Here is a 56,392-nt window from a genome sequence, read left to right as displayed (position 1 = left end):
AGTTAATTAGGAAGTACGAATGTTGCAAACATGAGTAGTTCCAATCAACCACTGCGCCATAAAACAGAAATCAGTAACTCGAAGAGTTTGATTTCTCCTTCGCTTTTATAATTTAAGATTCAGGCTATAAAAGTCCACCGGACTTTTATACTCCCCCCGCACAGTTAATTAGGAAGTACGAATGTTGCAAACATGAGTAGTTCCAATCAACCACTGCGCCATAAAACAGAAATCAGTAAGGATTTAATGTTGTATTTAAATACTAAAGTCAAGCTGAATCCTATAAAGCAGAGAGACTTCTCTCTGTTTTTTTGTTTATTAGCTATCAAATGGAAATAGTCAGTCCTCACGTTTTCAGAAAATTGTCAACTTATCTGTCTGTCTTGTCAAAATTATGGTAAAATGGAAAGGATTAGAAAACGGTTGAAGGAGAATATTATGTCAATTGATCAATTAAGAGATGTCAAACTGATCACAGCCCTTATTACACCTTTCCACGAAGATGGCTCTATCAATTATGATGCCCTTCCAGAATTGATTGAGCATCTTTTGGCTCACCATACAGAAGCTCTTCTTTTGGCGGGAACAACGGCTGAAAGTCCAACTCTTACTCACGATGAGGAGTTGGAACTCTTTGCGGCTGTTCAGAAAATTGTTAATGGACGTGTGCCATTGATTGCTGGTGTCGGTACCAACGATACACGCGACTCTATCGAGTTTGCTAAAGAAGTTGCCAAATTTGGTGGTTTCGCAGCTGGTCTTGCTATCGTGCCTTACTACAACAAGCCATCACAAGAAGGTATGTACCAACACTTCAAAGCCATTGCGGATGCTTCTGATTTGCCAATTATCATCTATAACATCCCTGGTCGTGTGGTTGTTGAAATGGCTCCTGATACCATGCTTCGTTTGGCGGAACATCCAAATATCATCGGTGTTAAAGAATGTACTAGCCTTGCAAATATGGCCTACCTTATCGAACATAAACCTAAAGATTTCTTGGTTTATACAGGTGAAGATGGGGATGCCTTCCACGCTATGAATCTTGGAGCTAACGGTGTCATCTCAGTAGCCTCTCATACAAACGGTGATGAGATGCATGCCATGCTTGAAGCTATTGAAAATAGTGACCTCAAGACAGCAGCAGCTATCCAACGTAAATTCATTCCTAAAGTTAACGCTCTCTTCTCAGTACCAAGCCCTGCACCTGTTAAGGCTGTTCTTAATCATCTTGGTTTCGAAGTTGGACCACTTCGTTTGCCATTGGTTGCATGTACTTCAGAAGAAGCTAAACGTATCATCAAGGTTGTCCTCGAAGAAGATGTCGAGGCAACACGTGAGACAGTTACAGGTGTCGTTCGTCCAGATTATTAAGAAAATGAAGTTGAGCAGCTTGCTCAGCTTTTTTAGTTGAATAGGTTAAATCTCACAAAATAAGCTGATATAGGGTCTAAAAGCAGTTTTCTATCATGAAAATTGGCTTTTTTTGATATAATTATAGTTAGTGTGCTTAAAAAGAAAGGAAGTTTCATGAATCAACTTGAACAAAAACTTGAGCAGGATTTTGGTATTGTTTTTAGCCAAAAAGACCTCTTAGAAACAGCATTTACCCATACCTCATATGCCAATGAGCACCGCCTCCTAAACATTTCACATAATGAACGTTTGGAATTTTTAGGAGACGCGGCTCTGCAATTAGTCATTTCCGTTTATCTTTACAAACGTTACCCTAACAAGCCAGAGGGAGAAATGTCTAAGATGCGAAGTACTATCGTTCGCGAAGAGAGTTTGGCAGGATTTACGAAGGCTTGCGGTTTCGAGCAGTATATCCGTCTTGGTAAAGGGGAAGAAAAATCTGGTGGACGTGAACGTGCCACTATCCTTGGTGACCTTTGGGAGGCCTTCCTCGGTGCTCTTTATCTGGATCAAGGGTTGCCTGCAGTTGAGAAATTCTTGAATCAGGTCATGATTCCTCAGGTTGAAAAGGGGAATTTTGACCGCGTAACAGACTATAAGACAGCCTTGCAAGAGCGTCTTCAAGTCAATGGTACGGTTGATATTACTTATACCGTTATCGATGAGTCTGGACCAGCTCATGCCAAAGAATTTACTATGCAGGTAGCTGTTGATGGTAAGGAACTCAGCACAGGTCTTGGAAAATCTAAGAAATTAGCTGAACAGGCAGCGGCTAAGGCTGCCCTTGAACAACTAGGAAATTAAGCATGTATTTGAAATCAATTGAAATGCAGGGCTTTAAATCCTTTGCGGACAAGACGCAAGTCGTCTTTGACAAGGGAGTAACAGCCGTTGTAGGTCCAAATGGATCGGGAAAATCAAATATTACAGAGAGTCTACGCTGGGCATTGGGTGAATCATCTGCCAAGAGTTTGCGTGGAGGCAAGATGCCTGACGTTATTTTTGCAGGAACAGAGGTTCGTAAGGCTCTCAACTATGCGGAAGTGGCAGTTACTCTTGATAACAGTGATGGCTTTATCGCGGGTGCTGGTGAAACCATTCGTGTGGAGCGTCACATTTATCGAAACGGTGACAATGATTACTTGATTGATGGTCGTAAGGTTCGTCTGCGTGATATTCATGACCTCTTTATGGATACAGGCCTGGGGCGTGATTCTTTTTCCATTATTTCCCAAGGTCGTGTTGAGGCTATTTTTAATGCCAAACCTGAAGAGCGTCGCGCTATTTTCGAAGAAGCAGCAGGGGTTCTCAAATATAAGACACGTAAGAAAGAAACGGAAAGCAAGCTTAATCAAACCCAAGATAACCTTGATCGTTTGGAAGATATCATCTACGAGCTGGACGGTCAGGTTAAACCGCTTGAAAAGCAAGCTGCGACAGCCAAACGTTACTTGGAATTAGATGAAGAGCGTAGACAGACTCAGCTTAACCTTTTGGTCCACGATATTGAAGTTGGTAAGTCTGACTTGAGCCAGACCCAAGAGGATTTGGCAGCGGTCAAGGAAAAATTAACCAGCTATTATGAGGAACGCCATCGTTTAGAGACTGAGAACCAGGAACTCAAACAAAAACGCCATCAAATTTCAGAACAAATTTCTTCTGACCAACAAACCTTGGTGGATGTCACACGTCTTATTAGTGACTTTGAGCGTCAAATTGATCTTTATACCATGGAGAGTCAGCAGCGTTCAGAGAAAAAAGAAGAAACTGAAGCTCGTCTCAGTGAGTTAGAGTATTTGAAAGAAGAAGCTCAGACAGCACTCGATAAGGTTAATCAAGGCCAAGTTGAATTGAATGCTGAGTTGGATAGCCTTGCCCAAGAGCTGATTGCTATTCAAAAAGAACTGGAGCAATTTTCTGATGACCCAGATACGCTTATTGAACGTTTGCGTGAGGACTATGTTGGTCTGATGCAGGAGGAAGCCAAGGTTTCAAATAGTTTGACTCAGGTTACCCACGACATGGATAGTCAGACACAGGCGCTTGAGGCACAAGCTGAAGAATATAAACAAGCTCAGGCAGATTTGCTTTCCGCTCAGGAAGTGGCTAGCGAAGCTCAAAAAGCTTATCAAGCAGCCAAAGAGAGTCTTCAAAGCCTCTTAGCTAGCTACAAAGAAAAGGCCCAGGCTTATCAAGCTCTTGATAAGGACTATCAAGAGGCTCAAAAGCAGATGTTTGACCTCATGGATCACCTTAAGAGTAAAGATGCTCGTCGTCAAAGTTTAGAGTCTATCCAAAAAAATCATAGTAATTTCTATGCAGGGGTTAAGGCTGTTCTTCAAAATGCCCAATCCATTCAGGGAATTATTGGTGCAGTTAGTGAACACTTGACCTTTGATACGCGCTATCAGACGGCTCTTGAAATCGCTATGGGGGCTAGTGGGCAAAATATTATTGTGGAGGACGAAGCGGCTGCTAAGCGTTCGATTGACTACTTGAAGCGCAATCGTCAGGGGCGTGCAACTTTCTTGCCGTTGACAACCATCAAACCACGTCAACTTAATGGACAATTTGTTCAAAGTCTTGCCAATGCACCAGGTTTTATTGGTATGGCTTCCGATTTGGTTACCTATGAGGACCGCTTATCTAACATTTTCCAAAACCTCCTAGGGGTAACGGCAATCTTTGATACCATTGACAATGCTAATAAGGCAGCTCGAGCTGTTCGTTTCCAAGTACGTATGGTTACTCTTGACGGGTCTGAGATTCGTCCCGGTGGTGCCTTTGCTGGTGGTACCAACAAACAAAATAATAGTCTCTTTATCAAGCCTGAACTAGATGCATTGACTGCTGAAATTAACCAGATTAAGGCTCAATTAAGTGATAGTGAAGCCAAAGTTGAAGCCCTTAAGGTTAAACGTAAGGCTCTACAGAAAGAGCTAGAAGATCTTAAGGTAGATGGTGAGAATGCTCGTCTGCAAGAGCAAAAACTAGGCTTAGAACATCAACAAGCCTTGTCAGATGTTGAGAAAAATCAAGCCTTAGTAGATAGTTTCAAACAGGATTCTCAGGAAACTGAAGGTGTAAATCTGCAAGATAAGGCTGAGCAACTTAAAGTTGAGTTAGCGCAAATTGCATCCAAGCGTGAGGCCATTAACGACCGTATTGAGGCCATTAAGGAAGACAAAGATGCTCTTGGTCAACAAAAACAGGTTCTCTTAGAAAAGCAATCTGAACTTCAGTTGAAGGAACGTGACTTGCAGGCAGAATTGCGTTTTGCGAAGACAGAAAGCAATCGTCTTCAAGCTGACTTATCTGAGTTAATGAAAGAATCGGATAGTCTTAAGGCGCTCCTTAACAACCAGGTTGATGAAGACCAAACTGACCGCCTTCCGCATTTGCAAGCACAGCATAAAGAAGCTGTCCAACGTAAAGACGATTTGGAACAAGCTCTTGTCCGTGCTAAGATTCAGGTGCAAGATTACGAAGGTCAGTTGGAGGATTTGGAGGAGCGTTTGGCAAAAGCTGGCAATCGTAACGAGGATTTGATTCGTCAACAGACTCGCCTGGAAGAGCGTGAAAGTCAGATTAGTCAATCACTTCGTAAGTTTGCGACACAGTTGGCTGAAGATTATCAGATGACGCTCGAAGCAGCCAAAGGTCAGGCTAGCCCTCTTGACAATGTCGAACAAACACGCCAGAACCTGCAAGGTCTTGAGCGTTCAATCAAAGCTTTAGGTCCGGTCAATGTAGATGCTATTGCCCAATTTGAAGAGGTTAAGCAACGTCTTGATTTCTTGAACGGACAAAAGGATGATTTGCTCGAAGCTAAGAGTCTCCTTCTGAATACCATAAATGACATGGATGATGAAGTGAAATCACGCTTTAAAGCAACCTTTGAGGCTATCCGAGAAAGCTTTAAACAGACCTTTACCCAGATGTTTGGTGGAGGTTCATCAGACTTGATTTTGACCTCAGACAATCTCCTAGAGGCTGGAGTAGAAATTTCTGTGCAGCCACCAGGTAAGAAAATTCAATCACTTAACCTTATGTCTGGTGGTGAGAAGGCCTTGTCAGCTCTTGCCCTTCTCTTTGCCATCATTCGTGTTAAAACCATTCCATTTGTTATCCTTGACGAAGTAGAAGCGGCTTTGGATGAAGCCAATGTTAAACGCTTCGGTGACTACCTTAATCGTTTTGACAAGTCCAGTCAATTTATTGTAGTTACCCACCGTAAGGGAACGATGTCTGCGGCAGACTCTATTTATGGGGTAACCATGCAGGAATCAGGTGTCTCGAAAATCGTCTCGGTCAAACTGAAAGACCTTGATTTAGACTAAAAATAGATTATATTTTCATGAAAGATAGTTGATAGCTTTATCACTATCTTTTTTCATAGTCTCAAAAAATTTGTAAGGACTTTCAGAAAAACATTAAGTTTGCGCTTTCAAAATTACGCAATCGATTGCGTAAAATGGCTTAACAAAGGCTATGATTAGGATTTTAGGGTTTATGAGAGAGAGGGCGACTTGTCATTTCCCACTGACATGTTACAATATTTAAGGAAATGTCATATGGGGATATGGTGTTTTTTGAAGTTAGTTATAGTGTATGTGTTAAGATACGATTTTCTGGACACATTTAGGCTTCGCGTATACAAGTCTAAGAAGTCTTCTTTCGAGCGAAAAATCCAGGCTGGGAAACCTGGATTTTTCTTTGTCTTTTTAGTTTATTGGTCACCTTTCTCAGCTTGAGATTTGGCTTGTTTGATACCAGCATTGACCAAGCCCTGCATGATAGCCCCAAAAAGGATAGCTTCAAAAATGCCTGATAGCATATTATGGATTGAGAATAATTCTGTCAAATAGTCTTTATTGTCAACTAAGAAGTGAACTAGGGGCATGCCTAAGAACATGCTAATCCCAAAGTATAAACCTGACTTAAGCCCCACGTGCTTAAGTTGTTTTTTCTCTTTCTCAGTCAGTTCTTCCTCGTCAAAAGCATTAACAGCACTTATCTTTAACTTATAAGTAAGGATGCTGCTAACTAACAGAATGATAATCAAGAGGAGGATAGGATAAATACGAGCTACAAGTTCGGGATACTTAAAGCCTATAAGAAAGGCAATACAATTACCACAAAGTAAGGTAAAGAAAAGAACTATGAAAGCTATGTTACCCATTCGATCAACCTGTTGGCGCTTTTGTTCATCTAAAGGACCAGTAATACCGTAAAAACGTTTGATTAGTTTGTCAGTGAAGGTTTCTTTAACCATGATTTACCTCTTTCTATCTTTTATCTTTATTCGCCATTTCCATCCCAAAAGAGACTGTTAAGATCTGTGTCTAGTGCTTTAGCTAGATTTAGACAGAGCTCCAGTGTTGGGTTATATTTGTTATTTTCAATCATATTAATGGTCTGTCGGGAAACACCAATAGATTTTGCGAGTTCTAATTGCGAAAGCCCCATATTCTTTCTAAATTCCCTGACCTGATTCATAATGGGCCTCCTTCTGAAAGACAAGCTAATGTGTTGCTGTAAGTCGCAATTTATTAATTATGTCAACTTTATCTGACATAATTGTAGCAAATTTGTATAGGTGTGTCAATTATCTTAGACATATTTTCCATTTTGGCATTAACTAAAGGATTCTTTGTCAGCTCTTGAAAGCTTTTTGTTTTTTTGGTAAAATTGATAGTAATTGAATAGAAGTCGTAGAGACTAGTAACCTTATGGAAATTGACAGGGATTGGAGGTCATGGACTGGAAGCCTCCTCAAGGGAAGTTCGGCGAATTCACTCATGAAAACGACTGACGAATCAAGGTCTGGGTAACCAGATAAAAAACGGATGGTACCGCGTGTCAACGCTCCGGGTTGGAGTTTTGGCATGTGGTTTTTTGTTTGCGATTCGAAATTGTTACATCAGAAAGGAATCTCATGGATTTACAAACACAATTGCAAGAGTTGAAAACATCAACGCAGGCTAAATTGGCTGAAATGCGTAGTGAACACTCTAAAGAATTACAAGAATTGCGTGTTGCAGTTTTGGGTAAAAAAGGCTCTTTGACGGATCTTTTGAAGGGGCTTAAAGACCTTCCTAATGAAAAACGCCCTAAAGTTGGTAAAATGGTCAACGAAGTTCGTGACGTTTTGACTGAAGCTTTTGACGAAGCCGCTAAAATTGTTGAAGCCGCTAAAATTCAAGCACAACTTGACTCTGAAAGTCTTGACGTAACCCTTCCTGGACGCCAAGTCAAACTTGGAAACCGTCATATTCTTAGCCAAACAGCTGAAGAAATCGAAGACATTTTCTTAGGGATGGGCTTCCAAATCGTTGATGGTTTTGAAGTTGAGACTGACTACTATAACTTTGAACGTATGAACTTGCCTAAGGACCACCCAGCGCGTGATATGCAAGATACCTTCTACATTACTGAAGAAATTTTGCTTCGTACTCACACAAGTCCTGTCCAAGCTCGTACACTTGATAAACACGATTTTTCTAAAGGTCCACTTAAGATGATCTCACCAGGACGTGTTTTCCGTCGTGATACAGATGATGCGACTCACAGTCACCAGTTCCACCAAATCGAAGGTTTGGTCGTTGGTAAAAACATCTCAATGGGTGATCTTAAGGGAATGCTTGAAATGATTATCCAAAAAATGTTTGGTGCAGAACGTCAAATCCGTTTGCGTCCATCTTACTTCCCATTCACTGAGCCTTCAGTTGAGGTTGACGTGTCATGCTTCAAGTGTGGTGGTAAAGGATGTAACGTATGTAAGAAGACAGGTTGGATTGAGATCCTGGGTGCTGGTATGGTTCACCCACAAGTGCTTGAGATGTCTGGTGTCGATTCTGAAGAATATTCAGGTTTCGCCTTTGGTCTTGGTCAAGAACGTATTGCCATGCTTCGTTATGGTATCAACGACATTCGTGGTTTCTACCAAGGGGATGTTCGTTTCTCAGAACAGTTTAAATAAGGTTTAGGAGGTTGTCATGTCAGTCGTTATTCGTAAGGTTCTTCCGGAAGAAGTAGCAGAATTAAAAGTTATCTCCGAAGATACCTTTAGAGAGACTTTTGCTCATGATAATACCGAAGACCAGTTGCAAGGTTACTTTGATACCGCACTTTCTGAGGAAGTTCTCTTAGATGAAATCACTCATGAAGAATCGCGTTACTTTTTCATTCTCGTTGATGGTGAAAAGGCAGGTTTTCTAAAGACTAATGTAGGTTCTGCTCAAACAGAGCAGCACTTGGATAATGCCTTTCAAATTCAACGTATTTATATCAGTCAGGCCTTCCAAGGCATGGGCTTGGGTAAGCAACTCTTTGAGTTTGCCTTACAAGAAGCTCGTGATCTAGGTTGTGATTGGGCCTGGTTGGGTGTTTGGGAAAGGAATTTCAAAGCACAGATATTTTACGATAAATATGGCTTCGAAAAATTCGCAGAACACGATTTTCCAGTTGGTGATGGTAAAGTTGACCGCGACTGGTTGCTTAAATTAAAACTATAAACCTATTATTAAGTTGATAGAGAGGAGTTTAAAAGGCGATTAAACGTGTTAGTTCGTCTTCCTCTTATATCAGATATACATATTCCTAAATTACAGAAAGGATTTGAACCTGCTTAAGTAGAGGTTTGAACTCTTCTCTCATTTATCAGTTGAACTGATAATTTTACAGAAAGGATTTGAATACGACCTCAAAGTTCGAGATTAGTTGTTTTTGAATCTGAATGTTTTGTTCCTAATCATACAGAAAGGATTTGAACCCGCCCTAAGCTCTGGGCAAAAAAGATAAAGTCGCCTAGGTGCTGATGCACCAACGTTGCCTTTCCTATTTTTGCGGAGAGCTATTAACGGGCTTGGTATCATAATTATGCTAGTTAGTTATAAATGGTTAAAAGAGTTGGTTGATGTGGATGTTACCACTGCCGAACTCGCTGAAAAAATGTCGACGACAGGTATTGAAGTGGAAGGTGTTGAGACACCTGCTGAGGGCTTGTCAAAATTGGTTGTTGGTCATGTCTTGTCATGTGAAGATGTGCCTGACACACACTTGCACTTGTGTCAAGTAGATACTGGAGATGCAGAAGGTCCACGTCAAATTGTTTGTGGTGCTCCAAATGTCACTGCTGGCATCAAGGTAATTGTTGCCATTCCTGGTGCCCGCATTGCGGATAACTACAAGATCAAAAAAGGTAAGATTCGCGGCATGGAATCTCTCGGGATGATCTGTTCTTTGGCAGAGCTTGGACTTCCAGATAGCATTATTCCTAAGGAATTTGCGGATGGTATCCAAATTTTGTCAGAAGATGCCGTACCTGGAGATAGCATCTTCCCATATCTTGACCTTGATGATGAAATCATCGAATTGTCAATCACACCTAACCGTGCGGATGCTCTTTCTATGCGTGGTGTGGCACATGAAGTCGCTGCAATCTATGGAAAATCTGTTCACTTCCCAGAAAAAACGGTTACTGAAGACAGTAAACCAGCTTCTGATAAGATTTCAGTAGCCATCGAAAGTGATAAAGTGGCTACTTATGCTAGTCGTGTGGTTGAGAATGTTACTGTTCAACCAAGTCCACAATGGTTGCAAAACCTTCTTATGAATGCTGGTATCCGTCCAATCAACAACGTGGTTGACGTGACAAACTATGTTCTTCTTTACTTTGGACAACCAATGCACGCCTTCGATTTGGATAAATTTGAAGACTCACGTATCGTTGCCCGTGATGCCCGTGATGGTGAAAAATTGGTCACTCTCGATGGTGAAGAACGTGAATTGACTGCTGAAGATATTGTTATTACAGTTGCTGACAAACCAGTTGCCCTCGCAGGTGTTATGGGTGGCGCTTCAACTGAAATTGACAACAATTCTAAAAATGTCGTTCTCGAAGCTGCTGTTTTTGATGGTAAATCAGTTCGTAAGACAAGTAGCCGTCTCAACCTTCGTTCAGAATCATCATCACGTTTTGAAAAAGGTATCAATAACGATACTGTCCTTGAAGCACTTGATTTTGCTGCAGCTATGTTGCAAGAATTGGCAAATGGAACGGTTCTTGCAGGCCGTGTTCAAGCGGGATCTGTTGATACAGAACCAGTCCAAGTTTCTACAAGCCTTGACTACGTAAATGTTCGCCTTGGTACAGAATTGACTTTTGCGGATATTGAAGATGTGTTTGCGAAACTTGGTTTTGGATTGACTGGTGATGCTGATAAATTCACTGTATCTGTACCACGTCGTCGTTGGGATATCAGTATCCAAGCAGACTTGGTTGAAGAAATTGCACGTATCTACGGCTATGAAAAATTGCCTACGACACTTCCAGAGGCAGCAGGAACAGCTGGTGAGTTGACTGAAACACAAGCGCTTCGTCGTAAGGTTCGTACCATTGCTGAAGGTGCTGGATTGACGGAAATCATCTCATATGCTTTGACTACACCTGAAAAAGCTGTTGAATTTGCTGTGACACCTACTAACTTGACTGAGTTGATGTGGCCAATGACTGTTGACCGTTCAGCCCTCCGTCAGAACATGGTCTCTGGTATGCTTGATACTGTTGCTTACAATGTTAACCGTAAGAATAGTAACGTTGCTATTTACGAAATCGGTAAGGTCTTTGAACAAAATGGCAATCCAAAAGAGGAATTGCCAAATGAAATCAATACCTTTGCCTTCGCTATTTCTGGTCTTGTAGCTGAAAAAGATTTCCAAACTAAAGCAACACCAGTTGATTTCTTCTATGCTAAAGGTATCGTTGAAGCTCTCTTTGATAAACTTGAGGTTTCAGTTGACTATGTACCGACAAAAGACCTAGCAAGCATGCACCCAGGTCGTACAGCTGCTATTGTCCTTGATGGTCAAACGATTGGATTCCTTGGTCAAGTTCACCCACAAACTGCTAAAAACTACGGTATTCCAGAAACTTATGTGGCTGAAATTAACCTTAGTACTGTAGAAGCAGCCTTGCAACCGGCTCAACCATTTGTTGAAATCACAAAATTCCCTGCAGTATCACGTGATATCGCCCTTCTTCTCAAGGCAGAAATCACTCATCAAGAAGTTCTTGATGCTATCTATTCTGCAGGAGTGAAACGCTTGGTTGCCGTTAAACTCTTCGACGTTTACGCAGGTGAAAAACTTGGTGCTGGAATGAAATCAATGGCTTATAGCCTTACCTTCCAAAATCCAAATGATAACCTCACAGACGAAGAAGTTGCTAAATACATGGAAAAAATCACCAAAGCTCTTACTGAGAAAGTCGAAGCAGAGGTTCGTTAATAGTTAAAAAATCCATCTGAGAAGATGGATTTTTAAGTGACTAGACTATATTACAAAAAGGAGTTAATTTGTTTTTAGAGTTTTTTGATGGGGTATTAGGACATTACACTTTTGAATCTGATAAAGTTAATGTTCTGATTGATGGTTTACCCAGTTTTGCTTATCCCTTGGGGCAAGTAATATTTGTATTATTAGTCTACAGGTTATTCGTTCATCAATATTTTAAAAAATTTTTAACCATGTCACCTCGGGATATTTGGGCTTGGCATAAAGAAACGTTCCGCAAAAGTAAATTATCTTTCATTGTCATCCCAATAGTTTATCTGTTCGTTTTCGGAATGACCTATGTTTTAGTTGATGATGTTTTGGCTACCGTCACTATTTACAAAGACTATAGAGGTCCTATAGCTAAAACCATTGATGGTCAAGTGGAAAAAATAGATATTAGTCATGTTGGGACAAAAACGAATAGTGCTAGGATTAATGCTCACTTTGTAAGCTCTGACGGGCAGATTTATGACATTCACCTGATAAACGGTGATAAGAGAATCGCTAATTATATGCGCCATCATGAGGCAGAGTCCTACACGGCAACACTTTCCTTTGATAAACATGGCAAACCAGTTTACATTTCTAAATTCTGGGAATAAGCGGTTTGGATAGCTCTTTCAGGGATTTGCACTTGACAAATATGTAAATTCTCTGCATAATAAAAGAAAAAGCCATGAAAAGAGGGTAGCCATGCAAATTATTAAACGTAATGGTCAAGTTGCTGAATTTGATCCTGATAAAATTTACCAAGCCATCTTAAAAGCAGCACAGACTGTGTATGTTCTTGATGATACTTGGCGCCAAAATCTTGCTCAAGTGACGAAAAAAGTAGTGCTTGATCTTCAAGATGCTCAGGTGGAACGCCCAACCATTAACATGATTCAGTCATTGGTTGAAAATCGTCTCATGGAAGCAGGCTTTATCAATATTGCCGAGCATTATATTTCATACCGTTTGCAACGAGATTTGGAGCGTAACGGTTATGGTGACAAGGTCATTGTACACCTACGCTTTGAGCAGACTAAATAAGAAAAGCCATCAAGCGATGGCTTTTTTTGTGTCTGATTGTCACTTTGTCTTTTTTAAAAGTTTTATAAAGGATTCCAGTTCCTGTCCATGACCTATCTGCAGATAAGTTTCAGAAGTTGGTCTAATAAAGGAGGATTCTAAAAAGCGAATCTGCTTGTGGGCTTTGAATTTTTCAAGTGAAAACTCCTTAGGAAGTTGCCAAGTCACATGTCTAGGAGAAATCTGATAAGGAATGCTAACCTTAGATTTCTCAATGATTGCTTGACTTTTAGCCATATTTTGTTGAAAGAGGTCACCCAGCTTCTTAATGTTTTTTTGGAACATGCCATTTGCGAGATAAACGGAAAGTGCTTTTTGCATAATGAGATTGGTATCATAGTCAATAAGTCCCTTGTGGCTCAAAAAGGTAGGCTTAAGATTAGGAGGTAAGACAAGGCTACCTAGACGTAAACCTGGAAAAAGAGCCATGGAAAAGGATTTGATGTAGATGGTCTGATTTTTGGTGTCATAGTAGTGAATCGGGAGATTTTTACTATCGCTAAAGTCTCCCATATAGTCATCCTCGACGATATAAACATTGTACTGATTGGCAAGTTGGGCTAGCTTTTCTTTTTCACTGGCAGAATAGCTTAATCCAAGAGGGTTGGAGTAACGACTGATGGTATAGAAGAACTTAATCTGTCCAGATGTAAAGTACTCTTCCAAGCGGTCAAAATCTAAACCATCAAAACCACGGTTAATCGTCTCGTAAGCTAGATTCTGACGGTTGACGAGCTGGTTCATGCGATGATAGGTAGGTTGTTCTAAGAGAATTTTGTAGCCCCCATTACCAAAATCCATCTGTGAAAGGATGTAGAGGGCCTGTTGGCTTCCTGAGGTTATGACAATCTGATCCGAATTGACATAAATATCGTCAGCTATTAATCGACTCTTTAAGGCTTCAAGCAAATCTTTGAGTCCGGCTTGTTCATGATAATAGTTGAAGAGATAGTCTTGATGACCTGCCAAACTTTCATCTAAACACAGCTTAAAATCCTCGTAGGCCAATTGATTGTAATCGTTAAGGTTAAGAAGCACCTTATTATCAACTTCATTACGACCTTCTAGGACGTAATAGCCACTTTTGGGTACGGCATAAATATAGTTTTGATACTTTAGTTCCAAGAGTGCTCTTTGGGCGGTATCCTTACTACAGCCATGAGTCTGGCTTAGTTGACGAATAGAGGGGAGCTTACTCCCTTTTTTCAAAGTCCCATTTTGGATATCTTTGATGATGGTCTCGACAATATCTTGATAAATACTCATAACTGACCCCTTACAGATTTTTCCTTATTGTACCCTACTTGTCCTCTGAGAGCAAGATGTCTGGAGACATTTGACAAGATTATTAGATTTTGACATAATAAAAAGGTTATTAGGAAATACTAAATTTCCATCCCAAACAAGTTTAAGGAGATTGTAAGAATGACTTTTAAGAAAATCTTAGGACTTCTGGCTCTTGCATGCTTAACCATTATCGGTTTGTCAGCTTGCACACCAGAGAAAGAGCCTACTTGGACCTACGATAAAAACAAAATGCTATTTACAGGACAAGATGCTAGTGTACAAGTTCTTTCTGCAACTAAAATCGAATCACCAGAAGGTCAAAAAGCTGTTCGTGTTCACTATAAACTTAGCAACTCAAGTAAAGAAACAATGAATGCCTACACTCTTTTGATGAAGGTGGTCCTTGATGTGAAACAAGAGAAGGAAGAATTGAAGGTTGCTACATTGGTCTTTTCTAAAGATGATGACCGAGATAAGATTGCAAATAAGACCAAGATTGCTCCTAAGGAAGTTAAAGAAATCGTTGTTGACTATGCCGTTGCTGATTTTGATCATGATCTTAGCATTGATTTTTCTGATTATGGTACTGAGGCAAACGCGACTGCCAAGCTTTCACTACAAAATCTTGAAAAGGCACCTGTCAAATACTTTGATAAAAAAGCTCAATAAGTCTTATCACCACATGAATGTGTGGTGTTTTTTTATTGACTTAAATCTGTACCCAGACAGTAATGAAAATACTATCTTGTTTAATCGTCAGAATTTTCATAAACTTATACTATATTTATTGACTAAGGAGTTTTAGCTATGTCAGCAAAACGTTTAACCATTTCTGCATTTTTCATGGCACTTGTCATTATTTTGAGCTCGAGTCTCTTATCCATTCCTGTGCCAGGAGGTCATTTCTATTTTAACGGGATTATTATTTTCCTAGTTGGTTTAATTTTCCCACCTACAGAAGCAGTTATTATTGCCGGAGTAGGTTCCTTTATTGGAGATTTTCTTTTTTACCCTCTTCCTATGTGGGTAACTCTAGTAACACATAGCCTTCAAGTTCTCGCTATTGCACTCATTGTTGGAGGACGCTTAGGAAAATTGAGCAAGTCTAGGGCAGCTTTAGGTCTCTTGATTGGGGCTATTATTGACTTAGTAGGATATGGCTTAGGAAGAGCCTTTATCTACGGTACGCCTGCCTATGCTATTATGAAGATTCCTTTTGACATTGTAGCTGCTATTCTTGGTTTAGGAGTGGCCTACTACATTTATTTCCACACAGGTTTTGTTAAACAGTTTAAAAAGACCTGGGAAGGAAAATAGATGACCAAAGTAATTGTTGCCAATGACCTGGTTGGTCTAGGTAAGGTTGCTTTAACTAGTAGCCTCCCTATCATGTCAGCTTGTCAAACTGAAGTCCTTCCTTTACCAACAGTTCTTTTATCTTCGCATACAGGAGAGTTTGAAAATATCTATGTACGGGATCTTACGGATGACCTAAAGGGATTTTGTAAGCAGTGGGAGCACCTGGATTTTATAGTAGATGGCCTTGTGAGTGGTTATTTTAAGTCAGAAGAAGCACTAAAATGTGTAGGTCAATTGGCTCGCGATAAACAGATAGCTCTATTTGTTGACCCTATTATGGGTGACAATGGTAGTCTCTATCAAGGTTTTGATAGCAACTATGTAGAAGCCATGAAAGCTTTCTGTCAACAAGCAGATGTCATCATTCCTAATCTGACAGAAGCTGCCTTTTTGACGGATACTCCCTATCTTGAAGAAGGTTCCTATGATGAGGCCACTATTGAAAAGCTTCTGAGAGAGTTGACCAAGCTTGGACCTAGAAAAGTTATTTTAACAGGTATTTCATTTGAAACTGAAAAAATCGGATTGGCTTATTTTGATAAGGAGGCCAATCAAGTAATTTATCGAATGAGGAAACGATATCATTCACATTTTTATGGGAGCGGGGACTTACTTACGGCAATTTTATCAGCTGGCTACTTTCATAACCTTAATTTTCTAAAGGTTTGTGATTTGGCTTTGGATATCCTGGATAAAGTCCTATCATTTACACTTTCTAGTGGTCGACCTTTAAAATATGGTCTCTGTTATGAGCCCTATATCGGTTATTTATTTAATGGCATTAATGAGCTATTGGAGGAGAAAAATGAAAAATGATAAAACTCGTGAATTAGTTGAATTGAGTTTGTATGCAGCCTTAATTATTGTTAGTGTACAGTTTATTCGGATTCCTTTTGGACCACAATTTGTCCATTTGGGAAATGCCCTAGTTGTGATTGCTGTGTTGATTTTCGGAGCTAGGAAAGGTGCGCTAGTCGCAACAGTGGGCCTAGGCTTATTTGATATTTTCAATGGTTATGCTGCTGAGGTTTGGATTACTATTTTAGAATCTTTGATTGTTTGTTTTGTTCTCTATCTTGTTTTTGAAAAGCTACTCAAATCAAATGACAAAATGATGAACATCATTATTGTTGGCGTGATAGCTGCAGTAACCAAAATTATTTTGAATTTTGTTAAGTATACGATTATTAATAGTGTCGTTGCGGCTATACCACTAAATGCTGCCATGGCATTGGCACTTACTAAAATTGGTGGGACCTTTGGGACATCAGTAGTGACAATCATTGCAGTTCCGCTCCTGTATCCTGTCTTCAAACGTATTTTACAGAAACATTAAGGATTTAGCAGGTTTGTCCTGCTTTTTCTTTTTAATTTTCCAGAAGCAGAGGTCCAAATTTTCACTAAAAAATGGTAAAATAGTAAAGTTAATGTCAAGAAAGGAAAGGGCTGAAAGCAGGTTTAGCCCAGATATACTATGTCTATTTTAGAAGTCAAAAATCTTAGTCACGGATTTGGTGACCGTGCTATTTTTGAAAATGTCTCATTCCGTTTGCTCAAAGGTGAGCATATCGGTCTTGTCGGTGCTAACGGTGAAGGAAAGTCAACCTTCATGTCTATCGTTACTGGAAAATTGCAACCAGATGAAGGTAAGGTAGAGTGGTCTAAGTATGTTACAGCGGGTTACTTGGATCAGCATGCAGTTCTTGAAAAGGGAATGACAGTTCGTGATGTCCTTCGTACGGCTTTTGATGAGCTTTTTAAAACTGAAGAACGCATCAACGAAATTTACATGTCTATGGCTGAAGAGGGTGCTGATGTTGATGCTCTGATGGAAGAAGTAGGAGAGCTTCAGGATCGCTTGGAAACGCGTGATTTCTATACATTAGATGCTAAGATTGATGAGGTTGCTCGTGCTCTTGGTGTCATGGATTTTGGTATGGACACAGATGTAACAGACCTTTCAGGTGGTCAACGTACCAAGATTCTCTTGGCCAAGTTGCTACTTGAAAAACCAGATATCTTGCTTCTCGACGAGCCAACCAACTATTTGGATGCAGAACACATTGCCTGGCTTAAACGTTACCTTCAGGAGTATGAAAATGCCTTTGTTCTTATTTCGCATGATATTCCGTTCCTAAACGATGTGATTAACATTGTCTATCATGTTGAAAATCAAGACTTGGTTCGCTATGCAGGTGATTATGATAATTTCCAATCTGTCTATGCTATGAAAAAGGCACAATTGGAAGCTGCCTATGAACGTCAGCAGAAAGAAATTGCAGACCTTCAGGATTTTGTTAACCGTAACAAGGCGCGTGTTGCTACGCGAAATATGGCCATGTCTCGTCAGAAGAAATTGGATAAGATGGAAATTATTGAATTGCAGGCTGAGAAGCCAAAACCTGAATTCCATTTCAAGGAAAGCCGTACACCTGGACGTTTTATTTTCCAAACCAAAGACCTCGTTATTGGTTACGACCGCCCTTTGACCAAGGCTCCTTTGAATCTAACCTTCGAACGTAATCAAAAAGTAGCTATCGTGGGTGCCAATGGTATCGGTAAGACTACTTTGCTTAAGAGCCTGCTTGGTATTATTCAACCACTAGAAGGAGAAGTTGAAACAGGTGACTTTATTGACCTAGGTTACTTCGAGCAAGAAGCAGAAGGGTCACGTCAGACGCCTCTTGAAGCGGTTTGGGATGCCTTCCCAGCCTTAAATCAAGCTGAGGTCCGTGCGGCTCTAGCCAAATGCGGATTAACCTCTAAGCATATTGAAAGCCAAATTCAAGTGCTTTCAGGTGGAGAACAGGCTAAAGTTCGCTTCTGTCTCCTTATGAATCGTGAAAATAATGTTCTTGTTCTGGATGAACCTACCAACCACTTGGATGTTGACGCCAAGGATGAATTGAAGCGTGCCCTTCAGGCCTTCAAGGGCAGTATCCTTATGGTATGTCACGAACCAGAATTTTATGAAGGTTGGACAGACGTTTGGGATTTTAATGAGTTAGTATAGAGATAAAAGAGTGTTGACATTCTCTAAAGAGAAAGTTACTCACTCTTTTTTTATATTTTAAAGCAAAGTAACTTTCTAGGATTTGGTAAGACAGTGATGGTGTTAAGAAAGGTAACCGTCATCATAAAGTGTTTTTCTACCTATTTTGACATGATCTACTTGGGTTTTGAGCATAGAAACTTAATTTGTTCAAAAAGTAACAAAGTCTGAGCATAAAAGGTGTAACCGTTTTCCGATTATGGTAGAATAAAATAGTAAACTATTATCAAAAGAAAGTTGGATAAACTTATGTCAAAAATCGTAGTTGTTGGTGCTAACCACGCTGGTACTTTTAGTATTAATACTATTCTCGATAATTACGGAGACCAAAATGAAGTAGTTGTTTTCGACCAAAACTCTAACATTTCATTCTTGGGTTGTGGTATGGCTCTTTGGATCGGTAATCAGATTTCTGGTTCAGACGGACTCTTCTATGCAACAAAAGAAGGTCTTGAAAGCAAAGGTGCTAAAGTTTACATGAACTCACCAGTTGAGTCAATTGACTTTGATGCTAAAACTGTCACAGCTCTTGTCGATGGTAAAGAGCATGTTGAATCATATGATAAATTGATTTTGGCTACTGGCTCACAACCAATCTTGCCTCCAATCGAAGGTGCTGAAATCAAAGAAGGTAGCCGTACTTTCGAAGCAACACTTGAAAACCTTCAATTTGTTAAACTTTTCCAAAACGCTCAAGAAGTTATTGATAAGTTGAACGACAAATCTCAAGATATCAAACGTGTAGCGGTTGTAGGTGCTGGTTACATTGGTGTTGAATTGGCTGAAGCTTTCCAACGTCATGGAAAAGAAGTTATCCTTATCGACGTTGTTGATACATGTTTGGCTGGTTATTATGACCATGATTTGACTGAACTTATGGCTAAAAATATGGAAAGCCACGGTATTAAATTGGCATTTGGTGAAACTGTTAAGGCAGTTGAAGGAGATACTAAAGTTGAACGTATCGTCACTGATAAAAATGCTTACGATGTCGACATGGTTGTCCTTGCAGTAGGTTTCCGTCCTAACACAGCTCTTGGTGCTGGTAAATTGGACACATTCCGTAATGGCGCTTACCTTGTTAATAAGAAACAAGAAACATCAATCAAAGACGTTTATGCAGTTGGTGACTGTGCTACCGTTTATGACAATGCTCTTGAAGATGTGAACTACATTGCCTTGGCTTCAAACGCTGTTCGTTCAGGTATTGTCGGTGGTCATAATGCCGGTGGTGGCGATGTTGAATCAAACGGTGTTCAAGGATCAAATGGTATCTCAATCTATGGTTTGAACATGGTATCTACTGGTTTGACAGAAGAAAAAGCAAAACGCTTTGGCTTCAATCCAGCAGTAGTAGAATCAACAGATCTTCAAAAAGCTGCCTTCATGGAAGATGAAAATGAAGACGTTACAATCAAGATTGTCTATGACAAAGATACACGCAAAGTTCTTGGTGCTCAAATGGTATCACGCATGGACATCTCTATGGGAATCCATATGTTCTCATTGGCTATCCAAGAAGGTGTAACTATTGACCGTCTTCAATTGCTTGATTTGTTCTTCTTGCCACACTTTAACCAACCGCTTAGCTATATTGCTAAAGCAGCTATCTCAGCTAAATAATTTTAAACAGCTAATTCAGTCGAATTAGCTGTTTTTTCTTTTTTTAATACGAAAAAAGCCTCCTACTGGAGACTTTTATTTAACTAATGTTAGATTAGTTTTTTGAAGCTTCTTGGAAATCAGGGTTTTTCCATGCTTCATCAATGATAGCTTGCAATTCGTCAGCAGAAGCTTTCATTTTTTGTTGTTCAGCATCGTTCAATGGGATGTTAACTGGACGTACGATACCGTGTGCACCTACGATAGCAGGTTGACCGATAAAGACGTTGCTTACACCATATTGACCTTCTTGGAATACAGACAATGGAAGTACTGCATTTTCATCGTCAAGAATAGCTTTAGTGATACGAGCAAGGGCAACGGCGATACCATAGTAAGTAGCACCTTTTTTGTTGATGATTGTGTAAGCGGCATCACGAACACCTTCGAACAATTCAACTAATTCAGATTCTTGAACGTTTTGAGTGTCTTTAAGGAATTCTTCAAGGTTTACACCGGCGATGTTAGCGTGTGACCAAACGGCAAATTCTGAGTCACCGTGTTCACCCATGATGTAGGCGTGAACTGAACGAGCATCAACGTCAAGTTTTTCAGCAAGTGCTTGACGGAAACGAGCTGAGTCAAGTGAAGTACCTGAACCGATAACGCGTTCTTTAGGGAATCCTGAGAATTTCCATGTTGAGTAAGTCAATACGTCAACTGGGTTAGCTGCTACAAGGAAGATTCCTTTGAAGCCTGATTCAACAACTTGAGTAACGATAGATTTGTTGATAGCAAGGTTTTTACCAACAAGATCAAGACGAGTTTCACCTGGTTTTTGTGGAGCACCAGCAGTGATAACTACAAGGTCAGCATCCGCACAGTCTTCGTATTTAGCTGCGTAGATTTTCTTAGGTGAAGTGAAAGCAAGCGCGTGGCTTAGGTCAAGCGCATCACCAACAGCTTTTTCGAACAATTGTGGAATTTCGATGATACCAAGTTCTTGAGCGATACCTTGGTTTACAAGTGCGAAAGCGTAAGATGAACCTACGGCACCGTCACCAACGAGGATGACTTTTTTGTGTTGTTTAGTTGCAGTCATGGGTCTAAACATCTCCTTATTTTTTAATTGGGTTACCCCGTACACTGCTTATTCTACCACTTTAAGTGATGGATGTCACGAAATAATAAGGAAATAATAGATGAAAGCGTTTACACAACTGAAAATTAAAGCGTTTTATGGTATAATATTATAGAAATTTTCTATACTCTTTTATTAGAGTTTGGAATGATTTGAATGAAAGAAAAGAGGCATTTTTAGAGTGCAAGATAATAATTTAATTGACGTTAATTTGACGTCTGAGATGAAGACAAGCTTTATCGATTATGCCATGAGTGTTATCGTGTCTCGTGCTCTCCCAGATGTTCGTGACGGTTTAAAACCTGTACAACGTCGTATTCTATATGGAATGAATGAGCTTGGGGTGACACCTGATAAGCCACATAAAAAATCTGCCCGTATTACCGGGGATGTCATGGGTAAATATCACCCACACGGAGACTCATCTATCTATGAAGCCATGGTTCGTATGGCGCAATGGTGGAGCTACCGTTACATGTTGGTTGACGGTCACGGGAACTTTGGTTCTATGGATGGTGATGGGGCTGCCGCTCAGCGTTATACTGAGGCGCGTATGTCTAAAATCGCCTTGGAAATGCTTCGTGATCTCAATAAGAATACCGTTGATTTTCAAGATAACTATGATGGATCAGAACGTGAGCCAATCGTTCTTCCGTCTCGTATTCCGAACCTTCTTGTCAATGGTGCGACAGGGATTGCCGTTGGTATGGCGACTAACATCCCACCACACAATTTGGCTGAAACGATTGATGCTGTCAAATTGATGATGGATAATCCTGAAGTCACAACACGTGAACTGATGGAAGTTCTTCCTGGTCCAGACTTTCCAACTGGTGGCTTGGTCATGGGGAAATCTGGTATTCACCGTGCATATGAAACTGGTAAGGGTTCTATTGTTCTTCGTTCGCGTACTGAAATTGAAACAACTAAATCAGGTCGTGAGCGTATTGTTGTCACTGAGTTTCCTTACATGGTCAATAAGACCAAGGTTCATGAACATATCGTTCGTTTAGCTCAAGAAAAACGTATTGAAGGGATTACAGCAGTCCGTGATGAGTCTTCTCGTGAAGGTGTACGCTTTGTCATCGAGGTGCGTCGTGATGCTTCTGCCAATGTTATCTTGAACAATTTGTTCAAATTAACGCAACTTCAGACTAACTTCAGCTTCAACATGTTGGCCATTGAAAAGGGTGTTCCTAAAATCCTTTCTTTGCGTCAAATCTTGGCTGACTATATTGCTCACCAACAAGAAGTTGTGGTTCGTCGTACACAGTTTGACAAGGATAAGGCTGAGGCACGTGCTCACATTTTAGAAGGTTTGTTGATTGCCCTTGATCATTTGGATGAAGTGATTACGATTATCCGTAACAGTCAAACTGATGCTGAGGCTCAAGCTGAGTTGATGGCTCGCTTCGAACTCACGGAACGTCAAAGTCAAGCTATTCTTGATATGCGTTTGCGTCGTTTGACAGGTTTGGAACGTGATAAGATTCAAAATGAGTACAATGATCTCTTGGCTCTGATTGCTGATTTAGCTGATATTTTGGCAAAACCAGAACGTGTCATTGCTATCATCAAGGAAGAATTGGACGAAAGCAAGCGTAAATTTGCAGATGCTCGCCGCACAGAGCTTATGGTCGGAGAAGTTATTTCTCTTGAAGATGAGGACCTCATCGAGGAAGAAGATGTTGTTGTCACTCTCTCAAATAAAGGGTATATTAAACGTTTAGCCCAAGACGAGTTCCGTTCACAAAAACGTGGTGGTCGCGGTGTCCAAGGTACTGGTGTTAACGATGATGACTTTGTTCGTGATATTGTCTCAACAAGCACTCATGATCACCTTTACTTCATGACTAATAAGGGGCGTGTATACCGTCTTAAGGGGTATGAAATCCCAGAATACGGTCGCACAGCCAAAGGCTTACCTATCGTCAATCTCTTGAAGTTGGACGAAGGTGAGACTATTCAAACAGTCATTAATGCCAAGAGTGATCAAGCTTCTGAAAATAATCACCTTGTCTTTGTAACTCGCCAAGGTCTAGTTAAACGTACAAAAGAAACGGAATTTAAGAACATTCGTCAAAATGGGTTGATTGCCTTGAAACTTAGAGAAGGTGACGAGCTAATCAATGTCTTCTTGACTACTGGTAATGAAGAAATTGTCATTGGTACTAAATTTGGTTACAGTGTACGCTTCAAAGAAGACACTATTCGAAGCATGAGTCGTATGGCTGCCGGTGTTAAAGGGGTAACTCTTCGTGATGGTGACCAAGTTGTTGGTGCAGCTGCCATTACAGAAGACCAAGAAGTCTTGATTATCACTGAAAAAGGTTACGGTAAGCGTACCTCAGCTACTGAATACCCAACGAAGGGTCGTGGTGGTAAAGGTATCAAGACTGCCAATATCACAGAGAAGAATGGTAACCTAGCAGGTATTGTAACAGTGTCTGGTGATGAGGATATCATGGTCATCACCGATACAGGTGTTATCATCCGTACTGCCGTTGCTAATATTTCACAAACTGGTCGTGCCACTCAAGGGGTTAAGGTCATGCGCTTGGATGACTCTGCTCGTATTGTAACCTTTGCTTTAGTTGAGCCAGAAGAAGTTGAACAAGCTTCCGAAGATCAAGAAAGTGGTGACAACTAATGAGCAAGGATAAGAAAAATAACGTAACAAAAAAACGCCGTAAGTGGCTTGATATTCTTCGCTGGGTGTTGATTGTTGTTCTCTTAGTTGTTGGTCTAGCCTTGATTTTCAATAAGTCTATTCGAAACACAGTGATTGCTTGGAATACAAATAAGTATCAAGTGAGCAAGGTTTCTAAAAAGACTATTGAGAAAAACAAGGAAGCTAAGACTAGCTTTGACTTTGATACCGTTAAATCAATTAGTACAGAGTCTGTCTTGCAGGCACAGATGGATGCTCAAGAGCTTCCTGTCGTTGGTGGTATTGCTATTCCAGAGGTAGGTATCAATCTCCCTATTTTCAAAGGACTAGGCAATACAGAGTTGACTTACGGTGCAGGAACGATGAAAGAGGATCAAGTCATGGGTGGTGAAAACAACTATTCACTAGCTAGCCACCACGTCTTTGGTATTGCCGGTGCATCTGATATGCTATTTTCACCGCTAGATAAGGCTAAGGAAGGTATGAAGATTTATCTTACGGATAAAAATAAAGTCTATACTTATGTTATTAGTGAGGTGAAGGTTGTTCAACCAACTGAAGTAGCAGTAGTTGATGATACACCTGGCAAGTCTGAAGTTACCCTTGTAACTTGTACGGATGCCGAAGCAACTCAGCGTACAATCGTCAAAGGTGAATTGAAATCACAGGTAGATTTTGATAAGGCAAGTTCAGATATTATTGAAGCCTTTAATAAGTCATACAATCAATTTCAAAGTTAAGAAAGGGCCTTCGGGCCTTTTTCAATGGAGGAAAATATGTTTTTAAATACAGTGCACCATGTTGCTATTATTGTTTCTGATTATGACTTGTCTCGAGATTTTTATGTCAATAAACTTGGTTTTGAGATTATTCGGGAAAATCACCGTCCGGAACGTCATGATTATAAGTTAGACCTACGCTGTGGAGGTATAGAACTTGAAATCTTCGGCAATAAGACCAGTGATCCGAACTATGTGGAGCCCCCAAAACGTCCGTCTTATCCTGAGGCATGTGGCTTACGTCATTTAGCTTTCAGAGTGACTAATATTGAAGAGGTCGTCCAAGAGTTAGAACAAAAGGGTATCTCCTGCCAACCTATTCGCAAGGACACTTTTACCGGTGAAAAGATGACTTTCTTTGCTGATCCAGATGGTCTTCCCTTGGAGTTGCACGAGTAGTTTTTTTAACCTTAATTTTTTAAGTCATGGTATAATAGGTGAACGGCTGAGCCTAGAGTCAGTCGTCCTTTAGGAGATTATGGAATACTATTCTATTTTCGAAAGGAAACACATATGAAATTGAAAAAACTTCTTGTTACTGGGATGGCTATATTGGCTTCAGTAACAGCCTTTACTTCGGTTGCTCAAGCAGCAACATCATCACAAGTCCAAAAGGTTATTGATGAATCTTATGTTCAACCAGACTATGTGATGGGGTATTCATTGTCGGAAGAGCAACGAAATGAAACCTTGAATTTATTAGGGTATGATAGTAGTAAGGATACTAATGTCAAGACCTTGACGACATCTGCTTACGCCAATATCATGAATGTCGCTGACGATTCTAGTCTTCAGCTATATTCTTCGGTTAAGCTTGCTAAGCTGGGTGCTAAGGAAACCTTGAGTGTAGAGATTGTGACACCGCAAAATATCACGAAAATCACTCCAGATATGTACCGTAATGCTGCCACGACACTTGGTATTGAACATGCTAAGATTACGGTAGCAGCACCAATTGCAGTTACAGGAGAAAGTGCCTTGGCTGGTATTTACTATTCCCTTGAGCAAAATGGGGCTAAAGTTTCAGATGAAAGCAAAGAGCTTGCGCAAGAGGAACTTAAAACCCTTTCTCAAATCAATGAGGAAAATTCTGGTAAGACTGACTATGATGCAGACAAGCTTAATGTAGCTATGACTGATATTAAGTCAGCTGTTGCTGATAAAGGGGATAAGTTGACTGAAGACCAAGCTAAAACGATTGTTCAGCAAACAATTAATAATTACAACTTGAATCTTTCTGATACGCAAATTAACCTTCTGGTGAATTTTGCTATGAATTTATCTAAGTCTTCAATCATTGATAGTGCTAGCTTTAAGTCAACCTTGAGTTCACTTAAAGATTCTATCGTTTCGAAAGCTGGTAATACTTTCTCTGGAATCAACCTAAACTTTAATGCCAACAAAGCGGTTGAGAACAGCAAAAATATTTTTGCACAAATCTGGCAAGCTATCGTAGATTTCTTTACAGGACTTTCTAAATAGTAAAAGAGCTATCCATTTGGATGGCTTTTTTCTATTTTTCAGAAAATATGTGAAATTCTATTGAAATTATTCCAACAATTGTGTAAAAGGTAAACATCAATTCAGATTATTCTGAAAATTTATTTTAGGAGATTCTCTTATGTCAGAAACAAATATATCTAGTCAGTCTACCTGGCGTAGTAAAATAAAAGCAATGGGACCTGGTATCCTAATGGCTTCAGCGGCCGTAGGTGGTTCCCACATCGTTTCATCAACTCAAGCGGGTGGTTCTTATGGATGGGCCTTGCTAGGCTTGGTTATTCTAGCTAACCTCTTTAAATACCCATTCTTCCGTTTTGGTGCTGAGTATACCGCAGATACGGGTAAAACCCTTGTTGAAGGTTATGCTGAGAAAGGTAAGTTCTATCTTTGGGTATTCTTCATTTTGAATGTCTTTTCAGCCTTGGTTAATACTGCAGGTGTTTCTATTCTTTGTTCAGCTATCATTGCTAGTGCCTTTCCAATGCTTGGTTTGAGTATTACAACATGGTCAATCATTTTGGTTGCAATCATTTGGGGTATGTTACTCTTTGGTGGTTACAAACTTCTTGATGGCATGGCTAAATGGATCATGTCAGCCTTGACTATCGCAACAGTAGCAGCAGTTATTATTGCAGCAATCAAACACCCAGAGTACAGTGCTGACTTCGTTGAAAACAAACCGTGGAAATTAGCAGCCCTTCCATTTATTGTTTCACTTCTTGGATGGATGCCAGCTCCAATTGAAATTTCAGCCATTAACTCACTTTGGTCAGCAGAGAAAAAGAAAACGGTTGATTTTAACACTGATGATGCCCTCTTTGACTTTAACGTTGGTTTCATCGGAACAGCTATTCTTGCAGTATTCTTTGTAGCACTCGGTGCGCTTATCCAGTATCCAACTGGTAAACCAGTAGAAGCAGCATCAGCTAAGTATATTGCTCAGTTTGTTGGTATGTATGCCTCAGTGCTTGGTGAGTGGTCACGCTATTTGATTACCTTTATCGCTTTCTTATGTATCTTTGGTACTGTGATTACTGTTATCGATGGTTATTCACGTGTTAACGAAATTTCTCTTCGTCTTTTGTTTAACCAAAAAGAAAAAAATCAAACACCATTGAATGTTTGGATGACATTGACAGCTATTCTTGGTCTCATCATTATTTTCTTCTTCCAAGGTCAAGTAGCAACAATGCTTCGTTTTGCCATGATTGGTTCATTCCTTACAACACCTTTCTTTGCGCTTTTGAATTATATACTTGTTACAAAAGCAAAGAGAGACCTTCCAACTTGGTTGAAAGGACTTGCTATTGCAGGTTTGATTTTCTTGTTCGGATTCGCCCTCTTCTTTATCTGGGCTTTGGCTATTGGTAAAGCAGGTTAATAGGATTAAACGGTTTCCATATGGAAGCTGTTTTTTATTTTAAAGGAGGGGGGAGGAGAGATTATACCCAAGAGAATACAAAAAAACCATTCCAATTGGAATGGCTTAACAACAAGATGTTGCTTATTTGAGACCGTATTTTTTGTTGAAACGATCCACGCGTCCGTCTGCTTGAGTGAATTTTTGACGGCCAGTGTAGAATGGGTGTGAATCTGATGAAATTTCTACACGGATAAGTGGATAAGTTTCACCTTCGAATTCAACTGTTTCATTTGAGTGTTTAGTTGAACCGCTAAGGAATTGGTAACCAGTAGTTGTGTCCATGAATACTACTTGACGGTAATCTGGATGGATATCTTTTTTCATGTTAAAATATTTCCTTTCTGCCATGGTACTTTCCGCACCATAGTTTTTTTAACTATTTTAGTTTATCAAAAGGTGGTCTTCTTGACAAGTCTTTTTTACTATTTTTTAGGAAATTCGCATTTTGTAAATGCCGCCTGTCTGAAAGCATCGATTATCTTTATCAACGATGATAGCTTCAAGATTTGGTTGTGAACTAACTTCCTGGAAAATGCGTTCTAGACTTGAGCCAAATAAACGTGTCGTCCAAATTTCACAATCGACTGAGAGGGATGAAATAATGGTAAGACTAGCTAGATTACTAGAGACAGGGTAGCCAGTTTGACTATCGAAAATATGATGATAGGTTTTGCCATTTATTTCAAAAGTGCGTTCATAGATTCCTGATGTGACAATAGACTGGTCTCTTATAGCAAGCACCATAAGATTTGTGTTTCTAGTCTCCTTGGGATTTTGAATACCAATCCGCCATTTTTTATCAGGATTATGGAGAGCTGGTCCAAAGGTTAGAACATTACCTCCAAGATTGATTAGGGCACTGGTCACTTTTTCTGCTTTAAGAAAATCTGCAATACGATCTGCAATATATCCTTTTGCCAGGGCACCAAGATCAATTTTCATCCCTTTTTCTTTGAGAAAAACGCTTTGATTTTCCTCGGATAGAACAATGGCATTGGGATTGATAATTTGCAGGAGCGGAGGAATTTCTTCAGGCAGAGGCAGTTTGGCATCCGAAAAACCAATGCGCCAAGTCTGAATGAGAGGTCCAATGGCAATGTTAAGGTGACTTTCAGGTTGGCAGCTATGCCATTTTCCAAGAGCAATAAGTTCAAAAAGCTCTGGGTGAACCGTCACCGAATGTAAGCCTGCTGCCTTGTTAATTTTCATGAGTTCGGAACTGTCGTCATTGGCTGAGAAGCGCTTATTGTAGGTATGTAGGAGTGCTTCAACCTGGTCTAGTAGGGGTTCTGGTTCTTCATGATAGATAGAGACGTCAATCACAGTTCCCATGAGACGTACACGACGATTAGTGAGTTGCATGGGCAACGGTATCCTTGATTTCTTGGTAGATTTGTTCGTTTTCGTCTAAGCTGTAGGAATTGGCACCACTAGCAAGTGGGTGGCCTCCACCGTCATGACGTTTAGCAATCTCATTGATGACAATGCTTTTACTGCGCAGACGTACACGGTAATGCCCTTCAGGCTGCTCTACGAAAATAGCCCAAGATTCGACGCAATCAATACGACCTGGAGTGCCAACAATTGCAGAACTTTCAGCATCAGTGACATTGAATTCATCCAAAATCTTTCGTGTCAAGACAACTCGAGTCGCACCATTTTCATCGACTTCTAGATTATCGAAAACATAACCTTGTAATTTAGCAATTTTGAATGGGAAACTATCCATACGACGAGCCATTGATGCAAAATCAAAGTCGTATTCACGAAGTTTAGCCGCAATTTGAAGTGTTTTAGGTGTCGTAGACGGAAAGAGGAAGCGACCTGTATCGCCAACAATACCATTGTAAAGAACACGGGCAGCGGCATCTGACAAGGAAAGGCCAAGAGTGAGAGCCCAGTCAGTCACAATTTCGCTGGCACTTGAAGCAGTCGTATCAACTAAGAGGAGGTCGCCGTAGGCATCGTCGTTAGGATGATGGTCGATTTTGATAAGAAAGTCCCCCTTATCAAAACGGTCGTCGTCGATACGAGGAGTGTTGGCTGTATCGGTAACAATAACAAGCGCTCCTTCATAGTCTTGGTCAGTTACCTTATCCATTTCAGCAATCCAAGATAAGGTAGGTTCATTGACACCTGTCGCAAGAACCTTTTTATCTGGAAAGTTTGTTTTTAAAATTTCCTTCAGTCCTACCTGACTACCAATGGCATCAGGGTCAGGTCTTTGGTGGCGGTGAATAATAATAGTGTCATGGGCTTTAATTTTTTCTAAAATAGCTTGAAATACAGTCATGAATGTCTCCTTGTGATTTTGTTTCTATTATATCATGAAACAATAGAAAAACGGTTAGCCTAGGCAAACCGTTATAAAATTAGATATCTTTATAGTCGACTTCAAGTCCACGTTTAACCGCTGGACGGTTGGCAATTTTTTCAGTCCATGCTTGAAGGTGCTTGTATTCTTTAACATCAAGGAAAATACCAGCCTTGTCCCAAATTTTATCTTGAGCAAGACGGCCATACCAAGACCAGATTGCGATATCAGCGATAGTGTATTCATCACCAGCAATATAAGGTTTGGTTGCTAATTCTTTATCTAGCAAGTCAAGTTGGCGTTTGGCTTCCATGGAAAAACGGTTGATGGCATAATCGATTTTTTCAGGTGCATAGTGGAAGAAGTGCCCAAAGCCACCACCTAAGAAGGGAGCAGCACCTGTTTGCCAAAAGAGCCAGTTGAGAACTTCCGTACGTTTTGCGTAATCAGTTGGAATGAGTTTTCCGAATTTTTCAGCCAAGTAAAGCAGGATGTTAGCTGATTCAAAGACACGAACCGGTTGGTCTTCAGAGTAATCCATCATGGCTGGAATCTTTGAGTTTGGATTGATCGAAACAAAGTCGGATCCGAATTGGTCACCATCACCAATCTTAATACGATAAGCGTCATAGCCCGCTTGAGTCACACCGAGTTCTTTCAGTTCTTCAAGCATGATAGTTGCCTTGATACCATTAGGTGTTGGAAGAGTATAGAGTTGGAAAGGTTGGTCACCTTTAGGTAAAGTTTGTTCAAAACGTGCACCAGCTGTAGGTTGATTGAGGCCGCCCCAGGCACCTCCCATAGAGGTTGGATTTTGCCAAACTTCTGTTAAAATATAGTCAGACATAAAGTTTCTCCTTGTATTCTTGATAGTTACATCCTAACAAAATGCTAATGGCATTTCAAGAATCTACTACGTCCTATTAGCGCGCCATCTTGACTTTTTCTATAAGAATGATAAGATAGTAAAAATTAATTTTTATCTGATAAAAACATATTGTTTAGAGAGGAAGAAAAGAATGACTGCTATTGATTTTCATAAGTTGGCAAAAACAGAACTGCACTGCCATTTGGATGGTTCTCTATCATTGGAAACTATTCGTCACCTAGCTGACTTAGCAAAGATTGAGTTACCTAAGGACGATGCGGAGCTCAGACACCATGTGACAGCCCCGGCTACCTGTGAGAGTCTCCTAGATTATCTAGAGGCTTTTGATTACATTCGTCCTTTGCTTCAAACAAAGGAAGCTTTGACCATTGCGGCTTATGATGTCGCTAAACAGGCTGCTCTTGAAAATGTTATCTATATTGAAGTGCGTTTTGCTCCCGAATTGTCAATGGATAAGGGGTTGACTGTCGCTGAAACCATTGATGCCGTTTGTCAAGGCTTACGTCAAGCTCAAGAAGAATTTGGAATTGTAGCTAAGGCCCTAGTTTGTGGCATGCGTCAATCAAATCAAGATTTAACGGCTCGTATTCTTAATGAAGCAAATAAGTTTGAAGATAGTGACTTTGTTGGTTTTGATTTTGCCGGAGATGAGCATCATTATGGACCTAAAGCGATTAAACCTCTAATTGAACAAGTCCAAAGTTACAACCGTCCGATGACTTTTCATGCTGGTGAGTGTGGTTGCCCAGCCTTTTTGGCTGAGTCAATTGCTATGGGAATTAAGCGTAATGGTCATGCAACGATCCTGGCTCAAGAGCCTGAGCTTCTGGAAGAGTTTGTCAAAAATGGTGTCACAGGAGAGTTATGTTTAACAAGTAATCTGCAGACTAAAGCAGCCGTTACAGTTGCTGATTTTCCTTATCTAAAAATGAAAGCAGCAGGTGCGAATATTACCATTAATACGGACAATCGTACCGTTTCTGATACAAACTTAACCAAGGAATACGAACTCTATCACAAGCATTTTGATAGCTCAGTGCAAGACTTTTATGCTCATAATAAGACGGCAATCGAAGCTTCATTTGCTAGTGACGAGGAGAAAGAAGAACTTCTTGAAAAATTGGCTAAAGCCTATTCATAAGAAGCTATTAGACTGGTGAAACGTTATCAGGGTGATAAGATTGAACCATTTGAAACACAAGTCAAACCTATTATAAAAATAAGGGAGTGAGGCGAACTTTTTTCAAAAATTGTTCAGTCTCCCTCCCTTTTACGCTTAGAATTATGATAAAATAAGTACAATACATATTTTAGAGGAGACTGGTTTGGCACAACTTTATTTTCGCTATGGCACTATGAATTCTGGGAAATCCATTGAAATTCTTAAGGTTGCCTATAATTACGAAGAACAAGGAAAACCAGTAGTATTGTTGACCAGTCGTTTGGATAATCGAGATGGGGTCGGCTATATCTCTAGTCGTATTGGCATGAAACGGAAGGCATATCCTATTGGTGATGATACGGATATTTTTGGTTACATTGCTAATATGGATCCACGACCTTACTGTGTTTTAGTTGATGAGGCTCAGTTTTTGACCCGTGCGAATGTCTATGATTTGGCACGAATTGTTGATGAGTTAGATATCCCAGTGATGGCTTTTGGTCTCAAAAATGATTTTCAGAACAATCTCTTTGAAGGTTCTAAATACCTTTTGCTTTTGTCTGATAAGATTGATGAGATCAAGACCATTTGTCATTATTGCTCGAGAAAGGCAACCATGGTTCTTCGTATGGAAGATGGGAAGCCAGTTTATGAGGGAGCACAAGTTCAAATTGGAGGACACGAGAGTTATATCTCTGTTTGCCGAAAGCACTGGTTTAATCCACCTCACGAAAACATAATCCCTTTGAATAAGGACTAAAAATGACTATTAGTTATAATAAGGAGAAAAGATAACAGATGAATATTTATGATCAGTTACAAGCGGTTGAAGACCGCTATGAGGAATTGGGTGAATTGCTTAGTGACCCTGAAGTAGTTTCAGACACTAAACGGTTCATGGAGTTGTCACGTGAAGAAGCAAATACTCGTGAAACTGTGACAGCTTACCGTGAGTACAAGCAAGTCATCCAAAGTATCTCAGATGCTGAAGAGATGATTAAGGAAGCAAGCGGTGATCCTGACTTGGAAGAAATGGCTAAGGAAGAACTCAAAGAATCCAAAGCCGCTAAGGAAGAGTACGAAGAACGTTTGAAAATTCTTCTTTTGCCAAAAGACCCTAATGATGACAAGAATATTATCCTTGAAATCCGTGGGGCTGCAGGTGGTGATGAAGCTGCCTTGTTTGCGGGTGACCTTCTAGCTATGTACCAAAAATACGCAGAAACACAAGGTTGGCGCTTTGAGGTTATGGAAGCCTCTTATAATGGTGTCGGTGGTATCAAAGAAGTGGTTGCCATGGTTTCAGGGCAATCCGTGTATTCTAAACTCAAATATGAATCAGGAGCACACCGTGTGCAACGTGTGCCTGTGACTGAAAGTCAAGGTCGTGTTCATACCTCTACAGCAACTGTTTTGGTTATGCCAGAAGTTGAAGAAGTAGAGTACGAAATTGACCCTAAGGACCTTCGTGTCGATATCTATCACGCTTCTGGTGCCGGTGGTCAGAACGTCAATAAGGTTGCGACTGCGGTTCGTATGGTTCACATTCCTACTGGAATCAAAGTAGAGATGCAAGAAGAACGTACACAACAGAAGAACCGTGATAAAGCTATGAAGATTATCCGTGCGCGTGTTGCGGACCACTTTGCACAAATCGCTCAAGATGAACAAGATGCTGAGCGTAAATCGACTGTTGGTACAGGGGATCGTTCAGAGCGTATCCGTACTTACAACTTCCCGCAAAACCGTGTAACTGATCACCGTATTGGTTTGACCCTTCAAAAGCTTGATACAATTCTAGCTGGTAAATTAGATGAAGTTGTGGATGCCTTGGTTCTTTATGATCAAACTCAAAAATTGGAAGAGCTTAACAAATGATTTTAGCGGATGTCCTGGATGACTATGAGAAGCAGCTTGATGCTGTTGGTGAAGAGCCAGAGGCCCTTTCCTTCGTTTATCGTGGTTTGAAGCAATGGGACTTGACTCATTTTGTTCTTCAATTGCGTCAAGAAGTTTCAGAGGAAGATGCAGAGTTGTTAGCTTATGTATTCAGCCAACTAATGAATCACAAGCCTGCTCAGTATATTTTGGGCTATGAAGACTTTCATGGCTTGCGTTTTCAGGTTGATGAGCGTGTCTTGATTCCACGTCCTGAAACTGAGGAACTAGTGGATTTGATTTTAGCGGAAAACCCTAGCTCAGAGCTCAAGATTCTTGATATCGGAACTGGGAGTGGTGCTATTTCGGTATCTCTGAAAAAGAGTTGCCCCTTTTGGCAAGTAACAGCTAGTGACTTGTCAGCTGACGCCTTAGTACTTGCTAAAGAGAATGCTATACTAAATCAGGTAGACATTAGCTTTGTGCAATCGGATGTTTTCGAAAATACTTCTGGTAGTTTTGATATCATTGTGTCAAATCCTCCCTATATTTCTGAAAATGATAAGAACGAAGTTGGTACTAATGTTTTGGCTAGCGAGCCCAAAATGGCTCTGTTTGCTGATGAAGAGGGACTTGCTATTTATAGACAGATTATTGAGGACGCAGACAAGTATTTAACTCCAAAAGGAAAGCTCTACTTTGAAATTGGCTATAAGCAGGGCCGTGATTTGAAGAAACTCTTGTCTCTACATTTTCCTGATAAGCGTGTGCGTGTTCTTAAGGACCAATTTGGGCAAGATAGAATGGTCGTGATGGATGATGAAAAGTAATAAAGTGTTAAGAGAAATCTTGGCTGACGGTGGAGCAGTTGTCCTTCCTACAGAGACTGTTTATGGTCTATTTGCTAAGGCTTTAGATGAGCAAGCTGTTGACCATGTTTATGAGCTAAAAAATCGTCCCAGAGATAAAGCCATGAATTTGAATGTCGCTTCTTATGAAGATATCTTGTCCTATTCAAAAGATCAACCCAAGTATTTGAAACAATTGTATGATGCTTTTTTGCCTGGACCTTTGACTATCATTTTAAAGGCTAATGATCAAGTCCCTAAGTGGATTAATTCAGGATTGGCGACAGTTGGCTTCCGTTTGCCAGACCATCCTGTCACTAGAGAGCTGATTCAAGCGGAAGGGCCTTTGATTGGTCCATCTGCTAATAAGTCTGGGAAGGCTAGTGGTCGTTATTTCGACGATATTAGAGTACAATTTGATTTTCAGGTGACTGGCTATCAAGATGATGATGCCTTGTTAGGTGTAGATTCGACGATTTTGGATTTGTCTGTTTCACCTGCTAGGATTCTCAGACAAGGGAAAATTACAAAAGAAGACCTATTGGCGGCTCTACCAGAGTTGACCATAGAATAAATGACTAACAGAGACCTATGGAAGTGTGAGATAACTTCCAACTATATGTGGGTGAGTTGATTGAAACCCCCTTAGACCTCAAAGGAGACCTCTATGATTTTTGATAAAGAAGATTACAAAGCATTTGACCCTGAACTATGGAACGCCATCGATGCTGAGGCTGAACGTCAGCAAAACAATATTGAGTTGATTGCCTCTGAGAACGTGGTATCTAAAGCTGTAATGGCTGCTCAAGGAACACTCTTGACTAACAAGTACGCAGAAGGCTATCCAGGTAAACGTTACTATGGTGGTACAGACGTGATTGATGTGGTTGAGTCACTTGCTATTGAGCGTGCCAAAGAACTTTTTGGAGCAAAATTTGCCAACGTGCAACCTCACTCAGGTAGCCAAGCTAATGCAGCAGTTTACATGTCTTTGATTCAACCAGGTGATACGGTTATGGGAATGGATTTGTCAGCGGGTGGTCACTTGACACATGGTGCACCAGTTAGCTTCTCTGGTAAGACCTATAACTTTGTGGCTTACAACGTTGATAAAGAAACTGAACTCCTTGATTACGATGCTATTCTCGCTCAAGCTAAAGAAGTACAACCAAAACTCATCGTTGCTGGGGCTTCAGCTTACTCACGTATCATTGATTTTGCTAAATTCCGTGAAATTGCTGATGCTGTAGGTGCCTACCTCATGGTAGATATGGCTCACATTGCTGGTCTTGTAGCCTCTGGTCATCATCCAAGTCCAGTTCCTCATGCACATGTGACAACTACAACAACTCACAAGACGCTTCGTGGTCCTCGCGGTGGTTTGATTTTGACTGATGATGAAGATATCGCTAAGAAATTGAATTCCGCGGTCTTCCCTGGTTTGCAAGGTGGTCCATTGGAACACGTTATTGCTGCTAAGGCTGTTGCTCTTAAAGAAGCACTTGACCCTGCCTTTAAGGAATATGGGGAAAATGTTATCAAGAACGCAGCTGCCATGGCTGACGTTTTCAATCAACATCCAGATTTCCGTGTTATCTCAGGTGGAACTAACAATCACCTCTTCTTGGTTGATGTTACTAAAGTTGTTGAAAATGGTAAAGTTGCACAAAACGTTCTTGAAGAAGTTAATATTACTTTGAATAAGAATGGTATTCCTTACGAGCAATTGTCTCCATTCAAGACATCAGGTATCCGTGTTGGTAGTCCAGCCATCACAAGTCGTGGTATGGGTGAAGCTGAGAGCCGTAAAATTGCTGAATTAATGGTTGAAGCTTTGGAAAATCACGATAAACCTGAAGTTTTGGAACGCATTCGTGGAGAAGTTAAAGCTCTTACAGATGCCTTCCCACTCTATTAAAAACTATGTTAGATTTATATATTAAACGCATTATCATTCACCAGTTTTCGCCAAATGATACGGAGCTGGTTTTAGCCGAAGGGCCTCTTGAAATAACGCCACGCTTAGATGAGTATTTTCGAAAGAAACTCTCTAAAGTTTTCTCAGATGAGGCTAAACGTGGTTTTTTCGATGCAGAGAATGTTTTCATCAGTCATATAGGAGATGATTTGATGGAAAGTTCAGTTAAGATTGCCCAACTTTGGAAGGAAGAATTTGTCATTTCTGAAGATCAAAAGACCAATGATTTGGTCTTTATTCAGTTTGACAAAGAAGGGCAAGAATATTTTGCTTTCTTGCGTATTGCTCTCAAGGATAGTTTGATTCATTCTTTGGGAGATAGCCAACATCCTATTCAATTGTCACAAAATAATTTGCCTTCTGCGGCCCAGACACCTGATGAAGCTTTGGTAATCAATCGTAGTAGTAAGCAGTATTATTTGATTGAAAAGCGAATCAAACATAATGGAAGCTTTGCCAATTATTTCTCTGAGAATCTCTTGCAGGTCCAACCTGAGCAGTCTGTAAAAAAATCAATTAAGATGGTCGAAGATACTGCTCAGAAGATTGCCGAGAATTTTAATCAGGATGACTTTAACTTCCAAGGAAAAATGAAATCAGCTATTTTTAATAACCTGGAAGAAGACCAAGAGTTGTCACCTGAAAAATTGGCAGATCAGCTCTTTGATAATAATTTGACGGCTCGTTTGTCTTTCGTTGATGAACTCAAAGAGGCCATACCTGAACCTATCTCAGTATCAGATATTGACCATTCACGTCAAATTAAGAAATTGGAAAATCAAAAATTATCGTTATCGAACGGAATTGAGTTAATCGTGCCTAATAATGTTTATCAGGATGCCGATAGTGTTGAATTTATTCAAAATCCTGATGGCACCTACTCTATTCTCATCAAAAATATCGAGGATATCATCAATAAATAATATGTTTAAATGGATAAGACGTCTGGCGGTTTTTGTCGTAGTCCTCATCATAGGTATCCAATGTTATCGAATCCATGCCAATGTTCAACATGTCTTAACCTATGAATCCATGGTTAAGGAGGTATTGGCTGAGGACGATATTGATAATACAACCAATGTCGATTTGGTGTTGGCTATGATCTACACAGAAACCAAGGGGAAGACAGATGACGTGATGCAGTCCAGTGAAAGTTCTACAGGAGTGACTAACTCCATCACAGATCGAAAAGAAAGTATTCGTCAAGGGGTGACGGTGCTGTCAGAAAATCTGGAAGAAGCTGCTCATCATAAGGTGGATCCTTGGACAGCAGTACAAGCTTATAATTTTGGTAAGGCCTATATCGATTATGTGGCTGATAATGGTGGAGTTAACACCGTCGAATTAGCAAAAGCTTATTCAAAAAATGTCGTTGCTCCGAGTCTAGGAAATATCAGTGGAGAAACTTACACCTATTACCAACCGGTTGCCATGTACTATGGTGGCGGAAAACTTTATACAAATGGCGGAAATATTTATTACGCCAAAGAAGTGCAGTTTAACCTCTTTTTGATGCGTATGTTCTCTCGTCTCTAAGAGGATACGCTTCATTCTTAAGGAAAGACAAATGAAAGCATTATTAGTTTATTTCAAAGGATATGTCAAAGACAGTATCCTGGGACCCGTTTTTAAATTAATCGAAGCCAGTTTCGAACTTTTGGTCCCACTAGTCATTGCTGGAATTGTCGACACAACTATTCCCAATAAAGACAAAAATCATCTCTTTTTGATGATTTTTGTCTTGTTTGGACTTGCCGTTATTGGTGTTGTCGTTGCTATTTCAGCACAGTATTTTTCATCAAGAGCAGCAGTTGGTTATGCGCGAGTGTTGACTAATGACCTCTATGCGAAAATCATGCGTTTATCAAAGGAAAAGCGGGATGAGATTGGAACGTCAAGTTTGGTAACACGCCTGACTGGTGATACCTTTCAAATCCAAACAGGGATAAATCAATTTTTGAGGCTCTTTTTGAGGGCACCAATTATTGTGACAGGAGCCATTATTATGGCATTCCGAATCAGTCCACGCTTGACCCTCTGGTTTCTTGGTATGGTCTTGGTATTGACCTTTATTATTGTACTAGCTAGTCGCATCGTCAATCCTTTATATGCCAAGATTCGAGTGATTAATGAGTCAATTGTTACTAATACGCGCCAACAACTTGAAGGTATAAGGGTTATTCGTGCCTTTGGTCAGAGTGAGCGTGAATTAGATAACTTCACGACTGTAAATAAAGACCTGAAGAAGTGGCAACTCAAAACAGGCGTGATAGCAAGTCTCATTGGTCCTTTGACTTTCCTAGTTGTTAATATGACTTTGATTGCTGTCCTTTGGCAAGGAAATCTGCAAATTCAAGGGGGACTCCTGTCTCAAGGGATGCTGATTGCTCTGGTCAATTATCTCTTACAAATTTTGACGGAGCTTCTTAAATTGGCTATGATGTTGACCAATCTTAACCAGAGCTTTATTTCGGCGAAAAGGGTACAAGCTATTTTTGAACTCCAAGATGAGGATATTGAGGCACCTTTAGAAGTCCGAACTTCAAGTCAGGCTTCAACTGTGCTAGCTATTGACCACATGACCTTTACCTATCCGACAGCTAGTCAACCGTCACTAAAAGAGATTGATTTAAAGATTGCTAGAGGTGAGTCACTGGGTATTATTGGTGGTACTGGTTCGGGTAAATCGACCTTGGTAAACTTAATCATGAACTTATATCAACCTCAGATTGGTTCTTTAGCTATTTTCAAAAATCAACAATCACCAAAAAATCTTAAAGAGTGGCGTTCTTGGGTTGCTTATGTCCCACAAAAAGCTGAGTTATTTAGGGGAACCATTCGTTCAAACTTGTCACTAGGACTTGACTACGAACCGAGTGAGCAAGAACTCTGGCATGCGCTTGACATGGCTCAGGCTGCTGATTTTGTAAGAGATAAGGACCTTGGTTTAGATGAGCCAGTTGAGTCATTTGGCCGTAATTTTTCGGGGGGTCAACGTCAACGTTTGACTATTGCGCGTGCGCTGATGAGACCAGCACCATTCTTGATTTTGGATGACTCCACCTCAGCCCTAGATTACTTGACTGAAAGTCGCCTACTAGCGGCTATCAGAGACAATCTTAAATCAACGAGTTTGATTATTATTTCGCAAAGAACAAATAGTCTAAAAGCTGTTGATCAAATTTTGGTGCTTGATAAGGGACATCAAGTTGGCTTGGGTAATCATGAAGAATTGCTTGCCACAAATAAACTCTATCAAGACATTCATTATTCTCAACATCAAAAGGAGGTCGCTGATGAAGGCTAGAAATAATAAATCAACGCTTAAACGTTTAAGTAGAGATATCTTAAGTCAGCGTTACCTCTTTGCCTTAGCAACTGTTGGGACCATTATTCAAGTTGCCTTAACGGTTTACTTACCTATCTTAATTGGTGATGCAGTGGACGCTGTTCTTAAGATGAACGCCGTTCTATTGATGTCACGTTTAATTTGGCAGATGCTTGTAGTTATCTTAGCTAATAGTGCAATCCAGTGGCTTAACCCTCTGATTTATAATCGATTGATTTATTCATATAGCGAAAGTTTACGTGAACGAGTCATGATGAAAATTCATGCTATGCCACTTAGTTACCTTGATCGTCAAGGAACTGGAGACATGGTTAGCCGTGTGACTACAGATAGCGATCAGTTAAACAACGGACTTCTCATGGTCTTTAACCAATTTTTCGTTGGGCTTTTGACTATCTTTGTCATAATCATTACCATGGCTCGCTTAGACTGGTTCATGATGCTCTTAGTTCTAGTGATGACGCCTCTGTCAATGCTTGTGGCACGTTTTATCGCAAAGAAGAGCTATCAACTCTATCGCAATCAAACTAAATGGCGAGGTATGCAGACTCAGTTGATTGAGGAAAGTCTGACTCAAGAAGCTTTAGTACAGAGTCTAAATGCTCAAGACCAGATGGTTAGGAGTTTTAAAGACGTCAATGGTAAGTATGCTGATTATTCACAGGGTGCTATCTTTTATTCGTCAGCGGTTAACCCAGCTACACGTTTTGTCAATAGTCTGATTTATGCTCTTATTGCAGGTGTTGGTGCCTATCGAATCATGTCGGGTGGTGCTTTCACAGTGGGACAATTGACTACCTTCCTAAATTATGTGACTCAGTATACGAAACCTTTTAATGATATCTCATCTGTTCTATCTGAACTTCAAAGTGCTTTGGCCTGTGCTGATCGCCTTTATATGATATTGGATGAAGAGGAAATAACAGAAACAGGTAAGGCGGTCTTGGAAGAAGCAGATGTGCAGGGACGTTTTCAATTTGATCATGTCCAGTTTGGCTATTTGCCTAATAAACCTCTTATCAAGGATTTGAGCATTGATATCCCTGCCGCAAGTACTGTTGCCATTGTTGGTCCAACAGGAGCGGGGAAATCTACCTTGATTAACCTACTTATGCGTTTCTATGATTTGGATAAGGGGAACATTCTACTGGACGGTAGACCTATTACAGATTATACTCGTGAGAGTCTTCGGAAACAGATTGGGATGGTTTTGCAGGAAACTTGGCTTGAGGTCGGCACTATTCATGATAATATTGCCTATGGAAATCCAGAAGCCAGTCGTGAAGAAGTCATAGCAGCGGCCAAGGCTGCCAATGCTGATTTCTTTATTCAGCAGTTGCCTCAAGGCTACGACACCTACTTGAATGATGCGGGGCAATCCCTTTCTCAGGGACAACGTCAGCTTTTGACCATTGCTCGCATATTTGTCAATGTGCCTAAAATCTTAATTTTGGATGAAGCCACTTCTAGTATCGATACTCGTACAGAGCTTCTCATTCAAGAGGCCTTCGCTAAATTAATGAAATGTCGAACAAGTTTCATCATTGCCCATCGATTATCTACCATAGAGAATGCGGACCTTATTTTGGTCATGAATAATGGGGATATCGTTGAACACGGAACCCATGAACAACTGATGCAAGCTAAGGGAATGTACTATCGTATGCAGACGGCCCAAAAGACACAAAATAGTTAAATCCGACAGAGCTTTTAAGCTCTGTTTTTTTGATTTTAGCCAATCATGTATCACGGAAACTTATTAATGAAAAAGAAATGAAATTTAGTTATTTTTTCTTTTTTATTGGAAAAAATACTGATAAGATGGTAAACTAAAGAGGATATTATATAAAAAAAGGTATCGAAAATTAGAATGTTAAAACATAAAAACGTCCTGGTATTTTTAGGACAAACCTTGCTTTATTTCGCCATTTTTATGGCCCTAATTTATCTCTACAATTACCTAGGACAAGGTCAAGGTAATTTTATCTATAACGAATTTTAGGAAGAATAATGACGAATACAAAAATTAAAGATATGATTGAAACGATTGAGCAGTTTGCTCAATCACAACCTGACTTTCCTGTTTACAATATTTTAGGGGAAGTTCACACTTACGGCGACTTGAAGGCTGACTCAGATAGCTTGGCAGCTAAGATTGATAGTCTTGATATTCCAGAAAAATCACCTGTTGTGGTTTATGGCGGTCAAGAGTATGAAATGTTGGCAACTTTTGTCGCTTTGACTAAATCTGGTCACGCTTATATTCCAATTGACAGTCACTCAGCTCTTGAGCGCGTGACGGCTATCGTTGAAGTAGCAGAGCCTAGTCTGATTATTGCTATTAATGACTTCCCACTTGAGGATGTCCAAGCTCCAATCCTAACATTGGATCAAGTGACAACAGCTTTTGAAAGCAAGACTAGCTACGAAGTGACTCATCCTGTTAAGGGGGATGATACTTATTACATCATCTTCACATCAGGAACTACAGGTAAGCCTAAAGGGGTACAAATTTCACACAATAATCTCCTTAGTTTCACTAACTGGATGATTACGGACAAGGAATTTGCGACTCCAAAACGTCCTCAAATGCTGGCTCAACCACCTTATTCATTTGACCTATCGGTAATGTACTGGGCACCAACATTGGCACTTGGAGGAACACTCTATGCGCTTCCTTCAGCTATTACACAGGACTTCAAGAAGCTCTTTGAAACGATCTTCTCACTTCCAATTGCTATTTGGACATCAACACCATCTTTTGCAGATATGGCAATGTTGTCTGAAGACTTCAATGCAGAGAAGATGCCAGAAATTACGCATTTCTATTTTGATGGAGAAGAGTTGACTGTCAAGACTGCTCAAAAGCTTCGCCAACGTTTCCCAGAAGCACGTATTATCAATGCTTACGGACCAACTGAAGCAACTGTCGCCTTATCAGCAGTAGCAGTAACTGATGAGATGCTGGCTAACCTTAAGCGTTTGCCGATTGGTTATACCAAGGAAGATTCACCGACTTATATTATCGATGAGGATGGCAATATCCTTCCAAATGGTCAACAGGGTGAAATCATCGTATCAGGACCAGCAGTTTCAAAAGGATATATGAACAATCCTGAAAAGACTGCGGAAGCCTTCTTCGAGTTTAATGGCCTTCCTGCTTACCATACTGGTGATGTAGGAACGATGACTGATGAAGGTCTCCTTCTTTACGGCGGTCGTATGGACTTCCAGATTAAATTTAATGGTTTCCGTATTGAGTTAGAGGATGTTTCACAAAACCTTAATAAGTCTAAGTATATTGATTCAGCAGTGGCTGTGCCACGTTACAATAAAGACCATAAGGTTCAGAATCTCTTGGCTTATGTGATTCTTAAGGATGGTGTTCGTGAGCAGTTTGAACGTGAAATTGATATCACCAAGGCGATTAAGGCTGACTTAGAAGATATCATGATGTCTTATATGATGCCTACTAAATTCCTCTATCGTGAGAGCTTGCCTTTAACACCAAATGGGAAAATTGATATCAAGGGTCTTATCAGTGAGGTTAACAACCGATGATTGACTTCTTGAAACAGCTCCCCCATTTAGAAGCCTACGGTAACCCCTTCTATTTTATCTATCTTGGATTAGCTCTATTGCCAATCTTTGTGGGTCTCTTCTATAAAAAGCGTTTTGCGATTTATGAATGTTTGGTCAGTCTAGCCTTTATTGTTCTCGCTCTGACAGGAACACATGCTAGCCAATTACTAGCCTTACTTTTCTATATCGTTTGGCAAATCATCTGGGTTTATTCCTACAAACATTACCGCAGTAAAAAGGACAATAAATGGGTTTTCTATTTACACTCATTTCTAGTAGTCCTTCCCTTGATTTTTGTTAAGGTAGAGCCTGCGATAAATGGTACTCAGTCACTCTTAAACTTTCTTGGTATTTCTTACTTGACCTTCCGATCAGTTGGTATGATTATCGAGATGCGGGATGGTGTCTTAAAAGAGTTTACACTTGGAGAATTCCTCCGATTCATGCTCTTTATGCCAACCTTTACGAGTGGTCCTATTGATCGCTTCAAACGCTTTAACGAAGATTACCAAGCGATTCCTGAGAGAGATGAGTTGATGAATATGTTGGAGCAAGCTGTCAAGTATATTATGCTCGGTTTTCTCTATAAATTTGTCTTGGCTCAAATTTTTGGAAGTATGCTTTTACCTTCACTGAAAACACAAGCTTTAGCTCAAGGTGGTATCTTTAATTTACCAACACTTGGTGTCATGTATGTTTTCGGTTTTGATCTCTTCTTTGACTTTGCGGGTTACTCGATGTTTGCCTTGGCAGCATCAAACCTTATGGGGATAAAGAGCCCAATCAACTTTGACAAACCTTTCATCTCACGAGACTTGAAAGAATTTTGGAATCGTTGGCATATGAGCTTGTCTTTCTGGTTCCGTGACTTTGTCTTTATGCGTTTGGTTATGGTTTTGATGCGAAATAAAGTTTTCAAAAATCGTAACACGACGTCAAATGTGGCCTATGTCATTAATATGATGGTTATGGGATTCTGGCATGGGGTTACTTGGTACTACATTGCTTACGGTATTTTCCATGGTATTGGTCTAGGACTTAATGATGCCTGGTTGCGCAAGAAGAAGACCATTAATAAAGAACGTAAGAAAGCTGGTCTTGAGCCACTTCCTGAAAATAGATGGACGAAGGCTTTGGGAATCTTTATTACATTTAACACTGTTATGTTGTCATTCTTGATTTTCTCTGGATTCTTGAATGACCTCTGGTTCACTAAAAAATAAGTAAAGGAATTATAAAAATGGATGTAAAATCAGAAGTTATTGAAATTATTGATGAACTCTTCATGGAAGATGTTTCTGACATGATGGACGAAGATCTTTTCGATGCTGGTGTTCTCGATTCAATGGGAACAGTTGAGCTAATCGTTGAATTGGAATCACGTTTCGATATTCGTGTACCAGTTTCAGAATTTGGTCGTGATGACTGGAACACAGCTAATAAGATTGTTGAAGGGGTAACGGAGCTTCGCAATGCTTAAGCGTTTATGGCAGATTTTTGGTCCAGTAATTTGTGCCTTGGTCTTGGTAGTGGTAGTTATATATGCCTACCCACAAGGCAGAAAACATAGTTATGTGGCTGAAAAACGTAGTGCAGTAACACTGACAAATGAAAACTTTAAGAGTCGGATGAACAAAACTACAGCTCTTTCAGATAAGAAGCATCGATTTGTCCCTTTCTTTGGGTCAAGTGAGTGGTTGCGTTTTGATGCTCTTCATCCAGCTGTTTTAGCTGAAAAGTACGACCGTAACTATCGCCCATACTTTATTGGACAACGTGGTGCTGCATCTCTAAACCAATATTTGGGAATGCAACAAATCCTTCCAGAATTACAAAACGGCACAGCTGTGTACGTCTTGTCTCCACAATGGTTTACTAAAAAGGGGTATAATTCTGCAGCTTTTCAGCAGTTCTACAATAACGACCAACTTAGTAGTTTCTTAAGTGAAACTCAGACGGATGCAAATTCTCAGTATGCAGCTCAACGTATCTTAGAGATGAAGCCTGAGATTACTATGAAATCTCAACTTTCTAAAGTGGCTAAGGGGCAAGAGTTAAATTCACTTGATAAGACTTATATTCAATTTATGGCAGAGCTTAATAAGCGAGAAGATGCCTTGTTTAGTCCTTTAGCAGCATCAAGTAACGCTAATTACGAGAAGAAAGTTCTTCCTTATCTTAAAGAGTTGCCAGACAAGCTCTCTTATGAGGCACTTGATCAGGTTGCTGTAAGAGATGCAGAAGCTCATACTAAGTCAAACGACTTTGGTATCGATGACCGTTTCTATAAGAAACGTTTGTCTAAGAAGATTGGTAAACTTAAAGGTTTCCAGAAAAATCTTTCTTATGAAGTTTCACAAGAATACGGTGACCTACAGTTGGTGCTAAATCAATTTGCTAAGTCAAATACTAATGTCATTTTTGTCATCCCACCTGTTAATAGCAAGTGGATGGCTTATACGGGACTTAGTCAAGAAATGTATGATGCTACGGTTTCTAAAATCCGTTATCAATTGGAAAGTCAAGGCTTTACCAATATTGCAGACTTCTCAAAAGATGGAGATCAACCTTACTTTATGCAAGACACCATTCATATGGGATGGAAAGGGTGGGTAGCCTTTGACAAGGCTGTTGATCCATTTGTAAGTAATCCAACACCTGCACCTAGCTATAACTTGAACGACCGCTTTTATAGTAAGGATTGGGCAGGTTATACAGGGACTCCTAGTCAGTTTAAGTAGTGTTACTTAATAAAAAATCAGGATATAACAAAAAGGCTTTAATAAGCCTTTTATTGTTGCTTCTATTAAAAAAGTCACTAGTTAAATACTAGTGACTTTATGTAATTAGAGAAGGAGTATTTGAATTATACACACTAATTATAATTAGATTTTCGTACTCCATAAATGGTTGCTAGGTTAACCATTTTTTTGGCCCATTTGATATGAGTTTTTACTTCATTCATTTTATTTCCCATATGACCTTTTGTAACACCAACCAGAGTTTCATCCATACCAAGTATTTTGAGAGCATCCTCGTAATTTTCTTCGCTAATAACTAGACTTTCAAGAACAGCCTGAAGTTGCGAGGGATGTATACATGTTTTTCCAATAAACCCATTAAGTTGATCCAACACAATTTCATTTTTTAAGCCTGTTAACCATGCTGGAGTTTCCTTAAAATCTGAGTCGTTAGAACCAAAATATTCCCAGACAGGTGCGGAACAGACATAATCTTTACCAAAGATATTAATAATATCCCCTAAACAGTCCTCAATAACTTGAACCATATGAATCGTTTGACTAATGGTGCGGCGAATACCGAAAAGATTTGAAAAATCTGTTGCACCAACCCTTATATTAAGAATGTAATGTTGAACAGGCTTTAGTGTCTGGTAAAGTGCTTCTAATTCTTCAATTCTGCCTTTTTTATTCATTATGGCTTCAGTTTCAAAAATAGGCATGAAATAAAGATTCTCTTGGCTTAGGTGTTGAACTTCATGAAATGCAGTAAGGTAATCTTGAGCACAACTTGTATCAAATTTAGGGAGATTAAAGCCAGTTACTAAATTTAGTAACTGTTTACCTAACTTTGTTCCAAAATCTTTAAGCTGTTGTGAAGATCTTATACGAATAAAAATTAATGGTAATTCTTGTACAGTGATTTCACCAGATGCAAGCATAGATTTTAATTGTTGCAAACAAGATAAAATATTTAACTCAGCCTGTTGCACAGTATTATCACCAATGGCATCTTCTAGATCAATACAGATTGAGGCTTCTGTTGTTTTAAGTATGGAATATAGAAGTTTTTCGTGTGTAGCAGGAATATATAAAAGTGGGCCAACAGCATACTGTAGTAATTCTTTTTGAGTATTTTTTGAAAAATCTTGAGGGGACTTTTTATATTCAAGGTTGTTCATTTTGTACTTCATTGTAACTCCTCTTACACAGAATAATCTAGAACAAGCTGAAGAATTTTTTCTGCGCCAACTAAACCTTCTGGGACGATGGTATATTTTTCTTTATCATCTAACAGATGATAAATTTCACTTTGATTAGGAATACATCTTACATTGCCAAGAGGTAAAAAGGTTTGATCCATTTTACCATCACCTGCAGTTATCACAAAGTCCTCTTCTAATTTCTCTTTTAGAAAGAGTAGAGCATTCCCTTTTGATATCTTTTTAGGGATAATATAGAGTTTGAGTCCTTGAATAGTATGTGTCCACTCAGTTCCCTCTAGTTCTCTAGTCATAGCTTCATCGATGTAATTGATGATAGTTTTATCGTCAGAAATCTTTGTAAAAAAGAAGATATCATCAATAAGAACAGGTTCTTTTGTTAAGTGTGTCTTATACTGATTTAAAAGTTTAAGTATGTTTGTATATTGATCCTCTAAACGGCGACATATTGAGTCAACGTGTTTCTCCCATTCTGGTAGAGGCTCTCCGTTATGGAGAATAATACCTCCATTTGCAACAACAGCATAAGGAAGATTTTGAACTGGCTGTACACGCTTAAATTGCGCGTAAGAACGTGTTGTAATTGGGATGAGTTGAATACTTGGATTATTTTTTATTTTATTAATCAGTTCTATACTTAAATGCGACATATATGAAATTTCTTTATCATCTAGTATTTCAATGCATTTAACTTGACTAGCATTATCGACGAATTTTGATGAATGAATAATTGTGCGATCTAAGTCGGTTGCAAAAATCATAAGACACCTTCCTATTTTTAAAAAGAGGATTAGGAATAAAACCTAATCCTCTGTATTATTTTATAAGTTACTTAGTCTTTAGTCAACTAGTTACTTATTCTTTGTAAGAGCCTTGCGGATAAAATCTGCAGGGATAATCAAAACTGCGATAAGAAGAGCAACGATATAGTGTTCAACATCCATTGGAACGGTACTAAATACTTTACCACCGAATTGAATAATCAAGGTTTGAACGACAGCAATAGAAATCATTACAATTGAGAATTTCTTGTTTTCGCCGATATGTTCAAAAACATTGAATCCATTACTACGTGTGTTAAGTGAGTTGAAGATGACAGCATAGATAAACACTGTAAATGTGAATGTTGTTACCATTTCAAAGTTGCCAGTTCCATTTGTGATAAAGTCTTGGATACCACCAACATTTTTAAGAATGGCTAAACATACAAGAGTAATGAAGACGCTGGCTACACCAATAGCAGATTTCATATATCCAGTAAGGATGTTTGCCTTCTTAGGAACTGGTTTTTCATTCATATAACGGTCTAGCGTAGGCTCTTCACCAAATGCAAGGGCAGCAAGTGTATCCATGATAAGGTTAATCCAGAGAATTTGGATAATTGTAAATGGCTCTTTGAGACCCAAAAGTGGTGAGAGAAGTGACATGGCAATAGTCGTCACGTTTACGGTTAACTGGAAGATAATGAATTTACTTACTGACTTACTCATAGTACGTCCATAGAGGACGGCTTTTTCAATCGAAGTCAATGAGTTATTCAAGATAACGATATCTGAAGCTTCACGTGCGACTTCAGTACCATCACCCATTGAGAATCCGACATCAGCTGATTTAAGGGCAGGTGAGTCATTGACCCCATCACCTGTCATACCAGCGACCATATCAAGGTCTTGAGCTGCCTCAATAAGACGTTTTTTATCCATTGGAAGGGCACGACTTACCACTTTTAAGTGAGGCAATTGTTGTTTAAGTTCTTGATCTGAGAGGGCAGAGAGTTCATCGTGAGTAAGGACAAGGTCATTTTCTCCAGTGACGATACCGGCTTCTTTAGCGATAGCAACAGCGGTTTCTTTACGGTCACCAGTTACCATAACTACTTGAACACCCGCACGGTTCATTGTTTCAACAGTTTGTTTAATTGAAGAACGAACGTTATCACGGATACATACGATACCAATCAAGACTTTATCATTACCATCTGTATTTAGGATAGCAAGCAAACGCATTGAACGGTTAGCTTGTTCCAATGACAATTCTTGGAAACGAGCTTTAATATCATCTGTAAAGTTTTGTTTATTACCATCTTTATCAAGATAGTAGTAGCAGTCATTTAGGATGAATTCTGGAGCACCTTTGATGTAAGTTTTTCCGTCCTTAGTCGTTACACTTGCGAATTTTGTTGCTGAGTTGAATTGTTGCTTCTCAGTAATTTTATTCGTATCGAAATCAAGTTGAGAACGACCAATAAGGAAATCAAGAAGTGCACGGTCAGTGGCGTTACTACCAACAGCACTGCCATCAGCTACCATGGCATCGTTGTTAAGACCGATACCATTAATCATTTCAGCTTTAAGGCTATCTGACATTGTGTCAAAATCAGGTGCATCAGTTTCACCAGTAGCCGCATAAAGTGTTCCATCAGCAAGGAAAAAGTCAACTACAGATAGTTTACCTTCTGTGATGGTACCAGTTTTATCACTGAAGAGGATATTCATGTATCCGGCTGTTTCAATGGTATCAGGATGGCGAACCAAGATATTTTGTGCTAAAAGTCGACCTGAGTTCATTGAAGAAACGAGTGCCAACATCATTGGTAGACCTTCTGGAACAGCCATGATGATGATTGTAACCGCAAAGAGAATCGTTTCAATGATAAGAAGGAAGATTGAACCACCATTGAGGTTATTAGCCTTATTAAGTGCAATAAAGCCTAAAACAAGGTTGATTACTGAATATGCAGCACCCGCACTATAACCGAGGACACCGATGTTTCCAGCAAGCTTGTTGAGTTTTTCTTTGGATGGTGAATCTTTACTATCTTCTTGAAGAGAAGTATTGATGCTTCCTAGAACGGTATTATCACCAATTTGTGTAGCTTCCATAACGGCTTCACCTGAAGTAACAACTGTACCACGGAAGACTTTGAGCTCTGTAAAGAGGTCGGAAGAGTCTGGCTCTGCTTGATCACCAAGAGGAAGTTTTTTAGCATCTTCACTTTCACCATTAAGGACAGCTTGGTTTACTTTTAACTCACCTTCCAAGATGATACCATCAACTGGAATCTTGTCCCCTGATTGAAGGAGAATTTGATCACCTTTTACAATATCATCAACGAGAATTTCTTTAAGTTTACCATCACGATAAACTTTAGCATTAGTTTTCGAAGCCTCTTCTTGAAGAGTGTTGAATTTTTGCTCATTTCGGTATTGTGAGACTGCTGAGAATCCTGTAGACATCAAAATGGCGAAAATTAGTGAGATAGCCTCGTACCAATTAGCTTCACCAATAGAAGGGAAAATCATTCCAACAAAGTTGAAGATGATTTTTAATCCTAAGGCAGCCAAGAGGATAAGAATCCATTGATCTTGGAAGGCTTCGATAAAGATTGAGAGGAGCGAGTTAGCCTCTTTACTAGAAAGCCTATTATCGCCATGGGCGTTTTTACTTGCTTGAACTTCAGCAGAAGTCAAGCCTTTAAATTTTTTCATTTAAGGTTTGTATCCTTTCTAGAAATATTCTTTAGAGAATTAATACTTTCTGGGGTGATTTTAGTAAAAATAAGTATCTTGATAACTAAAGAATTCTATTATTAACTGAAGAGAGCTGCGATTCCATTAAGGTCAGCTTGTTTTCCTTGACCAATAGCGTGAAATGCCCAGCTAGCACCATTACGTACTAATTCGGCAAATACAACAGCTGTATCAGTAGAGTAGTCATCTTTTAATTGGAATTTACATAGTTCAGAACCAGTATCCTTATTCACAAGTCGTACGTATGAGTTATTTACCATACCAAATGTTTGACGACGTGCGAGTGCTTGGTCAATGGTTACAGCACAGACAATCTTATTAACTGTTGGTGAGACAGCTTGAAGATTTAGAGTGATGGTTTCGTCATCACCTTCGCCTGCACCGGTACGATTATCCCCGTTTAATTGAATACCATTTGCTACTGGATTATTGTAGAAGACAACGTCAGAAGCAGAAGTAATCTTACCTGCTTCATTTAATAAGAAAACAGAGATGTCTAAATCGAAGTCGACACCACTTACAGCAATATCCCAACCAGCACATAAATCAACATTATTGAGGCTAGGTGCAGCTTTGGCAAGGTCTAGGACCGTATTTTTTTCGAGATTTAGTGAGATTCCAGATTGTGTAGGTGTGACTTCAGTTGGTGTTGAAACTTCTCCACCCAAACTTGTAAAATTAATAGCCATTTTTCTTCTTCCTTTACATTAAATTATTGATATGCTTTTGCGAGTTCACCAATAGATGCTTTGAAATAATCACCTACGGCTTTAAATGTCCAACCGTTATCAGTACGGTTCAACTCAGCAAATTTAACTGCAGTTGCATTACCACCGTCTTCTGTAAGGTTGAAACGAACCAATTCACGTTCTGGACGTTGTGATTCATCAACTAAACGAACATATGCATTACGTACTTGACCAAAGTTTTGTTTACGTTCTTTACCAGAGTAAATGACAACCGCAACAACAATTTGTTTGACATCTGATGAGACTTGATTAAAGTTTACGAACATATTTTCGTCGTCACCATCACCTGCTCCAGTAAGGTTATCGTGATCCAAGTGGATACCTTGAGAGGATTTATCACCATAATAGACAACATTTGTAGCTTTTTGAGTTAGACGACCTGATTCATCTATGAGAAAAGCTACAAGGTCAAGGTCAAAATCTGAACCAAATAATTTTGTTTGTACATCCCAACCAGCAGAAACTCGAATATTCTCTAAAGTAGACTGTGTCTTAGAAAGATTCAAGAAATCGTTCTTTTGGAGATTAAGGATACCTGACTTATTAAGGTCAAGGCTTACTTCACGTCCTTGACTTTGTGAAGATTGAGAAAGAGTCTCAAAAGTCGGTGCTGGCGCTTCAGGCCCATTGTTTGTTGGTGTGTTTGAATTGTTTCCAAGTAGTTTATCAAAAAGTCCCATAATAGTTTCCTTTCCTAAGTGTATTACATATAGCGAGACAAAAGTCCATTGAGGTCAGCAATTGTTCCCTCACCAATAGCTTCAAATTGCCAACCGTTTGGTCCACGGTTTAAGGAACAGGCTGTAACAGCAGTATCTGCAGAATAGTTATCGGTTAACTGATAACGGCAAATTTCAGCATCATTATTATCTGCATCAAGCAAGCGAACAAAAGCATTTTTGATCATACCAAAAGTTTGCTTTTTGCTAACGGCTTCAAAAATTGTCATGAAGAAGATAATACGAGTGATTCGTGGTTCGATGGCATCTAAATTAATTTGGATACGTTCATCATCACCGTCACCTTCACCAGTACGGTTATCTCCTTCGAGTCGAATTCCAGGAGCAGACATATTGTTAAAGAAGATGACGTCTTGTGGAACTTGTGTCACACGTCCACTATCTTCAATAAGAAAAGCTGCCAAATCAAGGTCTGCAGTGGGTCCAGCAACGGCCATATCCCAACCACCACCTAGAACACAGTTCTTGAGTGCTGGTGCTTGTTTAGTAAGGTCAAGCACATTACCTTTTGATAAATTAAGTGATGGTTGCGAACCATTATTAAGTCTTGTGAAATCCATAATAATTTCCCTCCATATAATTAATGCGCGCTAATAAACCCTTTTTCAGCCATATCCGCCTTCATATTTTCCAACTCAACGGAATCAGTCTTGCGTTTCTCAGCAATTTGTTGACTAATTTGTTTGGTTTCATCGATACCTTTTTTGATTGTTTCATAGGTTGATCGTAGGGTTTCAATCTGCACCGCACTACCACCAGCCATACGAGCAATATTTACAGACTGAGTTGCTGTATTTTGAGCGTTACGTAGTAGAAGCTCATTCGTTTTTTCATCTAATTGACTGATTGATTTCGCTTGGATTTCTTGTCGTTTTAGTTGAATAGCCTGTACTAAACATTGTTTGAAAATTGGCAAGGTGATAATAAATGATGAATTAATCTTACGCATAAGATTAAAGTTGGCCATCTGCATCGTCTGTATCATGGGACAAGTTTGCATTGCAACATTTTCAGCAATCTGCAAGTCATAAGTACGCTGGTTTAGCATATCCTTAATCATTTGTAGTTTCTGTTGTTGAGTCTGCTTTTCTTGTTCAGTAAGATCGGTTCGTTGCATCATTTGTGCTTGATAAGCTTCGATTTCTTCTTGAGCGAGCTCTCCAGCTACGATATACTTCTCGAGTTCTTCATAATATGCAACATTAGTACGATATTGTTTTTCAAGATCTTCTTGTGTTTGATGAATTTGAGATTCATATTGTTTTAAAATCACATAAATCTTGTCAACTTCTTTTCCCATATCTTCATATTTGGCAAACAATTTATCAATGGAATTTTTAATCTTGCCAAATAACTTTTGAAGCATAGATGCGTTTTCTGGATTTTCGAGCTCTTTGATGTCGAACTTATCCATAATCTTTGTAAGTTGTGTCAGCATACGAGAGGCTTCTTCAGTATTAACGCGTTGCATCGAAGACAGTAGCATATCTGAAGTTTGAGAGATTCCCTCGCTAGGTTTTTGACCAAATGCAAGGATGGAATTAACATTTGTGATATCTATTTCATTGGTTAGATTTTGAACCTCTGGAAGAGCTCGCAGACGTTGCTTATAAGCAACATTGTCTGTTAAGACTTCTGGTTGTGTCATCTGCATCTCATTTGTAGGTGATCCGGTCGTAGTAGCACCGAATTCTCCGGTATTAATAGCCATTGATAGTCTCCTTAACTAAAAAATTTACTAAAAAAGTTCTGCTTCCTCTGTTTGTATTTTAAATCTGATAGTCGACGCTCATAGTTTATTTTATCTAAACGGATGGAATTAAAGTAATCACTTTGAATATAACTATTTAAGTTAGATAAACCAGCTGGTGAAAAGATGACAATATCAAATCCAATTTTATTAAGGTAAGCAATTAAATAAGCCTGACGTTTTGAAATTTGTTCTTCCTCTTCTAGAAAAATAACTAGTTTGGGAATATCGTTGGTAAAATCGAAACTGTCAATAGTTCTGATGATTTTTTTATCTAACATTAATATCATCATAGCAAAGTCCAAAATTTCTTCTTTGGAAGAAATCGGTTTTTTAAAGAAACGATGGTCATCAATAGTCTCATTGATTTTTGAAAGGATGAATTTTTCAGTTTCATCATTATATGATGAATAACGATAGAAAGGCAACTTCATGATTTCTTCTATATCAAATTTACCATTGCTTAGTTGACAAAATGTCAATTGAAACTTATCGGATTCTTCAACACCTGGACTAATGAGATTGAAGTTAGCTGTTGAGGATAGAAATAGACTATTTGGATGCTCTATACAGGTTTTAATGAGGTTTGCATATTCGTCTGAATTCTTATATTCACCTTCAATGTCAAAGAAGAAACTAGGAACATAGACGGTTTTCCCTTGTGTTTTAAAGCCTTGTCTGAGTTTTGCTGGGGCTTTCCAGTTTTGTTCAAGATCGATTAAGGTACCATTGAAAAAAATTGGAGAAGTCGTACCATTACGAAATTGCCAAGGACGATAGATACCTGAATTTGAGAATAGCTCTTTTTCAATTTGCTCTTCCAATTCTAAAGTAATTGAGCGATTTTCTTCAATGATATGACCTTCAGAGGCTCGTTGAAGAAAACTTTGAATGGGTAATATTTGTGAATTCTTATGTTTTTTACAGAGCTTATCTGAGTCGATTTCTTTCCAGTACTCGCACTCTCGCAATGGATTAATATAAATAACATCAAACCCCATTATAAAGAGGAGCATTAGAAAATAAATATCATGACGCGAAATATCACCATAGTAGAAGCAATGGTTTGCATGAAAATCTAATTCAGAATAATCTAAGTTCTGTATATATAAGTGAGCATAAAGTAATAGTTTACAGATAAAGTTGTTTTTAACACTATCGTTTAAAAATTTTTCTTGTCTTATGGCAAGATTGACGACGTATTCAAAAGCATTTAAAAAAACGTGATTCAAATCAGAGTTCTCAAAAAGAGTGATATCTTGCTTTGAGAGTTGTGTCACATCCATATTAGCAAGTTCATTTTTTATAGCATTAATGAAGTCGAAATCTACATCTAGGAGAATCTCACCATCAAAAAAGATAGTATGGTGAGGATCAGCCTGAATTTTTGAATAAATCGTTGCAAGGACATCGTTATATTTCCCTTGATTTTCCACACCGATGTAGGAAGTGAAGACGGGGTTAAATTGTGGACGAATGCCCTTTCTTTCCGATTTTCTTCTCCAAAGTTCAAATGGAATCTGTTGGAGGCTTAGACTCATTTAGTCACCCCCTTCCGGCACAATGAGTCTTTTCCCAAATAAGCTATATCTTTATATAGAACTTATTCAAGATACTACTATTCTATGTATTCATTAAAGCGGTGTCAAGATAAAACGCGAACTATAATGATTTTCATAATTGCTGATGGATTATAGGTCTGCTAGCTCTTTAATGATGCCACAAACATTATACTTTTCAAGTGGATAATATTCAACAGGAACTTGTTTTTCTTCTGCGAGTTGTAAAATATGTTGGAGATATTTGGGATTAGCATCTTTGCGAATGAGAATCCGATCAGGTACGCGTCTAAGTAGAACACGAGTTGTTTCACCAACACCAGGCTTGATTTTATTGATATCTTTAATTTTAAAGTCTTTCGCAATACGTTTTACTTCATCTATACCCTTAAAGTCTTCATTTAACTCTTCTGAGGAAGGAGAGAAATAGTTGGGGTCGCAATCATTAAAGTGCTTTT

51 protein-coding genes (1 of these 51 running past the window's edge) are annotated in these 56,392 nt (G+C 39.4%); 34 read left to right on the top strand and 17 right to left on the bottom strand.

Translation table 11 applies throughout. The annotated features are described in order from the left end of the window. Positions 1-438 precede the first annotated feature (438 nt). The 3 genes from dapA (at position 439) to smc (ending at position 5,756) form a co-directional block, all read left to right on the top strand. Positions 439-1,374: a 4-hydroxy-tetrahydrodipicolinate synthase gene (gene dapA / locus H7T98_RS04475; RefSeq protein ID WP_014633005.1), complete on the top strand. Its 936-nt coding sequence runs from the start codon at positions 439-441 to the stop codon at positions 1,372-1,374. 156 nt (positions 1,375-1,530) lie between these two features. Beyond that, positions 1,531-2,220 (top strand): ribonuclease III, encoded by a 690-nt coding sequence (gene rnc / locus H7T98_RS04470; RefSeq protein ID WP_002885331.1) that lies wholly within the window; start codon positions 1,531-1,533, stop codon positions 2,218-2,220. Between the two features lie 2 nt (positions 2,221-2,222). Next, positions 2,223-5,756 (top strand): chromosome segregation protein SMC, encoded by a 3,534-nt coding sequence (smc, locus tag H7T98_RS04465; RefSeq protein ID WP_201061361.1) that lies wholly within the window; start codon positions 2,223-2,225, stop codon positions 5,754-5,756. Positions 5,757-6,145: 389 nt separating this feature from the next. On the opposite strand, the gene H7T98_RS04460 is transcribed toward smc, so the two are convergent. After that, positions 6,146-6,691: a DUF3278 domain-containing protein gene (locus tag H7T98_RS04460; protein ID WP_021145165.1), complete on the bottom strand. Its 546-nt coding sequence runs from the start codon at positions 6,689-6,691 to the stop codon at positions 6,146-6,148. A gap of 26 nt (positions 6,692-6,717) precedes the next feature. Next, positions 6,718-6,915 carry a helix-turn-helix transcriptional regulator gene (locus tag H7T98_RS04455; RefSeq protein WP_021145166.1) on the bottom strand — a complete coding sequence of 66 codons (198 nt, stop codon included), beginning with the start codon at positions 6,913-6,915 and terminating at the stop codon, positions 6,718-6,720. A 439-nt stretch (positions 6,916-7,354) separates the two neighbouring features. On the opposite strand from H7T98_RS04455, the gene pheS reads away from it, so the two are divergent. The 5 genes from pheS (at position 7,355) to H7T98_RS04430 (ending at position 12,786) form a co-directional block, all read left to right on the top strand. Beyond that, positions 7,355-8,398, top strand: a complete 1,044-nt coding sequence (gene pheS, locus H7T98_RS04450; protein ID WP_201061359.1) for a phenylalanine--tRNA ligase subunit alpha — start codon at positions 7,355-7,357, stop codon at positions 8,396-8,398. A 16-nt stretch (positions 8,399-8,414) separates the two neighbouring features. Beyond that, a complete protein-coding gene (locus tag H7T98_RS04445) occupies positions 8,415-8,933 on the top strand; it encodes a GNAT family N-acetyltransferase (RefSeq protein WP_037600733.1) in 519 nt (172 codons plus the stop codon). A gap of 364 nt (positions 8,934-9,297) precedes the next feature. Then, positions 9,298-11,706: a phenylalanine--tRNA ligase subunit beta gene (gene pheT / locus H7T98_RS04440; RefSeq protein WP_084914439.1), complete on the top strand. Its 2,409-nt coding sequence runs from the start codon at positions 9,298-9,300 to the stop codon at positions 11,704-11,706. 68 nt (positions 11,707-11,774) lie between these two features. Continuing rightward, on the top strand, positions 11,775-12,356 hold the full coding sequence (locus H7T98_RS04435) for a hypothetical protein (protein WP_070475827.1): 582 nt from the start codon (positions 11,775-11,777) through the stop codon (positions 12,354-12,356). 91 nt (positions 12,357-12,447) lie between these two features. After that, positions 12,448-12,786, top strand: a complete 339-nt coding sequence (locus H7T98_RS04430) for an ATP cone domain-containing protein (RefSeq protein ID WP_002891184.1) — start codon at positions 12,448-12,450, stop codon at positions 12,784-12,786. A 39-nt stretch (positions 12,787-12,825) separates the two neighbouring features. On the opposite strand, the gene H7T98_RS04425 is transcribed toward H7T98_RS04430, so the two are convergent. Next, positions 12,826-14,091 carry a PLP-dependent aminotransferase family protein gene (locus H7T98_RS04425; protein WP_070475824.1) on the bottom strand — a complete coding sequence of 422 codons (1,266 nt, stop codon included), beginning with the start codon at positions 14,089-14,091 and terminating at the stop codon, positions 12,826-12,828. A gap of 159 nt (positions 14,092-14,250) precedes the next feature. On the opposite strand from H7T98_RS04425, the gene H7T98_RS04420 reads away from it, so the two are divergent. The 6 genes from H7T98_RS04420 (at position 14,251) to nox (ending at position 20,146) form a co-directional block, all read left to right on the top strand. After that, complete coding sequence (locus H7T98_RS04420; protein ID WP_002891182.1) at positions 14,251-14,781, top strand: DUF5067 domain-containing protein; 531 nt, start codon at positions 14,251-14,253, stop codon at positions 14,779-14,781. Positions 14,782-14,919: 138 nt separating this feature from the next. After that, positions 14,920-15,429: an ECF transporter S component gene (locus H7T98_RS04415; protein ID WP_002891181.1), complete on the top strand. Its 510-nt coding sequence runs from the start codon at positions 14,920-14,922 to the stop codon at positions 15,427-15,429. Then, positions 15,430-16,287 (top strand): pyridoxamine kinase, encoded by an 858-nt coding sequence (locus tag H7T98_RS04410; protein WP_070475821.1) that lies wholly within the window; start codon positions 15,430-15,432, stop codon positions 16,285-16,287. After that, a complete protein-coding gene (locus H7T98_RS04405; protein WP_175057623.1) occupies positions 16,277-16,807 on the top strand; it encodes an ECF transporter S component in 531 nt (176 codons plus the stop codon). Before H7T98_RS04410 ends, H7T98_RS04405 begins: the two co-directional genes overlap by 11 nt. A 138-nt stretch (positions 16,808-16,945) precedes the next feature. Then, a complete protein-coding gene (locus tag H7T98_RS04400; RefSeq protein WP_004182134.1) occupies positions 16,946-18,484 on the top strand; it encodes an ABC-F family ATP-binding cassette domain-containing protein in 1,539 nt (512 codons plus the stop codon). A gap of 288 nt (positions 18,485-18,772) precedes the next feature. Then, complete coding sequence (gene nox, locus H7T98_RS04395) at positions 18,773-20,146, top strand: H2O-forming NADH oxidase (protein WP_070577314.1); 1,374 nt, start codon at positions 18,773-18,775, stop codon at positions 20,144-20,146. 94 nt (positions 20,147-20,240) lie between these two features. Here the strand turns inward: nox and H7T98_RS04390 are convergent, their stop codons facing one another. Then, entirely contained in the window at positions 20,241-21,227 is a 987-nt protein-coding gene (locus tag H7T98_RS04390; RefSeq protein ID WP_022496720.1) for an L-lactate dehydrogenase, read from the bottom strand. Between the two features lie 220 nt (positions 21,228-21,447). On the opposite strand from H7T98_RS04390, the gene gyrA reads away from it, so the two are divergent. From gyrA to H7T98_RS04365, 5 genes are all read left to right on the top strand, one after another. Further along, positions 21,448-23,916, top strand: coding sequence for a DNA gyrase subunit A (gyrA, locus tag H7T98_RS04385; RefSeq protein ID WP_048790444.1), 2,469 nt, complete (start codon positions 21,448-21,450; stop codon positions 23,914-23,916). Further along, the gene (locus tag H7T98_RS04380; protein ID WP_037600766.1) at positions 23,916-24,677 is read left to right on the top strand and encodes a class A sortase; all 762 of its coding nucleotides are present in this window, start codon (positions 23,916-23,918) and stop codon (positions 24,675-24,677) included. Before gyrA ends, H7T98_RS04380 begins: the two co-directional genes overlap by 1 nt. A 36-nt stretch (positions 24,678-24,713) precedes the next feature. Then, a complete protein-coding gene (locus H7T98_RS04375; protein WP_048790443.1) occupies positions 24,714-25,115 on the top strand; it encodes a VOC family protein in 402 nt (133 codons plus the stop codon). A 114-nt stretch (positions 25,116-25,229) separates the two neighbouring features. Next, positions 25,230-26,198: a DUF1002 domain-containing protein gene (locus H7T98_RS04370; protein ID WP_201041753.1), complete on the top strand. Its 969-nt coding sequence runs from the start codon at positions 25,230-25,232 to the stop codon at positions 26,196-26,198. 139 nt (positions 26,199-26,337) lie between these two features. Continuing rightward, positions 26,338-27,600, top strand: coding sequence for an NRAMP family divalent metal transporter (locus H7T98_RS04365; RefSeq protein WP_201041755.1), 1,263 nt, complete (start codon positions 26,338-26,340; stop codon positions 27,598-27,600). Between the two features lie 123 nt (positions 27,601-27,723). Here the strand turns inward: H7T98_RS04365 and H7T98_RS04360 are convergent, their stop codons facing one another. The 4 genes from H7T98_RS04360 to yghU form a co-directional block, all read right to left on the bottom strand. Next, positions 27,724-27,966, bottom strand: coding sequence for a type B 50S ribosomal protein L31 (locus tag H7T98_RS04360; protein ID WP_003093591.1), 243 nt, complete (start codon positions 27,964-27,966; stop codon positions 27,724-27,726). A 105-nt stretch (positions 27,967-28,071) separates the two neighbouring features. Next, complete coding sequence (locus H7T98_RS04355; protein ID WP_201041757.1) at positions 28,072-29,004, bottom strand: FAD:protein FMN transferase; 933 nt, start codon at positions 29,002-29,004, stop codon at positions 28,072-28,074. Then, positions 28,991-29,935, bottom strand: a complete 945-nt coding sequence (locus H7T98_RS04350) for a DHH family phosphoesterase (RefSeq protein ID WP_201061357.1) — start codon at positions 29,933-29,935, stop codon at positions 28,991-28,993. The genes H7T98_RS04355 and H7T98_RS04350 overlap by 14 nt, the downstream gene beginning before the upstream one ends. Positions 29,936-30,014: 79 nt before the next feature. Further along, positions 30,015-30,803 (bottom strand): glutathione-dependent disulfide-bond oxidoreductase, encoded by a 789-nt coding sequence (yghU, locus tag H7T98_RS04345; RefSeq protein ID WP_201061355.1) that lies wholly within the window; start codon positions 30,801-30,803, stop codon positions 30,015-30,017. A gap of 172 nt (positions 30,804-30,975) precedes the next feature. Here yghU and add point away from each other — a divergent pair, with 172 nt between their 5' ends. The 15 genes from add to dltD all read left to right on the top strand — a co-directional run bounded on the left by add (position 30,976) and on the right by dltD (position 46,383). Then, positions 30,976-31,986, top strand: a complete 1,011-nt coding sequence (gene add / locus H7T98_RS04340) for an adenosine deaminase (RefSeq protein ID WP_201061353.1) — start codon at positions 30,976-30,978, stop codon at positions 31,984-31,986. 184 nt (positions 31,987-32,170) lie between these two features. Then, positions 32,171-32,767, top strand: a complete 597-nt coding sequence (locus tag H7T98_RS04335; RefSeq protein ID WP_073689818.1) for a thymidine kinase — start codon at positions 32,171-32,173, stop codon at positions 32,765-32,767. Positions 32,768-32,805: 38 nt separating this feature from the next. After that, on the top strand, positions 32,806-33,885 hold the full coding sequence (gene prfA / locus H7T98_RS04330) for a peptide chain release factor 1 (RefSeq protein ID WP_002891161.1): 1,080 nt from the start codon (positions 32,806-32,808) through the stop codon (positions 33,883-33,885). Beyond that, on the top strand, positions 33,882-34,715 hold the full coding sequence (prmC, locus tag H7T98_RS04325; RefSeq protein ID WP_201061351.1) for a peptide chain release factor N(5)-glutamine methyltransferase: 834 nt from the start codon (positions 33,882-33,884) through the stop codon (positions 34,713-34,715). The genes prfA and prmC overlap by 4 nt, the downstream gene beginning before the upstream one ends. Further along, positions 34,702-35,307 (top strand): L-threonylcarbamoyladenylate synthase, encoded by a 606-nt coding sequence (locus H7T98_RS04320; protein WP_060972471.1) that lies wholly within the window; start codon positions 34,702-34,704, stop codon positions 35,305-35,307. Before prmC ends, H7T98_RS04320 begins: the two co-directional genes overlap by 14 nt. A 93-nt stretch (positions 35,308-35,400) precedes the next feature. Beyond that, the gene (gene glyA, locus H7T98_RS04315) at positions 35,401-36,651 is read left to right on the top strand and encodes a serine hydroxymethyltransferase (protein WP_002891158.1); all 1,251 of its coding nucleotides are present in this window, start codon (positions 35,401-35,403) and stop codon (positions 36,649-36,651) included. Between the two features lie 5 nt (positions 36,652-36,656). Continuing rightward, the gene (locus H7T98_RS04310) at positions 36,657-37,634 is read left to right on the top strand and encodes a nucleoid-associated protein (RefSeq protein ID WP_201061349.1); all 978 of its coding nucleotides are present in this window, start codon (positions 36,657-36,659) and stop codon (positions 37,632-37,634) included. Position 37,635: 1 nt separating this feature from the next. Next, positions 37,636-38,247 carry a lysozyme family protein gene (locus H7T98_RS04305; protein WP_175061333.1) on the top strand — a complete coding sequence of 204 codons (612 nt, stop codon included), beginning with the start codon at positions 37,636-37,638 and terminating at the stop codon, positions 38,245-38,247. 31 nt (positions 38,248-38,278) lie between these two features. Beyond that, a complete protein-coding gene (locus H7T98_RS04300) occupies positions 38,279-40,018 on the top strand; it encodes an ABC transporter ATP-binding protein (RefSeq protein WP_201061347.1) in 1,740 nt (579 codons plus the stop codon). Then, a complete protein-coding gene (locus H7T98_RS04295) occupies positions 40,008-41,756 on the top strand; it encodes an ABC transporter ATP-binding protein (RefSeq protein ID WP_037597896.1) in 1,749 nt (582 codons plus the stop codon). Before H7T98_RS04300 ends, H7T98_RS04295 begins: the two co-directional genes overlap by 11 nt. A gap of 174 nt (positions 41,757-41,930) precedes the next feature. Beyond that, on the top strand, positions 41,931-42,062 hold the full coding sequence (locus H7T98_RS04290; protein ID WP_002885174.1) for a teichoic acid D-Ala incorporation-associated protein DltX: 132 nt from the start codon (positions 41,931-41,933) through the stop codon (positions 42,060-42,062). Positions 42,063-42,070: 8 nt separating this feature from the next. Then, the gene (gene dltA, locus H7T98_RS04285; RefSeq protein WP_004182015.1) at positions 42,071-43,621 is read left to right on the top strand and encodes a D-alanine--poly(phosphoribitol) ligase subunit DltA; all 1,551 of its coding nucleotides are present in this window, start codon (positions 42,071-42,073) and stop codon (positions 43,619-43,621) included. After that, the gene (gene dltB, locus H7T98_RS04280) at positions 43,618-44,865 is read left to right on the top strand and encodes a D-alanyl-lipoteichoic acid biosynthesis protein DltB (RefSeq protein WP_073689331.1); all 1,248 of its coding nucleotides are present in this window, start codon (positions 43,618-43,620) and stop codon (positions 44,863-44,865) included. The genes dltA and dltB overlap by 4 nt, the downstream gene beginning before the upstream one ends. A gap of 17 nt (positions 44,866-44,882) precedes the next feature. Beyond that, positions 44,883-45,122, top strand: a complete 240-nt coding sequence (dltC, locus tag H7T98_RS04275) for a D-alanine--poly(phosphoribitol) ligase subunit DltC (protein ID WP_002891149.1) — start codon at positions 44,883-44,885, stop codon at positions 45,120-45,122. Beyond that, a complete protein-coding gene (gene dltD, locus H7T98_RS04270; RefSeq protein WP_073689332.1) occupies positions 45,115-46,383 on the top strand; it encodes a D-alanyl-lipoteichoic acid biosynthesis protein DltD in 1,269 nt (422 codons plus the stop codon). Before dltC ends, dltD begins: the two co-directional genes overlap by 8 nt. A 134-nt stretch (positions 46,384-46,517) precedes the next feature. Here the strand turns inward: dltD and H7T98_RS04265 are convergent, their stop codons facing one another. The 9 genes from H7T98_RS04265 to H7T98_RS04225 form a co-directional block, all read right to left on the bottom strand. Then, complete coding sequence (locus H7T98_RS04265) at positions 46,518-47,576, bottom strand: HpcH/HpaI aldolase/citrate lyase family protein (protein WP_073690086.1); 1,059 nt, start codon at positions 47,574-47,576, stop codon at positions 46,518-46,520. Between the two features lie 11 nt (positions 47,577-47,587). Further along, a complete protein-coding gene (locus H7T98_RS04260; protein WP_073690087.1) occupies positions 47,588-48,367 on the bottom strand; it encodes an HAD family hydrolase in 780 nt (259 codons plus the stop codon). A gap of 90 nt (positions 48,368-48,457) precedes the next feature. After that, positions 48,458-51,094: a calcium-translocating P-type ATPase, PMCA-type gene (locus H7T98_RS04255; RefSeq protein ID WP_110981463.1), complete on the bottom strand. Its 2,637-nt coding sequence runs from the start codon at positions 51,092-51,094 to the stop codon at positions 48,458-48,460. 101 nt (positions 51,095-51,195) lie between these two features. Then, positions 51,196-51,825, bottom strand: a complete 630-nt coding sequence (locus H7T98_RS04250; protein ID WP_048790426.1) for a TerD family protein — start codon at positions 51,823-51,825, stop codon at positions 51,196-51,198. 23 nt (positions 51,826-51,848) lie between these two features. Next, complete coding sequence (locus tag H7T98_RS04245) at positions 51,849-52,565, bottom strand: TerD family protein (RefSeq protein ID WP_110981462.1); 717 nt, start codon at positions 52,563-52,565, stop codon at positions 51,849-51,851. Between the two features lie 23 nt (positions 52,566-52,588). Continuing rightward, positions 52,589-53,185 carry a TerD family protein gene (locus tag H7T98_RS04240; RefSeq protein ID WP_070656036.1) on the bottom strand — a complete coding sequence of 199 codons (597 nt, stop codon included), beginning with the start codon at positions 53,183-53,185 and terminating at the stop codon, positions 52,589-52,591. A gap of 20 nt (positions 53,186-53,205) precedes the next feature. After that, positions 53,206-54,336, bottom strand: coding sequence for a toxic anion resistance protein (locus tag H7T98_RS04235; RefSeq protein ID WP_048790423.1), 1,131 nt, complete (start codon positions 54,334-54,336; stop codon positions 53,206-53,208). An 11-nt stretch (positions 54,337-54,347) separates the two neighbouring features. After that, entirely contained in the window at positions 54,348-55,916 is a 1,569-nt protein-coding gene (locus H7T98_RS04230; protein WP_073690007.1) for a YceG family protein, read from the bottom strand. Positions 55,917-56,066: 150 nt separating this feature from the next. Then, a protein-coding gene (locus H7T98_RS04225; protein ID WP_073690008.1) for a cysteine protease StiP family protein crosses the window boundary here: on the bottom strand, positions 56,067-56,392 show its final stretch. Its footprint extends 763 nt past the window's final position; 326 of the gene's 1,089 nt are visible here — the last part of the coding sequence; its start codon lies off the right edge, out of view — the gene reads right to left on this strand; the stop codon is at positions 56,067-56,069.

The sequence above is a fragment of the Streptococcus sp. 23.2 genome (assembly GCF_016648665.1).
In the GTDB taxonomy this organism is placed as follows: Bacteria; Bacillota; Bacilli; order Lactobacillales; family Streptococcaceae; genus Streptococcus; species Streptococcus salivarius_E.
The sequence above is the reverse complement of the archived record's forward strand: the minus strand, read 5'-3'. Positions and strand labels throughout refer to the sequence as shown.

Bases quoted from the DNA above. Each gene is read 5' to 3' on its own strand.
- H7T98_RS04320 (WP_060972471.1), top strand. From the start codon at position 34,702: ATGATGAAAAGTAATAAAGTGTTAAGAGAAATCTTGGCTGACGGTGGA.
- dltB (WP_073689331.1), top strand. From the start codon at position 43,618: ATGATTGACTTCTTGAAACAGCTCCCCCATTTAGAAGCCTACGGTAAC.
- H7T98_RS04430 (WP_002891184.1), top strand. From the start codon at position 12,448: ATGCAAATTATTAAACGTAATGGTCAAGTTGCTGAATTTGATCCTGAT.
- H7T98_RS04460 (WP_021145165.1), bottom strand. From the start codon at position 6,691: ATGGTTAAAGAAACCTTCACTGACAAACTAATCAAACGTTTTTACGGT.
- H7T98_RS04370 (WP_201041753.1), top strand. From the start codon at position 25,230: ATGAAATTGAAAAAACTTCTTGTTACTGGGATGGCTATATTGGCTTCA.
- H7T98_RS04360 (WP_003093591.1), bottom strand. From the start codon at position 27,966: ATGAAAAAAGATATCCATCCAGATTACCGTCAAGTAGTATTCATGGAC.
- pheT (WP_084914439.1), top strand. From the start codon at position 9,298: ATGCTAGTTAGTTATAAATGGTTAAAAGAGTTGGTTGATGTGGATGTT.
- rnc (WP_002885331.1), top strand. From the start codon at position 1,531: ATGAATCAACTTGAACAAAAACTTGAGCAGGATTTTGGTATTGTTTTT.
- H7T98_RS04400 (WP_004182134.1), top strand. From the start codon at position 16,946: ATGTCTATTTTAGAAGTCAAAAATCTTAGTCACGGATTTGGTGACCGT.
- H7T98_RS04310 (WP_201061349.1), top strand. From the start codon at position 36,657: ATGTTAGATTTATATATTAAACGCATTATCATTCACCAGTTTTCGCCA.
- H7T98_RS04425 (WP_070475824.1), bottom strand. From the start codon at position 14,091: ATGAGTATTTATCAAGATATTGTCGAGACCATCATCAAAGATATCCAA.
- H7T98_RS04260 (WP_073690087.1), bottom strand. From the start codon at position 48,367: ATGATTTTTGCAACCGACTTAGATCGCACAATTATTCATTCATCAAAA.
- H7T98_RS04255 (WP_110981463.1), bottom strand. From the start codon at position 51,094: ATGAAAAAATTTAAAGGCTTGACTTCTGCTGAAGTTCAAGCAAGTAAA.
- prfA (WP_002891161.1), top strand. From the start codon at position 32,806: ATGAATATTTATGATCAGTTACAAGCGGTTGAAGACCGCTATGAGGAA.
- H7T98_RS04350 (WP_201061357.1), bottom strand. From the start codon at position 29,935: ATGACTGTATTTCAAGCTATTTTAGAAAAAATTAAAGCCCATGACACT.
- nox (WP_070577314.1), top strand. From the start codon at position 18,773: ATGTCAAAAATCGTAGTTGTTGGTGCTAACCACGCTGGTACTTTTAGT.
- add (WP_201061353.1), top strand. From the start codon at position 30,976: ATGACTGCTATTGATTTTCATAAGTTGGCAAAAACAGAACTGCACTGC.
- dltD (WP_073689332.1), top strand. From the start codon at position 45,115: ATGCTTAAGCGTTTATGGCAGATTTTTGGTCCAGTAATTTGTGCCTTG.
- H7T98_RS04250 (WP_048790426.1), bottom strand. From the start codon at position 51,825: ATGGCTATTAATTTTACAAGTTTGGGTGGAGAAGTTTCAACACCAACT.
- glyA (WP_002891158.1), top strand. From the start codon at position 35,401: ATGATTTTTGATAAAGAAGATTACAAAGCATTTGACCCTGAACTATGG.
- H7T98_RS04455 (WP_021145166.1), bottom strand. From the start codon at position 6,915: ATGAATCAGGTCAGGGAATTTAGAAAGAATATGGGGCTTTCGCAATTA.
- H7T98_RS04355 (WP_201041757.1), bottom strand. From the start codon at position 29,004: ATGCAACTCACTAATCGTCGTGTACGTCTCATGGGAACTGTGATTGAC.
- smc (WP_201061361.1), top strand. From the start codon at position 2,223: ATGTATTTGAAATCAATTGAAATGCAGGGCTTTAAATCCTTTGCGGAC.
- H7T98_RS04305 (WP_175061333.1), top strand. From the start codon at position 37,636: ATGTTTAAATGGATAAGACGTCTGGCGGTTTTTGTCGTAGTCCTCATC.
- H7T98_RS04410 (WP_070475821.1), top strand. From the start codon at position 15,430: ATGACCAAAGTAATTGTTGCCAATGACCTGGTTGGTCTAGGTAAGGTT.
- dapA (WP_014633005.1), top strand. From the start codon at position 439: ATGTCAATTGATCAATTAAGAGATGTCAAACTGATCACAGCCCTTATT.
- H7T98_RS04405 (WP_175057623.1), top strand. From the start codon at position 16,277: ATGAAAAATGATAAAACTCGTGAATTAGTTGAATTGAGTTTGTATGCA.
- H7T98_RS04290 (WP_002885174.1), top strand. From the start codon at position 41,931: ATGTTAAAACATAAAAACGTCCTGGTATTTTTAGGACAAACCTTGCTT.
- H7T98_RS04380 (WP_037600766.1), top strand. From the start codon at position 23,916: ATGAGCAAGGATAAGAAAAATAACGTAACAAAAAAACGCCGTAAGTGG.
- H7T98_RS04375 (WP_048790443.1), top strand. From the start codon at position 24,714: ATGTTTTTAAATACAGTGCACCATGTTGCTATTATTGTTTCTGATTAT.
- H7T98_RS04230 (WP_073690007.1), bottom strand. From the start codon at position 55,916: ATGAGTCTAAGCCTCCAACAGATTCCATTTGAACTTTGGAGAAGAAAA.
- H7T98_RS04265 (WP_073690086.1), bottom strand. From the start codon at position 47,576: ATGAAGTACAAAATGAACAACCTTGAATATAAAAAGTCCCCTCAAGAT.
- H7T98_RS04300 (WP_201061347.1), top strand. From the start codon at position 38,279: ATGAAAGCATTATTAGTTTATTTCAAAGGATATGTCAAAGACAGTATC.
- dltA (WP_004182015.1), top strand. From the start codon at position 42,071: ATGACGAATACAAAAATTAAAGATATGATTGAAACGATTGAGCAGTTT.
- H7T98_RS04365 (WP_201041755.1), top strand. From the start codon at position 26,338: ATGTCAGAAACAAATATATCTAGTCAGTCTACCTGGCGTAGTAAAATA.
- pheS (WP_201061359.1), top strand. From the start codon at position 7,355: ATGGATTTACAAACACAATTGCAAGAGTTGAAAACATCAACGCAGGCT.
- prmC (WP_201061351.1), top strand. From the start codon at position 33,882: ATGATTTTAGCGGATGTCCTGGATGACTATGAGAAGCAGCTTGATGCT.
- H7T98_RS04295 (WP_037597896.1), top strand. From the start codon at position 40,008: ATGAAGGCTAGAAATAATAAATCAACGCTTAAACGTTTAAGTAGAGAT.
- H7T98_RS04235 (WP_048790423.1), bottom strand. From the start codon at position 54,336: ATGGCTATTAATACCGGAGAATTCGGTGCTACTACGACCGGATCACCT.
- H7T98_RS04415 (WP_002891181.1), top strand. From the start codon at position 14,920: ATGTCAGCAAAACGTTTAACCATTTCTGCATTTTTCATGGCACTTGTC.
- H7T98_RS04390 (WP_022496720.1), bottom strand. From the start codon at position 21,227: ATGACTGCAACTAAACAACACAAAAAAGTCATCCTCGTTGGTGACGGT.
- H7T98_RS04445 (WP_037600733.1), top strand. From the start codon at position 8,415: ATGTCAGTCGTTATTCGTAAGGTTCTTCCGGAAGAAGTAGCAGAATTA.
- dltC (WP_002891149.1), top strand. From the start codon at position 44,883: ATGGATGTAAAATCAGAAGTTATTGAAATTATTGATGAACTCTTCATG.
- H7T98_RS04240 (WP_070656036.1), bottom strand. From the start codon at position 53,185: ATGGATTTCACAAGACTTAATAATGGTTCGCAACCATCACTTAATTTA.
- H7T98_RS04245 (WP_110981462.1), bottom strand. From the start codon at position 52,565: ATGGGACTTTTTGATAAACTACTTGGAAACAATTCAAACACACCAACA.
- H7T98_RS04420 (WP_002891182.1), top strand. From the start codon at position 14,251: ATGACTTTTAAGAAAATCTTAGGACTTCTGGCTCTTGCATGCTTAACC.
- yghU (WP_201061355.1), bottom strand. From the start codon at position 30,803: ATGTCTGACTATATTTTAACAGAAGTTTGGCAAAATCCAACCTCTATG.